Below are 56,020 nucleotides of genomic sequence, written 5' to 3'. Positions count from 1 at the left end.
GTGGACGTGGAAAAGGCCCCCAAACCTCTGCCCGCCTGTGCCACGCCGGTTACAGACGGCATGATTGTGCGTACGCATTCGGCAAAAGCCCGAGAGGCGCAAGAAGGCGTGATGGAGTTCCTGCTCATCAACCATCCGCTTGATTGTCCGACCTGCGACCAAGGCGGCGAATGCCAGTTGCAGGATTTGGCGATGGGCTACGGCAAAACCACCAGCCGTTATACCGAAGAAAAACGTTCTGTCGTCGGTAAGGACATGGGGCCTTTGGTTTCTGCCGAGGAAATGAGCCGTTGTATCCACTGTACCCGTTGCGTTCGTTTCACTGAAGAAATCGCCGGCTTGCAGGAAATCGCGATGGCGAATCGCGGCGAACACTCCGAAATCATGCCCTTTATCGGCAAAGCGGTGGAAACTGAACTGTCGGGCAACGTCATCGATTTGTGTCCTGTTGGCGCATTGACCAGCAAACCGTTCCGCTTCAACGCGCGTACTTGGGAATTGAATCGCCGCAAATCCGTTTCCGCTCATGACGCTTTGGGCAGTAACCTGATTGTACAAACCAAAGACCATACCGTCCGCCGCGTGCTGCCGCTGGAAAACGAAGCGATTAACGAATGCTGGTTGTCCGACCGCGACCGTTTCGCCTACGAAGGCCTGTATCACGAAAGCCGTCTGAAAAACCCGAAAATCAAACAGGGCGGCGAGTGGATGGACGTGGATTGGAAAACCGCGTTGGAATATGTCCGCAGCGCGATTGAATGTATCGCCAAAGACGGCAACCAAAACCAAGTCGGCATTTGGGCGAACCCGATGAATACGGTTGAAGAGCTGTATTTAGCGAAGAAATTCGCCGACGGACTGGGCGTTAAAAATTTTGCCACCCGCCTGCGCCAACTGGACAAACGTCTTTCAGACGGCATTAAGGGTGCGCAATGGTTGGGGCAAAGTATTGAATCGCTGGCGGACAACGATGCCGTATTGGTAGTCGGCGCGAACTTGCGCAAAGAACAGCCGCTCTTGACCGCCCGCCTGCGCCGCGCCGCCAAAGACCGTATGGCATTGAGCGTATTGGCCGGCAGTAAAGAAGAATTGTTTATGCCGCTTCTGTCTCAAGAAGCGGTGCATCCCGACGAGTGGGCAGGCCGTCTGAAAAACCTGTCTGCCAATGCGGAACACGCCGTTACCGCCAGCCTGAAAAATGCTGAAAAAGCAGCGGTGATTTTGGGCGCGGAAGTGCAAAACCATCCTGATTACGCCGCCATTTATGCCGCCGCGCAAGAGCTGGCAGACGCGACCGGCGCAGTGCTGGGCATTTTGCCGCAAGCCGCCAACAGCGTTGGTGCGGATGTCTTGGGCGTGAACTCGGGCGAGAGCGTTGCCGAAATGGCAAACGCGCCGAAACAGGCGGTCTTGCTGCTCAACGTCGAACCGGAAATCGATACGGCGGACGGTGCGAAAGCCGTGGCCGCGTTGAAACAGGCGAAAAGCGTGATGGCGTTTACACCGTTTGTCAGCGAAACGCTGCTGGATGTGTGCGACGTGTTGTTGCCGATTGCGCCGTTTACCGAAACATCGGGCAGCTTCATCAATATGGAAGGCCGTCTGCAATCCTTTCACGGCGTGGTACAAGGCTTCGGCGATTCGCGTCCGCTGTGGAAAGTGTTGCGCGTATTGGGCAACCTGTTTGACCTGCAAGGTTTTGAATACCACGATACCGCCGCGATTCTGAAAGATGCGCTGGATGCAGAAAGCCTGCCGTCCAAACTGGACAACCGCGTGTCTTCGACTCAAAAAGATTTTCAGACGGCATCAAGCCGCCTCGTGCGCGTGGGCGGAGTGGGCATCTATCACACCGATGCCATCGTGCGCCGTTCCGCACCGTTGCAGGCAACCGTCCATGCCGCCGTGCCTGCCGCGCGTGTGAATCCGAACACTTTGGGACGCTTGGGCATGCAAGACGGACAAACCGCTGTCGCCAAACAAAACGGCGCAAGCGTATCGGTTGCCGTCAAAGCCGATGCCGGACTGCCTGAAAACGTGGTGCATCTGCCGCTGCATACCGAAAATGCCGCGCTGGGTGCGTTGATGGACACTATTGAACTGGCGGGAGCTTGATCATGCAAGAATGGTTCCAAAACCTCTTTGCCGCAACGCTCGGTTTGGGCGATTTGGGTATTACCGTAGGCTTGGTGGTATCCGTCATCGTCAAAATCGTGATTATCCTGATTCCGCTGATTCTGACCGTTGCCTACCTGACGTATTTCGAACGTAAAGTCATCGGCTTTATGCAGCTTCGCGTCGGCCCGAACGTAACCGGCCCGTGGGGTCTGATTCAGCCGTTTGCCGACGTGTTCAAACTCTTGTTTAAAGAGGTAACCCGTCCGAAGCTGTCAAACAAAGCCCTGTTCTATATTGGCCCGATTATGTCGCTTGCTCCGTCTTTTGCGGCATGGGCAGTGATTCCGTTCAACGAAGAATGGGTGCTGACCAACATCAATATCGGCCTTTTGTACATCCTGATGATTACCTCGCTGTCGGTTTACGGCGTGATTATCGCGGGCTGGGCTTCCAACTCCAAATATTCGTTCTTGGGCGCAATGCGTGCTTCCGCGCAAAGCATTTCCTACGAAATCGCCATGAGTGCCGCGCTGGTGTGCGTCGTGATGGTGTCGGGCAGCATGAACTTCTCCGACATCGTTGCCGCGCAGGCAAAAGGCATCGCAGGCGGTTCGGTATTCTCTTGGAACTGGCTGCCGCTCTTCCCAATCTTCATCGTTTATCTGATTTCCGCCGTTGCCGAAACCAACCGCGCGCCGTTTGACGTGGCAGAGGGTGAGTCTGAAATCGTTGCCGGTCACCACGTTGAATACTCCGGCTTTGCATTCGCGCTGTTCTTCCTTGCCGAATACATTTTCATGATTCTGATTGCCGCGCTGACCTCGCTGATGTTCCTCGGCGGCTGGTTGTCTCCGTTCCCGCAAAGTTGGGGCTTTATCGGTACGCCTTCCGCATTCTGGATGTTCGTAAAAATGGCGGCGGTGCTGTACTGGTATCTGTGGATCCGTGCGACTTTCCCGCGCTACCGTTACGACCAAATCATGCGTTTGGGCTGGAAAGTGCTGATTCCGATCGGCTTCGCCTACATCGTGGTTTTGGGCGTGTGGATGATTTCACCGCTGAATTTGTGGAAATAAGTTTCAGACGGCATCTTGAGGCCGTCTAAACAAAGCGATTTTGAATACCTAACGAAATCCCTGTTTTGAGGGAACATAATATGGCTAACTTAGTAAAAACCTTTCTGCTTGGCGAATTGGTAAAAGGCTTGGGTGTAACGCTCAAAAACTTTTTTGCCCGCAAAGACACAATTTATTTCCCCGAAGAGAAAACGCCGCAATCCGTGCGTTTCCGTGGCTTGCACGCGCAACGCCGTTATCCGAACGGCGAAGAGCGCTGTATTGCGTGTAAATTGTGTGAGGCAGTTTGTCCGGCAATGGCGATTAACATCGAATCGGAAGAACGTGAAGACGGTACCCGCCGCACCAAACGTTACGACATCGACCTGACCAAGTGCATCTTCTGCGGTTTCTGCGAAGAGGCCTGCCCGACCGATGCGATTGTGGAAACCCATATTTTTGAATACCACGGCGAGAAAAAAGGCGACTTGCACATGACCAAGCCGATTCTTTTGGCCATTGGCGACAAATACGAAGCTGAAATCGCCAAACGCAAAGCCGCTGATGCGCCGTACCGCTAAGGAGCAGACGAATGACTTTTTCCGCGATTCTGTTCTATATCCTTGCCGCCATCGTTTTGTACGGTGCGGTTCGTACCGTTACCGCTAAAAACCCCGTGCACGCCGCTTTACATCTGGTGCTGACCTTCTGCGTGAGCGCGATGATTTGGATGCTGATGCAGGCGGAGTTTTTGGGCGTTACGCTGGTGGTGGTTTATGTCGGCGCCGTGATGGTGTTGTTCCTGTTCGTCGTGATGATGCTGAACATCGACATTGAAGAAATGCGCGCCGGTTTCTGGCGTCATGCGCCCGTTGCCGGTGTGGTCGGCACATTGTTGGCGGTTGCCCTGATCCTGATTCTGGTCAACCCGAAAACCGACCTGGCCACATTTGGTCTGATGAAAGACATTCCCGCCGATTACAACAATATCCGCGATTTGGGCAGCCGTATTTATACCGACTACCTGTTGCCGTTTGAGTTGGCGGCAGTATTGTTGCTGTTGGGTATGGTAGCCGCGATTGCGCTGGTTCACCGTAAAACCACCAATCCGAAACGTATGGATCCTGCCGACCAAGTTAAAGTACGCGCCGATCAAGGCCGTATGCGTCTGGTGAAAATGGAAGCGGTCAAACCGCAAGTTGAATCTGCCGAAGAAAGCGAAGTTTCAGACGGCCTCAAGCCGGAAGGGGAGGGCAAAGCATGATTACCTTGACGCATTATCTGGTATTGGGTGCGCTCCTGTTCGGTATCAGCGCAATGGGTATCTTCATGAACCGTAAAAACGTGCTGGTATTGCTGATGTCCATCGAGCTGATGCTTTTGGCGGTGAACTTCAACTTTATCGCCTTCTCGCAACATTTGGGCGATACTGCCGGACAAATTTTCGTATTCTTCGTATTGACCGTTGCCGCTGCCGAATCTGCCATCGGTTTGGCGATTATGGTGCTGGTGTACCGCAACCGACAAACAATCAACGTTGCCGATTTGGATGAGTTGAAAGGGTAAAGGTAGGTTGGGTCGAGACCTGACAAGACACCGATGCCGTCTGAAAACCCGATAGGAAAAACGATGAAATCCATAGACGAACAAAGCCTGCATAATGCCCGCCGCCTGTTTGAAAGCGGCGACATCGACCGTATCGAAGTCGGTACCACCGCGGGCCTGCAACAGATTCACCGTTACCTGTTCGGCGGCTTATATGATTTTGCGGGTCAAATCAGGGAAGACAACATTTCCAAAGGCGGTTTCCGTTTTGCCAACGCCATGTATTTAAAAGAGGCCTTGGTTAAAATCGAGCAGATGCCCGAGCGGACTTTTGAAGAAATCATCGCCAAATATGTTGAAATGAACATTGCTCATCCGTTTTTGGAGGGTAATGGCAGAAGTACCCGCATCTGGCTGGACTTGGTGCTGAAGAAAAACCTGAAAAAAGTCGTAAACTGGCAAAATGTAAGCAAAACCCTGTATTTGCAGGCGATGGAACGCAGCCCCGTCAACGATTTAGAACTGCGCTTTCTGTTAAAGGACAACCTGACCGACGATGTGGACAACCGTGAAATCATCTTTAAAGGTATCGAGCAGTCGTATTATTACGAAGGGTATGAAAAAGGCTGAGGGTCGTCTGAAAAGCGATTTCAGACTGTTTCAGACGACCTGATTCGGTAGGTGATCAGACGGGAGCGGATGAGAAAAGAAATTCTGGGTAAGAATAATCCGGTCTGAAATATTGGAAGAAGAATGATGGATAAAAATCAGTTAGAACAAGAATTTCATAAAGCCATGTTAAATATTTATCAGGAGGCTTTGAATTTGCCGCAACCTTACAAGGCGACACGATTTTTACAAATTGTAAATGAATTTGGTGGTAAAGAGGCGGCGGATAAATTATTGAGTACGGGGGAAAAGAAGACTCAGACCGGTTTTACAGAGCTGATTCTGAGTGGTGGCGGAGTCCACGCCTTGAAATACAGTATGGAATATCTGGTGTTACAAAAGCCGTGGTGTGATTTATTTACTGAAGAGCAATTAGCTGTGGCACGCAAACGATTGGAGCGTGTTGGATTTGTTTTTCCGAAGTAATTTTGTACGAAACAAACATAGATTTTTAAATCAATCGGATTCAATCAAATGAACGACATGACTTTATATCTCATCATTGCCCTCGTGCCTTTGGCAGGCTCGCTGATTGCGGGTTTGTTCGGCAACAAAATCGGTCGTGCCGGCGCGCATACGGTTACGATACTCGGTGTGGCGGTGTCTGCCGTGTTGTCGGCTTATGTGCTGTGGGGCTTTATCGACGGCAGCCGCGCCAAGTTTGACGAAAACGTCTATACCTGGCTGACGATGGGCGGTTTGGATTTCTCCGTCGGCTTCTTGGTCGATACGATGACGGCGATGATGATGGTCGTGGTAACGGGCGTGTCATTGATGGTGCATATCTACACCATCGGCTATATGCACGATGAAAAAGTCGGCTACCAACGCTTCTTCAGCTATATTTCTTTGTTTACATTCAGCATGTTGATGCTGATTATGAGCAACAACTTCATCCAGCTCTTCTTCGGCTGGGAAGCGGTGGGCTTGGTGTCGTATCTCTTGATCGGTTTCTATTTCAAACGTCCAAGCGCAACATTTGCCAACCTGAAAGCCTTTTTGATCAACCGTGTCGGCGACTTCGGCTTTTTGCTCGGTATCGGCTTGGTGCTTGCCTATTTCGGCGGCAGCCTGCGCTATCAAGATGTATTCGCCTATCTGCCCAACGTCCAAAATGCCACCATCCAGCTTTTCCCCGGTGTGGAATGGTCTTTGATTACCGTAACTTGTTTGCTCTTGTTTGTGGGCGCAATGGGTAAATCGGCTCAATTCCCGCTGCACGTCTGGCTGCCTGATTCGATGGAAGGCCCGACCCCGATTTCCGCATTGATTCACGCCGCAACCATGGTTACCGCCGGTCTGTTCATGGTATCGCGTATGTCGCCGATTTATGAGATGAGCAGCACCGCGCTGTCCGCCATTATGGTGATCGGCGCGATTACCGCCCTGTTTATGGGTTTCTTGGGCGTGATTCAAAACGATATCAAGCGCGTGGTTGCGTATTCCACCCTGTCGCAACTGGGCTATATGACCGTGGCTTTGGGCGCGTCCGCCTATTCCGTGGCGATGTTCCATGTCATGACCCACGCCTTCTTTAAAGCCTTGCTGTTCTTGGCGGCAGGCAGCGCGATTATCGGTATGCACCACGACCAAGATATGCGCCATATGGGCAACCTGAAAAAATATATGCCGGTTACTTGGCTGACTATGCTGATCGGCAATTTGTCGCTGATCGGTACGCCGTTCTTCTCCGGCTTCTATTCTAAAGATTCGATTATCGAAGCAGCGAAATACAGCACCCTGCCGGGCAGCGGCTTTGCTTATTTTGCCGTCCTTGCCAGCGTGTTTGTTACCGCGTTTTACGCGTTCCGCCAATACTTTATGGTGTTCCACGGCGAAGAGAAATGGCGCAGCCTGCCCGAACATCATGACGATCATCATGGCGAAGAACATCACGGCTTGGGCAAAAACGACAATCCGCACGAAAGCCCGCTGGTTGTTACCCTGCCTTTGATTTTGCTTGCGATTCCGTCCGTCATCATCGGCTACCTTGCCATCGAGCCTATGCTTTACGGCGATTTCTTCAAAGACGTGATTTTCGTCAACGCCGACGCGCATCCGACCATGCACATCATGAAGGAAGAGTTCCACGGCGCATTGGCAATGGTGTCGCACAGCTTGACATCGCCTGTTTTGTATTTGGCGGCTGCCGGTGTTGCCGCCGCGTGGCTTTTGTACGTCAAACTGCCGCACCTGCCCGCCAAAATCGCGCAGGCGTTCCGTCCGGTTTACGTTTTGTTTGAAAACAAATACTACCTCGATGCCCTGTATTTCAACGTTTTCGCCAAAGGCACGCGCGCATTGGGTACCTTCTTTTGGAAAGTCGGCGATACCGCCATTATCGACAACGGCATCGTCAACGGCTCCGCCAAACTGGTCGGCGCGGTTGCCGCGCAAGTGCGTAAAGCCCAAACCGGCTTTATCTACACCTACGCCGCCGCTATGGTATTCGGCGTATTGGTACTGCTCGGTATGACCTTCTGGGGATTGTTCCGATAAGGATGAGGTTTCAGACGGCCTTAAACCTTAAGGCCGTCTGAAACGAAGAAATATCCGCATAAACACATTTTTATTTTAACCACAGGTTAACCACTATGTTTTCCAACTACCTACTCAGCTTGGCAATATGGATACCCATCGCCGCAGGTGTGCTGGTTTTGGCGGCCGGTAAAGATAGCCGTGCGCCGCTGGCGCGTATGCTTGCCTTCGTGGGTGCGCTTGCCGGTTTCTTGGTAACGCTGCCCCTGTTTGCCGGTTTCGACCGTTTGAGCGGCGGCTATCAGTTTACCGAGTTCCACGAGTGGATTCCGCTTCTGAAAATCAACTATGCATTAGGCGTGGACGGTATTTCAGTGCTCTTTATCATCTTGAATGCGTTTATTACGCTGTTGGTGGTATTGGCCGGTTGGGAAGTTATTCAGAAACGTCCGGCGCAGTATATGGCGGCATTCCTGATGATGTCGGGTTTGATTAACGGTGCGTTTGCCGCGCAGGATGCGATTCTGTTTTATGTGTTCTTCGAGGGTATGCTGATTCCGCTGTACCTGATTATCGGTGTATGGGGCGGCCCGCGCCGTGTCTATGCGTCGGTCAAGCTGTTCCTCTATACGCTGATGGGTTCGCTCTTGATGCTGGTTGCTATGGTTTACCTGTACTATCAAACAGGCAGCTTCTCTATTGTCGATTTCCAAAACATCAAACAGATTCCGTTGGGCGTACAGCAGCTTTTGTTTGCGGCATTCTTCCTGTCATTTGCCGTAAAAGTGCCGATGTTCCCCGTGCACACTTGGTTGCCGGATGCCCACGTTGAAGCGCCGACCGGCGGTTCGATGGTGTTGGCGGCGATTACGCTGAAACTGGGTGCGTATGGTTTCTTGCGCTTTATCCTGCCGATTATGCCGGATGCGGCACGCTATTTTGCCCCTGTGATCATTGTATTGAGCCTGATTGCCGTGATTTATATCGGTATGGTGGCTTTGGTGCAAACCGATATGAAAAAACTGGTGGCATACTCTTCCATCAGCCATATGGGTTTTGTCACTTTGGGTATGTTCCTGTTTGTGAACGGCCAACTGAATGACTGGGCATTGAAAGGCGCAATCATTCAAATGATTTCCCACGGTTTTGTGTCTGCCGCGATGTTTATGTGTATCGGCGTGATGTACGACCGCCTGCATACCCGCAATATTGCCGATTACGGCGGCGTGGTCAATGTGATGCCTAAGTTTGCGGCGTTTATGATGTTGTTCGGTATGGCCAATGCCGGTCTGCCTGCAACTTCCGGCTTCGTGGGCGAGTTTATGGTGATTATGGGCGCGGTCAAAGTGAATTTCTGGGTCGGCGCGTTGGCTGCCATGACTTTGATTTACGGTGCGTCTTACACCCTGTGGATGTACAAACGCGTGATTTTCGGCGCGATCCGCAATCCGCACGTTGCCGAAATGAAAGACATCAATTGCCGCGAATTTGCGATTTTGGCGGTTTTGGCGATTGCTGTTTTGGGTATTGGTCTGTATCCGAACGCGTTTATCGAAGTGGTGCATCAGGCGGCAAACGATTTGATTGCCCATGTCGCGCAAAGCAAGATTTGAGGTGTGTAAATGAACTGGTCTGATTTGAATTTAATGCCCGCGTTGCCCGAAATCGTGCTGTTTGCGCTGCTGGTGTTATTGTTGCTGGCGGACTTGTGGGTCAGTGATGACAAACGCCGTTTGACGCATTACGGCGCGTTGGCAACGGTGGCGGTTACGGCTGTGGTGCAGCTTGCCGTTTGGGAACAGGGCAGCACGTCTTCGTTCAACGGCATGTATATTGCAGACGGTATGTCGCGTTTGGCAAAAATGGTTTTATATGCCTTGACGTTTGCCCTGTTTGTCTATGCCAGACCCTACAACCAAGTGCGCGGTATTTTCAAAGGCGAGTTTTACACCCTGTCGCTGTTTGCCCTGTTGGGTATGGGCGTGATGGTGGGTGCGGGGCATTTCCTTACCGCCTATATCGGTTTGGAGCTGCTGTCGCTCGCGCTTTACGCCCTGATCGCCCTGCGCCGCGATTCCGGCTTTGCCGCCGAAGCCGCTTTGAAATATTTTGTTTTGGGCGCGCTGGCTTCCGGATTATTGCTTTACGGCATTTCTATGGTTTACGGCGCGACCGGTTCGCTGGAATTTGCCACAGTATTGGCAAACTCGTATAACGAACAGGCAAATGTTTGGCTTTTAAAACTGGGTTTGGTGTTTATCGTCGTCGCCGTCGCGTTCAAGCTGGGTGCGGTGCCGTTCCATATGTGGGTGCCCGATGTCTATCAGGGCGCGCCCACTTCCGTCGCCGCGCTGGCCGGCACGCTGCCGAAAATCGCCGCCGTCGTTTTCGCCTTCCGCATCCTCGTTACCGGCTTGGGAACGGTGCATCAGGACTGGTCGCCGATGTTTGCCCTGCTTGCCGCCGCTTCGCTGCTGGTCGGCAACCTCGCCGCCATTATGCAGACCAACATCAAACGTATGCTCGCCTATTCCACCGTTTCGCATATGGGTTTCATCCTGCTGGCGTTTATGGCGGGCGCGGTCGGTTTTGCGGCGGGGCTGTATTACGCGGTAACTTACGCGCTGATGGCGGCGGCAGGGTTCGGCGTGTTGATGGTGTTGTCGGACGGGGACAAGGAGTGCGAAAACATCAGCGATTTGGCAGGGTTGAACCAACACCGCGTATGGCTTGCCTTTTTGATGCTGCTGGTTATGTTCTCTATGGCGGGCATTCCGCCGCTGATGGGCTTTTACGCCAAATTCGGCGTGATTATGGCGCTTTTGAAACAAGGCCATGTATGGTTGTCGGTGTTTGCCGTCGTGATGTCGCTGATTGGCGCGTTCTACTACCTGCGCGTGGTCAAAGTCATGTATTTTGACGAATCCGACCGCGCCCGCCCTGCCGCAGCCGGCAACAATGCCGCAAAATTCCTCTTGAGCGTCAACGCGCTGCTGTTGGTGCTGTGGGGCATTATGCCGCAAACCGTTATCGACTGGTGCGCCAAGGCGCTGGAAAATACGCTGTAAGCCGCCGCGACGGCAGCCGTGTCAGAGGCTGCCGTTTTTCGGTTTCAGACGGCATCCGTAGGCCGGAATGCCGTCTGAAAGGGAAGGAAGGGAATTATGACCGCATCGATGTACATCCTTTTGCTGCTTGCCTTGATTTTTGCCAATGCCCCGTTTCTCACTGTCAGGCTGTTCGGTATCGTTCCGCTCAAGCGCAAACATTTCGGACACCACTTAATCGAGCTGGCGGCAGGTTTCGCGCTGACCGCCATTCTTGCCTACATCCTCGAATCCCGTGCGGGAGCGGTACACAATCAGGGTTGGGAGTTTTACGCCACCGTCGTCTGCCTGTACCTGATTTTTGCGTTTCCCTGTTTTGTGCGGCGGTATTTCTGGCACGCGCGCAACAGGGAATAGGGTAACAATACTATCAGGATGGAATGTTTACCAAACGGCTGAGGGGGGCGGTGAAGGTGACCTCGTTGAAAGGCGGGTAGCAATAAGTAAAGTAAGGTCGTCTGAAAACGGGTTAGGATTGGTTTTCAGACGAATTGCTGTTATTCTGAGATAAAGTAGGAATAATATAAGGAGCAAAGTTGACTTTTTTCAGTAATAATCAGTATTAAGCTAATATTAACAAGAGATTTATTATGAAAAATTCATTATCTATAACAAAAAATCAGATAAACCGCCATGCCCATAAATTATGTTCCTTTGCTGCTGTTTTAATTTGGATTTGTGCCTTACCTCAAAATGTCTTTACTTTTGGGCAAGGAGGGCAATATGAGGGTTATTTTGTCTTGATTTTGGGAACAATATTTGGTCCAGTATTGGGGAATATCGGATATTTTGCCGTTTATGCAAATTATATTTGGTTCCTATTGATATTCACATCTCTTATTAGGCGCCAATCCAAAAAAGTTATTTTCACTTTTCATGGATTGTTATGGGTTGTGGCACTGCTTACATTTACATTAGACGAAGTAATTGTGAATGAAGCGGGAGGACATGCAGAACCAACTTATGGATTAGGGTTGTATTTATGGTTTACCGCATTTTTATTGACAACTATTGCGGAATTATTGAAACAAAATGTTTTTCAAATTTTTAAAGAAAATTTAAAGGAATAATAAAGTAACGACAAATATTATTCCATTTCTAGTCAAGATTAAAATACTTCGCTGTAGAAGGAGCTCCCTTATGAAACCTTTTATTTTGCTGTTCGGTCTCTGCGCCGCTTTATCATTAACTGCCTGTAACAAGGAGAAAAACGTGTACGAAAATGCCGTCTGAAACCCTTTCAGACGGCATTTGTTTCATTCAAGTGCAGGCCGGCATCGCTGTGCCGGCACGTTTCAGCCGGCGATATACGCCGGTTTTAATATTTGCGGGCGACTGCAAATTCTGCCAACTGCCGCAGGCGCAGGGCTTTGTCGCCGAAGGGTTCGAGCAGCGCGACCGCTTCGGCAACCAGTTTGTGTGCGTATGAGCGCGCCGCTTCCAAGCCCATCAGTTTCACATAAGTCGGCTTGTCGTTGTCTGCGTCTTTGCCCGCCGTTTTGCCCAAAGTCGCCGTGTCCGCTTCACAATCCAACACATCGTCAATGACTTGGAACGCCAGCCCCAGTTTTGCCGCATAATCGTCCAATACCGCCAGACTGTCTTCAGACAGATTCGGGCAGGACATCGCCCCCAATAAAACCGCCGCACGGATTAGCGCACCCGTTTTCAGGCTGTGCATCTGTTCCAAATCGGCTTGAACCATTTGTTTGCCGACATTCGCCAAATCGATTGCCTGACCACCTGCCATGCCCCTGCTTCCGCCTGCTTTTGCCAAAACTGACAACATCGCCAGCTGCCGCGAAGCAGGCAGACCGGACGGACGCGCCAATACATCGAAGGCTTGGGTTTGCAAAGCGTCGCCGACCAGTAGCGCGGTGGCTTCGTCGTATTGTATATGGCAAGTCGGTTTGCCACGCCGCAGACTGTCGTTGTCCATCGCCGGCATATCGTCGTGAACCAAAGAATAGACGTGGATCATTTCGATTGCCGCCATTGCCTGTTCTAGTGCTTCATGTACGGCTTCGCCCAATTCCGAAGCCGCCAGCACCAGCATCGGGCGCAGACGCTTGCCGCCGTCCAAAGCCGCATAGCGCATCGCTTCGTGCAGCGTGTGCGGGATTTCGTTTTCAGACGGCAAAAAGCGTTCCAGCAGCAGCTCTGTCTGCGCCTGCGCCCTCTGTTGCCACGCTTTCAAATCATTCGTCGGATTCAAGGTTTAACTCCTTCGGCCCGTCCGCGTCCAAAACCTGTAATTTCTGTTCGACTTGCGCCAGCTTGGTTTGGCAGTACCTAACCAGATCGTTGCCTTCCTGATAGGCGGCAAGCGCGTCCTCCAAGGGCATTTCGCCCTGCATAGACTGCGTCAGCGATTCAAGGCGCGACAAGGCTTCTTCAAACGATTTCGGGGCGTTTTTCTTCATAGCTTCGGATGTTCCAGTAAAAAGCGGATTGTAGCATTTTTGTAAAACGGATGCCGTCTGAAACCCGAATCCGGCTTCAGACGGCATTGTTTTGTCCTGCAAACGGCAAGGCGTTACCCGGGCAGTTCGTCGGTGATGCCCTGCAAAAAGGCGAGGCGTTCTGGGCTTGCCGCCCCGGTTTCGGCGGCGGCTTTGAAGGCGCAGCCGGGTTCGGCGCGGTGGGTGCAGTTGTGGAAGCGGCATTGCCCGACAAGGTGGCGGAAATCGGGGAAATAGTGCGGCAAATCGGCGGCTTGGAGGTGGTGTAAACCAAATTCCTGCAAACCCGGGGAGTCGATGAGTTGGGTTTCGCCGTTCAAATCATAAAGCCGGGCGTGGGTGGTGGTGTGTTTCCCCGAGTCGAGTGCGGCGGAAATGTCGCCGGTGCGGGCGGTTTGGCTGCCTAAAAGGGCGTTGGTCAGGGTGGATTTGCCCATACCGCTCTGCCCGAGCAGGATGTTGGTCTGCCCTTCCAAAATGGGACGCAGGCTGTCGGCGTTTTCCAGCGCGCGGGTTTCGATGACGGGATAACCCAGCGTTTCGTAGAATTTGAGTTTTTCGCGCCAAAGGGCGGTTTCGGGCAGGTCGGCTTTGTTCAGGACGATGACGGCGCGGATGCCGGCGGCTTCGGCGGCAAGCAGGGCGCGTTGCAGCAGCCGCACGCTCGGACTCGGGACGGCGGCGGTTACGATGAGGAGTTGGGTAACGTTGGCGGCGATGAGTTTGGTTTTCCATGCGTCTTGGCGGTAGAGCAGGCTTTGGCGCGGTAAAAAATCTTCAATCACGACTTGTTCGGCGTTGACGGGGCTGATGCGGACGCGGTCGCCGCAGGCGAAATCGACGCGTTTTTTGCGCGTGCTGGCTTCGTAGGTTGTGCCGTCGGGCGTGCGGACAATGTAGCGGCGGCCGTAGCTGGTGATGATTTGGGCGGTATCGGTCATGGTTTTGACGGGTAGGGGAACGGGAAGGCCGTCTGAAAATGTTTTCAGACGGCCTTGAGATTTATCTTTTTCGACCTTTCTTCTTATCCATTTTATCCAACGCTTTTCCCATATCTTCTAAAGCATTCGGATTACCGCCAAAATCATGGCCGCCGACACTACACACAGCAGCAGATAGAATACTCATCGTCGAAATCTCTTTCATTTCAAACCGTTCAGATTCCATTGGGATCTCATGCAATAATTTCCCTTTCCCGAAATGACGACTGTATAGTTTTGCCGGCTCCGGATTCATAATATCAATCCTGTTCAGACAATCCAGATAGTGCTTCTCTATCATGGAAGTACCTGCCAAATTTTTATTCGTATCATCAAAATTAGTTATCACATCATATACTAACAAATTTGGGTTGTGAGGATGATTCTTGATACTTTCCATATCTGCATAAACACGACTCTGAGCACCATCCAGCATTGGCAAAAATCTTGGCTTATCAGCAAATACTGAGATTGGCAAACAAATCGTCATCAAAAAAACAGCTAACTTTTTCATTTTACTTTCCTCCGATCAGATCAAGTCGTTCACGACGAATCAGTTTATCATTCGGATAACCCTGAATAGTACAGATGAGAGAAGTTTTACCGTCACTCTCTTCCAATATCAGCGATTTTTCTACTGTATTTTTTGCAGGCATCGAACCAGACGTTGCTTGCATATTTGGCTGCCAACGCAAAGACTTATGACTATTAATAATAATTTGCGGAGAAGTCACAAAATCCTCTCCCATCGGTTTCAATCCCCATTGAGGGAACTTTGCTACCACATCAGCAGCCTGAGCTTTTTTAAGCTCGAACCCCCAGAAATAAAAGACAGGATTTTTACCCATCTCATTAACCGGCAGTTCCGAATATGCTGCCGAAAAACTACTAAAATGTATGCCGTTTACTATTATCGGTTTATTGAAGATAACCTGTCTTTTCCCATCTTCATCGGCACTACCTAACTGAAAACGTGCAGTCTTTCCTACTTTCTCAATCGGAGCATATTTACTCAATTGCTCCTGCTTGTTTTTCAAGATATCAAACATAGATGCATCACATTTTACAAATGCATTCAGCAACTCTTCTTCCGCACTTCCTGCCCATGCATTTGCTGCAAGTGCAAATACAGCCATACTCAAATATTTGATAGATCGTTTCATATTGTCTTTCTAAAGTTAGCGTAAATTATCGTTGAATTACATAACCATTTTAATTCATGACATCAAATTAAGCACGATCTAAATTATTGTTTTTTTCAGACGGCCTTTTATCTTCTTTCCAAGCGTTTAATTGTTTTCCCACTCGACATGTTCACTCAAGAAGCCGCCACTTTGGTGCGCCCAAAGTTTGGCATACAGGCCTTGTTTCTCGAGCAACTCGGTGTGGCTGCCTTCTTCGATGATGCGGCCTTTGTCTAAGACAATGAGGCGGTCCATCGCGGCAATGGTGGAGAGGCGGTGTGCGATGGCAATCACGGTTTTGCCTTCCATCATGTTGTCGAGGCTTTCTTGGATGGCGGCTTCGACTTCGGAGTCGAGCGCGCTGGTGGCTTCGTCAAGCAACAGAATCGGCGCGTCTTTGAGCATGACGCGGGCGATGGCGATGCGTTGGCGCTGGCCGCCGGAAAGTTTCACGCCGCGTTCGCCGACGTGTGCATCATAGCCGCGTCGGCCTTTGGCATCGCTTAAGTTAGGAATAAAACCGGCGGCCTCGGCGCGTTCGGCGGCGAAAATCATCTCGGCTTCGGTCGCATCGGGACGGCCGTAGATAATGTTGTCGCGGACGGAGCGGTGCAGCAGGGAAGTATCTTGTGTCACCAAACCGATTTGGGCACGCAGGCTTTCTTGGGTCACGCTGTCCACGGTTTGTCCGTCGATCGAAATCGTGCCGCTTTGCGGTTCGTAAAAACGCAGGAGCAGGTTGACGATGGTGGATTTGCCTGCGCCGCTGCGTCCGATCAAGCCGACTTTTTCGCCCGGGCGGATGGTGAGGTTGAAGCCGTTGAGCAGCGGTTTGCCTGCTTCGTAGGAGAAATCGACGTGTTCGAATTTGATTTCGCCTTGCGACACTTTCAACGGCAGTGCTTTCGGCTTGTCGAGGATGGTGTGCGGTTTGGACAGGGTTGCCATGCCGTCGCCGACGGTGCCGATGTTTTCAAACAATCGGGCGGATTCCCACATGATGTATTGCGACAAACCGTTGACGCGCAAAGCCATGGCGGTGGCGGTGGCAACCGCGCCGACGCCGACTTGCCCGTGATACCAAAGCCAGATGCCCAGCGCGGTCGTGCCGGCGGTCAGCGAGCTGTTGACGATGAAGCTGCAGGTGTGCAGAAGCGTCGCCAAACGCATTTGGGCGTGTACCGTCACCATAAATTCTTCCATCGACTGCTTGGCGTAGGCCGCTTCGCGCGCGCCGTGGGAGAAGAGTTTGACGGTGGTGATGTTGGAATAGGCGTCGGTAATGCGGCCGGTCATCAGTGAACGCGCATCCGCCTGACGCGCGGCGGTTTTGCCGAGCTTGGGAATCAGGAAGCGCATAATCAGGGCGAATCCAATTATCCAGCCGATAAAGGGCAGCAGCAGCCAGCCGTCGAACGAAATCAGAATCACGCCGGAAGTAATGAAATACACCAGCACATACACGACCATGTCGGCAACCGTCATCACCACGTCGCGCAGCGCCAGTGCGGTCTGCATGACTTTGGCGGACACGCGTCCTGCAAATTCGTCCTGATAGAAGCCGAGGCTCTGCCCCAGCATCAGGCGGTGGAAATTCCAGCGCAGGCGCATGGGGAACACGCCTTGTAGGGTTTGCAGGCGCACGTTGGACGCGAGGAAGGTCCAGAGGGCGAAAAACACCATCATCGCCGCCATCGCCGTCAACGCCCAGCCTTTTTCGGCAAACAGGGTCGCGGGCGTGTATTTGCCGAGCCAGTCCACGACTTTGCCCATAAATTGAAACAGCAGGGCTTCCATGATGCCGATGCCTGCGGTAAATGCCGCCAAAACGGCAATCCATTTGCGCAAGCCCCTGATGTTGCTCCAGATAAAACGCCACAGCCCTTTTTCAGGCGTTTTCGGGGCGGCTTCGGGATAGGGGTCGATTTGGGATTCGAACCAGGAAAAGATTTTGTTTAACATTGTTTTCGATTTCGGTAAAACAGTTTCAGACGGCATCAAACACAATGCCGTCTGAAAGGAAGGACAATAACGCCATTTTACGGGAAAAGCCGTCGGGAAGACAGCGCGGGGCGGAAACGCAGGGTTTCGGCAGGGCAAACGCCGCGCCGCCTTCAGACGGCATTATTTCAGCAGGTTTTTCAAAGCAAGGCGCACGCCTTCGCCCACGTCCGTCCCCTTCGGAACACCTTTGACCGCCGCTTTTGCCTCGCGTTCGCTGTAACCCAGCGCAAGCAGCGTGCTGACGATGTCTCCCGTTTCGTCGGCGGCGGGTGCGGCGGCAAATAGCCCGTCCGTTACCGTATGCGCGACCAGCTTGCCGCGCAGTTCCAAGACCATGCGTTCGGCGGTTTTTTTGCCGATTCCCGGAGCGGAGGAGAGGCGTTTGACATCTTCTTCTGCAACCGCCTGCGCCAGTTCGTCGGCAGTCATTGCCGATAAAATCCCCAAGGCGGTTTTTGCCCCGATGCCGCTGACCTTAATCAGTTGGCGGAATGTTTTGCGTTCTTCCGCAGTGGCAAAACCGAAGAGCAGGTGTGCGTCTTCCCGAATGATAAGCTGGGTAAACAGTTGTACGCTTTCACCCACGGGCGGCAGGTTGTAGAAGGTCTGCATGGATACGTCGGCTTCGTAGCCTACGCCGTTGACATCGATGACGATTTGCGGAGGGTTTTTTTCAACCAGTTTGCCGGTCAGTCTGCTGATCATGTGTGCCGAATCCTGAAGTGTCGGGTGCAAAATGCCGTCTGAAACCGGTTCGGGCTTCAGACGGCACGGATTGTATCAAATTCAGTCGTCGTGGCGGGAGGAAATCACGCGGCCGGTACGGGCATCGACAACGACTTTGTATTCCTGTCCGTTTTTGACGATTTCGACATCATAGTGCGGACGGCCGTCGTCTCGGTCGAGGTCGATGTCGGTAACACGTCCGCTGACGCGTGCCAACGCTGCTTTTTCGGCTTGGGCGCGGCTGATGATTTTGTCTTGTTTGTTGTGTTGGTGTGCGGCGTGTCCGTGGTCGTCATCGCCGTGTCCGTCGTGGTGGGCGAGTGCGGGGGCGGAAATGCCCAGCAGTGCGGTTGCGGCGGCGGTCAAGAGAAGGCGTTTGAAGTTCATGTTTTGCTCTTGTAAATCGGGGGTTGGAAAATGTGGATATTAATAAGGTATCAAATGACCGTCAACCGGCGGTCAATGCCGTCTGAATCATACCGCGTGCCTGTGCTTCGGCTTCGGCGGCACGTTCCTGCGAGGAAAACGGCCCCATTTTGACGACATATTCGTAATGGCGTTTTTCAACCGATAGGTTCGGGTTGGATGTCGATGAAGTCAGGTTTTGGACGGCATGGTTCAGATATGCCTGTGCTTCGCGCTCCGTACCGAAGGATTTCAAGTCGATGAAGATGTCTTTGTTTTCGGCAACCGGTGCGGATTTGCCCGGGACGATTTGTTCGATTTTGACATGTGCCGTACCTTGGCTGACAAAACCCAATTGTTGGGCCGCCGCTTTGGATACGTCGATGATGCGGTTGCTGTGGAAGGGGCCGCGGTCGTTGATGCGGACGACGACGCTTTTCCCGTTACGGGTATTGGTTACGCGGACGTAGCTGGGAATGGGCAGTGTTTTGTGTGCGGCGGTGAAGGCGTTCATGTCGTATCGTTCCCCGCCGGAAGTTTTGCGGCCGTGAAATCTGCCGCCATACCATGAGGCGTTGCCGGTTTGTGTAAATGCGGCAATTTGGTTTATCGGCGTGTAGCGTTTGCCGGCTACTTTGTAGCTGCGGTTGGCGGAGGCGTGCAGTTTTTCTGCTTTGACCACTGCGTCGGCGGATGCCGTCTGAAAAGAATGTATGCCGAATGCGGCCGTGAGGAGGAAAAGGGTTTTTCGGGTTAAAGTCAAAACGTGTTCCGTTCTTGAGTTGAAGACGAATGGGCATCATGCCCGCCGGATACGTTCCGAACCGCCGTACAGTGCGGACGGCGGTTCGGAATGTGTCCGGATAGGTTTTCAGACGGCAAGGTTGTTGTCATACGCCGCCTGAGTAACCGTGTTGCCGCCATGCTTCGAAGAGAATCACGGCAACGGTATTGGAAAGGTTCATACTCCGGCTGCCGGGCTGCATGGGCAGGCGGATTTTTTGCGCGGCGGGCAGGCTGTCGAGAATGTCGGCGGGCAGCCCGCGCGTTTCCGGCCCGAACAATAAAACGTCGCCTTTTTGAAACGCCGTTTCATTGGGGCGCGTCGTGCCTTTGGTGGTCAGTGCGAAAATACGTCGGCCTGCCAGCGACTTGAGGCAGTCGTCGAAGTTTTCGTGCACCGTCAGGCTGGCGAACTCGTGGTAGTCGAGCCCGGCGCGTTTCATTTTGGCGGAATCCAATGGGAAGCCGAGCGGCTTGATCAGGTGCAAATCCGCGCCGGTATTGGCGCACAGGCGGATGATATTGCCTGTATTCGGTGGGATTTCCGGTTGGTATAAAACGATGGTAAACATAAATATCAATCACTTATAGGCGCATAACCTTGCCATAAGGCGGCATGGATGTCAAAAAATTTAGTTATTTTTTCATTGGCGTGCGTGCCAGCGTCCAGCAGCAGATGCGGTTTGCACCCGATTTTTTCAGTGTTTTTGCCAGTTCGCCCAGCGTCGCGCCGGTGGTAAAGACATCGTCGATTAACAGAATATTACAGTTTTTCGGTATCAGTGTGCGGATTTCAAAGGCATTTTTGATGTTTTTCAGTCGGTCGCCGCCTTTGAGCGTGCTTTGTGGCGGGCGGTGGTGTCGGAATACGGTATGCCGCGGCAGTGTGCGCCAACCGTAGCGTTGCGCCAGCAGCTCGACGATACTTTCGCTTTGATTGAAGCCGCGTTGCAGCAGCCGTTCTTTGCCCAGCGGTACGGGCAGGACGAAATCGAAACATTCGTCTGAAAGCCAGTCGGGCGGATTCTGCATCATCAGGTCTGCCAGCGGCTGCACCATGCCCAAATCAGCCAAGTGCTTCAGCGCGCGTATCATATTGCTGATGGGCGGTTCGTAATGCAGAGAGGCCCACATCCGGTCGAATGAGGGCGGTTTCTTTTGGCAAATGCCGCACACCGATCCGCCTTGGATGTGCCTGAAACACAGGGGGCAGCTGTTTGCCGCGTCGGTGCGGAAACTTGCCAAATCGGTATTGCAGCTGGCGCAGATGCCGTCTGAAACGTCTGATGAATCGTGGCATAATACGCAGTGTCTGACTGCGGCCGCGTCTGCGATGCGCCGCCAACAAGAGAGAAAATTCATGCCTGATGCCGTCAAAAAAGTTTACCTGATACACGGTTGGGGGGCGAACCGCCACGTGTTCGACGACTTGATGCCGCGCCTGCCCGCAACGTGGCCGGTGTCCGCCGTCGATTTGCCCGGACACGGCGACGCGCCCTTCGTGCAACCCTTCGATATTGAGGCAGCCGCCGACGCTGTTGCCGCACAAATCGATACGCCCGCCGACATTCTCGGCTGGTCGCTCGGCGGATTGGTCGCGCTGTATCTGGCGGTGCGCCATCCCGACAAAGTCCGTTCGCTCTGCCTGACGGCGAGTTTCGCACGGCTGACGGCTGCCGAAGATTATCCCGAAGGGCTTGCCGCGCCCGCATTGGGCAAAATGGTCGGTGCGTTCTGTTCGGATTATGCCAAACATATCAAACAGTTTCTACAACTCCAGCTTCTGCACACGCCTGATGCCGCCGAAATCATAGGCAGAATCCTGCCCGATTTGGCACGGTGCGGCACGCCCTCCGCCTTACAGGAAGCTTTGGACGCGGCGGAAAGGGCGGATGCGCGGCATTTGTTGGACAAGATAGATGTTCCGGTACTGCTGGTGTTCGGCGGCAAAGACGCGATTACGCCGCCGCGTATGGGCGAGTATCTGCACCGCCGTTTGAAGGGCAGCAGGCTGGTTGTGATGGAAAAGGCGGCGCATGCGCCGTTTTTGAGCCACGCGGAAGCGTTTGCCGCGCTGTACCGCGACTTTGTTGAAGGGGTTTGAGATGAACCATCAGGACGCACGCTGGCAGGTTCACCGCCATCTTGCCGAACATACCGACCAACGCCTGACACTCGTCCGCAACGCGCCCAAGCATATCCTGCTTGCTGGGGCGGATGCGGACATCAGCCGCAGCCTGCTGGCGAAACGCTATCCGCAGGCGGTATTTGAAGAATACGATTCCCGTGCGGATTTTTTGGCGGCGGCTACTGCTGCCCGCAAAGGCGGTTTCTGGCAGAAACTGACGGGCAGGGGCGTGGTGCAGCACTGCCAATCCCCGACCGCGCCGCTGCCCGAAGCGTGTGCCGATATGTTGTGGTCGAATCTCGGACTGTTGGCGGCGGAACAAATCCTTCCCGTGCTGCACAACTGGGCGCGTGCGCTGAAGACGGACGGGCTGCTTTTTTTCATCTGCTTCGGGCGCGATACCTTGGCGGAACTGAAATGCCGTTTGAAAGAAAACGGCATTGAAAGCCGCAGCGTGATGTTTCCCGATATGCACGACTTGGGCGATATGCTCGCCGAAAACGGCTTTTACGACCCCGTTACCGATACGGCGAAGCTGGTGTTGGATTACAAAAAGGCGGAAACGTTTTGGGCGGATATGGATACGTTGGGCGTTTGGCGGGCGATGGCATGGAACGATGAAAACGCCGCGCGTTCGTGTGTCGGGGCGATATTTGAGCGGGAAGGCGGTTTGGGCATTACGTTGGAAACGGTGTACGGACACGCCGTGAAAAAACTGATGCTGCCGCAGGGGGAGAACGTGGTACAGTTTTTTCCGAAGAGATGATGTGCAGATGCCGTCTGAAGCCGTTTCCAAGCTTCAGACGGCATTTGTTTGTGAAAAACGACAGAAATAAAGGAAATGCCGATGTATGCCGATGCCGGAGACGTATATTGCGTCTATAACATCAGACTGAAGCAGTACACTGCCTGTCAGGTTACCCGAGTTGAAGAACACGGTGGCAAAAAAACACATGCGACCCTGCTGGCTTTGGACTGGCAGGGCAACAAACCGCTTGGGGCGGAGGAGCTGGCGGATTTGAAACCGCTTTACAAAGACTTTATGTATTGGGAACGCGGTCTGCACATGTATAAGGCAAGTGCCGTCGTGCCGACGGGATATGTACGGGTTGGGAATACCGCGCCGCTGTGCAGTGAAGACACGCAGCAGTATGCCTCTTTTTGGGGCGACGGCTACGACGTGTACCGTCAGTTGAGATGGCAGCAGATACCCGAAAAACAGAGAAAGGCATTCAAAAAAGCCGCCAAAAGCAAAAAGACCGTGATGTTTGCCGGACGGGAATACGGCATATCCAAACAGAATTTGAGCGATGTTTGGGATGATTTTGAAGACGCGATGGAACTGAAGGCATTTCCCTGCCTGTCTTCGCTGTTTCTGACCAAATGGCATAAAAATCTATATGAATATCTGGAGGAATATCCGTTTATCACCCGATTGTGTCTGGAAAACCACGGTCAGACCGTGCTGGATTTCAGCAATACGCGCATAACCGACCTTTCTGTCGATATGACCGGCGTGGAATCGCTTTATCTGAACGAAGGCTTGGACAGCCTGAACCTGAAAGGCGAAATCAAGGAAAACTGCAAGGTCTGTACCGCCGAAAAGGGCGCGGGTCTGATTTTGGAAGTGGGCAAAAGCGTTCCCAAAGTGCGGGGTTTGGAAAACCTGACCGCCGTCAATGTTATGGGCATTGCCGATTTCGATATGCAAAACCTGTCGGAAACGTATCCCAAGCTCAAAACCATACGGCTGTGGGGCAAACCGGGCAATATCGCCAATTTTTCCGCCGTATCGGGATTTGAGGATTTGGAAGTGTTCACTACCGTAGATTTGTTCGGTTTCGGCGCGGACGACATCCCGCATCCCGACCGGCTGCCGAAGCTGCACAGGCTGTGGATGAGCAGCCTGCCCGAAGAGGCGGCGAAGGCAGTGAAGAAACTTTATAAGAAACGGAAGGAAGACGGGCTGGACCTGTGGATAGAAAAAGCCCGAAAACCCGAATGGCTGGCGCAAAATTTCGACAACCCCTTCCGCGATTGGGACGGCGCGGAGCATATCCCGAAAAGCCATGCCAAAAAAGCGGCGGAGCTGTACCGGAAAACCCGTGCCGGCGTGGTCAAACTGCTCGGCAATCCGCCTGAAAACATAGGAGGGGAGCTGGCAGAGGCGGTCAAAGCCTATACCGGAGGTTTCAACAAAATGGACAAAAAACTCTTTATCGACACGGTAGAACGGGAAGATATTGCCGAGGCGTTGGAAACGATATTGAACCTGATACCGGAGGGGTCTTGCGCCGACAAGGAAAAACTGTTTGAAATATTTGATAAAAACAGGAATTTTTAAACAGAGGCAATGCTGTCTGAAACTTGGTAACGGGCTTCAGACGGCATCCCGTTCCAACACCGCCAACACCGCCGCACCGTAACGTGCGGCTTTTTCTTCGCCCACGCCGTATACGGCGGCAAGCTCCGCCAAACCTTCCGGCTGTTTGGCGGCAATGGCGCGCAGGGCGGCTTTGCTGAGAATGCGGTAGGGTTCGGACTGTTCGTGTTTTGCCGTTTCGCCGCACCATTGGATCAGGGCGCGCATCAGGCGGCGTTTGCGTTTGGCGGTTTCATCGATGCCGTCTGAAAACGGACGGCAGACGGCGAGGATGTCCCGTCCGTATTTGGCGGCGCGTACGCTGCCCAAGCCGTGCACGCCTTCGAGGTCGGTTTCGGTTTCGGGCGTGGCGGCAAGCATATCGGCAAGGCTTTCGTCGGAGAGGACGGAATGCAGGGCGCAGTTTTCCGCCGTTGCCTGTTCATACCGCCAGGCTTCGAGTTTTTGACGCAGTTGTTGTTCGCGTTCGGTTTGCGGACGGATGACCGCGTCGCGGTTAAAGCCGGCGGCGTTGCGGCAGACTTCGAGGATGCCGTGTCCGAAACGTTCGGTTTTGGCTTCGCCCAAGCCGTAGATGTCGTGCAGCCCGTTGAGGTTTTGCGGCATTTTTTCGACAAGGTCGCGCAGGGTTTTGTCGCCGAAAATCATATAGGCGGGGATGCCTTCGGCTTCTGCCTGTTTCATACGCCAAACGCGCAATGCCTGCCACAAACGCTCTTCGCGTTCGGTACGCAGCCAGTTGTCTTTGAGGGTGCGGACGGCGGGCTTGTCGCGCTTGAGCGGACGCAGCATCACTTCGGTTTCGCCTTTGAGGACTTTTTTTGCCGCTTCGGTCAGTTGTAATGCCTGATATCGGGCAATGTTGACGGTGAGGTAGCCGAGGCTGATGCACTGGCGGATGACGCTGCGCCATTCTTTGTCGGACAACTCCGCACCGATGCCGAAGGTGGACAGTTGTTCGTGCCGGTTGCCGCGTATCCAATCGTCGCTTTTGCCGCGCAAAAGGTTGGTGATGTAACCGGCGGCAAAACGTTGTCCGGCGCGGTACACGCAGCTTAGGAGTTTTTGCACCAACACCGTGCCGTCAAACCGTACGGGCGGATGCAGGCAGTTGTCGCAACGGCCGCAGGGTTCGGATGCTTCGCCGAAATGTTTGAGCAGCAGTACGCGGCGGCAGGCGGCGGTTTCGCAGACGGAAAGCATGGCATCGAGTTTTTGTATTTCGATTTGCTTTTGCACCTCGTCGCTGTTGCCTTCGGCAATCCGTTCGCGCAGCAACACCCAATCGTTCAAACCGTAACACAGCCAGCTCACGGCAGGCAGCCCGTCCCGGCCGGCGCGTCCCGATTCCTGATAGAAATGTTCGACACTCTGGGGCATATCGAGATGGGCGACAAAGCGCACGTCGGGTTTGTCTATACCCATGCCGAACGCCACGGTCGCCACCACGATAATATTGTCTTCATGCGTAAAGCGGCGTTGGTTTTCCTCGCGTACGTCCATGCTCAAACCGGCATGATACGGAATCGCGTTTAATCCGTTTTCACGCAAAAACTGCGCCACATCTTCAACCTTTTTGCGGCTTAGGCAATACACAATGCCGCTTTGTCCCGCCATTTCTTTGCGGATGAAATCCAGCAGTTGTTTTTTGCCGTTGTTTTTTTCGATAACCTGATAATAAATATTCGGGCGGTCAAAGCTGGAGATAAATTCGGGCGCATCGTCCAAGTGCAGATAATGCTTGATGTCGGCGCGCGTGGCGGCATCGGCGGTGGCGGTCAGGGCGATGCGCGGGACGTTCGGATAGCGTTCGGCAAGCATGCCGAGCTGTTGGTATTCAGGGCGGAAATCGTGTCCCCACTGGCTGACGCAATGCGCCTCGTCAATGGCGAACAGGCTGACGGTTTGTTGGTCGAGAAAACGCAAAAAGCGGTCGGTAACCAAGCGTTCCGGCGCGACATAAAGCAGCTTCAGACGGCCTTGGGCGAGCCGGTCGGCAATCTCGCGCGCCTCGTCTGCCGATGTGCCGCTGTTGACTGCCGCCGCTTCGATGCCGGCGGCGTGCAGGTTTGCCACTTGGTCGTTCATCAGTGCAATCAGCGGCGATACGACAACCGCCACGCCTTCGCGCATCAGCGCGGGAATCTGGTAACACAAAGACTTGCCCCCGCCCGTCGGCATCAACACCGTCAAACTGCCGCCGCCTGCCAAAGTATTGATGACAGCCTCCTGCCTGCCGCGAAATTCGGGATAGCCGAATACTTCGTGCAAAATCTGTTTGGCGGTCGGTCGGTGCATGATGGTTCCGTGCTCGGTAAGGATGTTGATCGGTCGGCGGCAATATGCCGTCTGAAATCGGGATTTAGAAGAGTTTGCCCACTTCTGCTTCAATATCGCCGGCACGCATAAACGTTTCGCCGATCAGGAAGGTATGCACGCCGCGCGATTGCATAAATTCCACATCTGCCTTACCCGTAATGCCGCTTTCGGTAACGACGGTTTTACCTTCTAGCGCGGGCAGCAGCGACAGGGTTTGGTCGAGGGAGACTTCAAAAGTCCTCAGGTTGCGGTTGTTTACGCCCCACAACGGCGTGGTCAGGTTGCGGCATTTTTCCAATTCGGTTTCGTCGTGCAGCTCGAGCAGGACGGTCATGCCCAATTCGTGCGCCACCGCTTCAAAGCGTTCCAATTGTTCCTGTTCCAGTGCTGCGGCAATCAGCAGGACGGCATCCGCCCCCCATGCGCGCGCCTGATAAACCTGGTATTCGTCGATGATGAAGTCTTTGCGCAGCACGGGCAGCGATACGGCTTCGCGCGCCTGTTTGAGGTATTCGGGCGAACCTTGGAAATAGGGTTCGTCGGTCAGTACGGACAAACACGCCGCTCCGGCGTTTTCATATGCGCGTGCAATCTCGGCCGGTCGGAAGTCTGGACGGATCAGGCCTTTGCTCGGGCTTGCTTTTTTGATTTCGGCAATGACGGCGGGCAGGTTTAGGCGGTGTTTGCCGCGTATCGAATCGATAAAGCTTCGGATGGGCGCGGCTTCTGCGGCAAGTGCGCGGATGTGTTCGGCGTTGACGGCGGCTTTTTGGGCGGCAACTTCCTGTGCTTTGGTGGCAAGGATTTTATTGAGAATGTCGGTCATGTCGTGTTCCGTATTCGTCTAGGAAAGGGGGAATATTAGCATCAAACCGTTAACGCCTGTTTGTGCGGAAGCTGTCGAAATAGGACAGGACGGTCTGCGGCAGCCATTGCAGGTGCAGCCTGCCGCCGGTGCTGCTGACAAAGCCGACATGACCACCGTGTGCCGGCTGGAACAGGGTAACGGCTTCGGACACTTCGTCCGGTGTCGGCAGCGCTTCGGGCGGCAGGAAGGGGTCGTTGACGGCATTGAGCAGGAGCAGCGGTTTGGCAACGTGTTTGAGCAGCGGTTTGCAGGAAGTTTGGCGGTAGTAGTCGTGCCGGTCGGCAAAGCCGTGCAGCGGTGCGGTGAAACGGTCGTCAAACTCGCCCAGTGTTTTGCACCCTGCGGCAAATGCCGTCTGAAAACCTTGGAGCGATTTTGCTTTGGGTATCAGGGTGCAGAGGAAGTAGCGCGTGTAGAGCAGCCGCGTGATGCCGCTGTCGAAGCGTCTGCCTGCCGCCTCTGCATCGACGGGGGCGGAGATGACGGCGGCGGCTTGCGGCAGCGCGTTTTCGCCCCGTTCGCCCAAATATTTTGCCAGCGCGTTGCCGCCCAGCGATACGCCGACGGCGTATATTTCACGGTAACGCGCGGCGAGCGTGTCCAAAGCAAAGGCGATTTCGGCGGTATCGCCCAAGTGGTAGAACACCGGGGCGGTGTTGGCAATGCCGCCGCAGCTGCGGAAATGGACGACTGCGCCGTTCCAACCCCGATCGCGTGCCGCGAGCATCAGTTCGACCGCGTAATGGCTGCCACTGCCGCCCTCCAACCCGTGAAACAGCACGACCAGCGGCGCATCGGGCGAAATGCCGTCTGAAAAGTCGTAGGCGACTTTGGTTTTACCCGTGCTGTCGGGAAGCAGCTCTCGGCGGTATGCGGGCGCGGGGCGTTGCAGGAATTTGGCGGCAATCGTGTCGGCATTGCCGTTGCGGAGGAAAAACGGTGTGTCCGGCGGTGTCAGAATCATAAGGTATCGGTTTTCTTGTTTTCAGACGGCATTGATGATGCGGCAGCCCGTCCGGCCGGTGCGGACGCGGGGGATGCGCGCTCGGATATAGGCGCGGAAAAAGCGTTTTCCGGCAAAAGGCGGTGCATCGGTCAGCTTTCCACCCGTTTGAAATGGCGCGGACGGAAGCCCAGTGCCGCCAGTGATGCGAAATACAGGCAGCCTCCGATGACAATCAGGATGAAGAGCCGGGCGGCCTTTTGCATTCCGCCGGTGTGTGTCCAGTCGAACGGCAGCCAGATTTGGGCGGCATACAGGCCGCCTCCCATCACGGCGAGCGCGAGCAGCATTTTTGCCAAGAACGCCGCCCAACCCTTGCCGGGCCGGTAAATACCATGTTTGCGCAACAGGTAAAACAACAATCCGGCATTGATACACGCGCCCAGACCGATGGCAAGCGAAAGTCCGACGTGTTTCAGTGGGCCGATAAAGGCAAGGTTCATCAACTGCGTGCAGATGAGCGTGAAGATGGCGATTTTAACGGGCGTTTTGATGTTTTGCCGCGCATAGAAGCCGGGTGCCAACACTTTAATCATGATCAAACCGATTAAACCGAAAGAATAGGCAATCAGCGCATGTTGTGTCATCTGCGCGTCAAACAGCGTGAATTCGCGGTACATGAATAAGGTTGCCACCAGCGGGAACGACAACACTGCCAGTCCGACCGCCGCCGGCAGCGTCAGCAGCATGCACAGGCGCAAACCCCAGTCGAGCAGGGCGGAAAACTGTTCCGTATCTTGGTTTGCCGAGTGTTTGGACAAAGTCGGCAGCAAAATCGTACCGAGTGCCGCCCCCAGCACGCCGCTGGGCAGCTCCATCATGCGGTCGGCGTAATACATCCATGAAACGCTGCCCGATTGCAGATAAGACGCGAAAATCGTGTTGATCACCAAAGAAATCTGCGCCACGCTCACGCCCAAAATCGCAGGTGCCATCTGTTTCATCACGCGGTTGACCGCCGCATCTTTGAAATTCAGTTTGGGCAGTTTCAAAAAGCCCAGTTTCGCCAACCAAGGGAGCTGAAAGCCGAGCTGCAAAATACCGCCGACAAAAACCGCCCATGCCAGTGCGGTAACGGGAGGATCGAAATACGGCACGAAAAACAGCGCGAATACGATAAACGACACGTTCAGGAACGTGGGCGTAAACGCCGGAATGCTGAATTTATGATAGGAATTGAGTACCGAGCCGACAAAAGAGGAAAGTGAAATCAATAAGATATAGGGAAACGTAATCCGCAGCAAATCGATGGAGAGCTGAAATTTGTCGGCATCTTTGGCAAAACCGGGTGCGGAAACATAAATCACCCAAGGTGCGGCAAGTATGCCCAGCGCGGTAACGACGATCAGCACAAACGACAGCATCCCTGCAACGTGGCGGACAAACGCCTCCGTCGCCTCTTTAGAACGCGTTTCCCTGTATTCCGCCAAAATCGGCACAAACGCTTGGGCAAACGCCCCCTCCGCAAACACGCGGCGTAGCAGGTTGGGCAGTTTGAATGCGACAAAAAACGCATCCGTCGCCATGCCTGCGCCGAATGCCCGCGCAATGACCGTATCGCGCACAAATCCCAAAACGCGCGACACCATCGTCAGGCTGCCGACTTTTGCCAAAGCTCCCAGCATATTCATCATTGTTCCTCAACAGTCGTACCCGTTTGGGGCAACGGCGCGTATTGTACGACAGAAACCACTTCAGACGGCATCGGGTTTCATGTCGTCCGAGCCGGTTTCCCGATACGAAAGCTTCCTTTTCCGGAGGCAAACTGTATCAACACGCGAAAATACAATAAAATACCAATATCCGATTTATTTCCAACATCACGGAGAGCCGTATGAAATCCAGACACCTCGCCCTTGCCGTTGCCGCCCTGTTCGCCCTTGCCGCGTGCGACAGCAAGGTCCAAACCAGCGTCCCCGCCGACAGCGCGCCTGCCGCTTCGGCAGCCGCCGCCCCCGCCGGACTGGTCGAAGGGCAAAACTATACCGTCCTTTCCAACCCGATTCCCCAACAGCAGGCAGGCAAGGTTGAAGTCCTTGAGTTTTTCGGCTATTTCTGCCCGCACTGCGCCCACCTCGAACCTGTTTTGAGCAAACACGCCAAGTCTTTTAAAGACGATATGTACCTGCGTACCGAGCATGTCGTCTGGCAAAAAGAGATGCTGCCGCTCGCCCGCCTTGCCGCCGCCGTCGATATGGCTGCCGCCGACAGCAAAGATGTGGCGAACAGCCATATTTTCGATGCGATGGTTAATCAGAGAATTAAGCTGCAAGAGCCGGAAGTCCTCAAAAAATGGCTGGGCGAACAAACCGCCTTTGACGGCAAAAAAGTCCTTGCCGCCTACGAATCTCCCGAAAGCCAGGCGCGCGCCGACAAAATGCAGGAGCTGACCGAAACCTTCCAAATCGACGGTACGCCCACGGTTATCGTCGGTGGCAAATATAAAGTCGAATTTGCCGACTGGGAGTCCGGTATGCACACCATCGACCTTTTGGCGGACAAAGTACGCGAAGAACAAAAAGCCGCGCAGTAAGCCCGTTTGAAAAATGCCGTCTGAAACTTGGTTTTCAGACGGCATTTTGATTGGGTTTAAAACGTAAAGCCCGTTTCCAGCTCTTCATCGCCGACCAGTTCGACCAAGAGCGCGTAGAGCGGGGCGAGTTCGGCATAACGGCGCGATACGCGGCGCAGATAGTTTAAGAAACGCGGGATTTCCGGACGGTATTTGTCTTTGCCGTCGCGGTAGTACAGGCGTGCGAAGATGCCTGCAACCTTCAAGTGCCGCTGCACGCCCATCCATTCGAACCAGCGGTAAAACTCGTCAAACGCCTCGGGGACGGGCAAGCCGGCAGCCCGCGCCTTTTCCCAGTAGCGGATAACCAAGTCCAAGACAAATTCTTCTTCCCATTCGATAAAGGCATCGCGCAACAGCGATACCAAATCGTAGGAAATCGGGCCGTAAAGCGCGTCTTGGAAGTCTAAAACGCCCGGCCTGCCGCGCGTCAGCATCAGGTTGCGGACGATAAAGTCGCGGTGCACATAGACTTTGGGCTGCGCCAACAGGGGCGGCAGCAGTGTATCAACGGTTTGCTGCCAAAGTTGGCGTTGTTTGAATGTTAATTCGCGCCCCAATTCTTTTGCGACAAACCATTCCGGGAACAGGTTGATTTCGCGCAGCATCGTTTCACGGTCATATTCGGGCAAAACCCCTTCACGGCTTGCCTTCTGCAATTCGACCAGCTCGCCGATTGCCTCCAAAAGCAGGGCTTTGTGCGCCGCTTCGCCCTGCTCCTGAAGCATCGCGGTCAAAAACGTCGTATTGCCCAAGTCGTTCAATACCACAAACCCCAGATCCGTGTCCGCGTGCAATACCTGCGGCACATTGACCATGTCAAACAGTTTCTGCACCTTCAAATAAGGCGCGACACTCATCTTGTCGGGCGGTGCATCCATACAGACGACGCTGCCGCCGTCTGAAAACGTTGCACGGAAATAGCGGCGGAAATCAGCATCCGCCGCCGCGAAGGACAGATCGAAGTCCCGTTCGGGATAGATGGTCTGAAGCCAATTTTTCAGTTCGGTTTGCCGTTGCATAACAGTATCCGGGCATTTCAGGTTACAATAAACGCTATTCTAACCGGTAAACCGACTCGAGGGGCGATTTTGGCTCGTTTATTTTCACTCAAACCACTGGTGCTGGCACTGGGCCTCTGTTTCGGCACGCATTGCGCCGCCGCCGATGCCGTTGCGGCGGAGGAAACGGACAATCAGACCGCCGGAGGAAGCGTTCGGAGCGTGTCCGAACCCATGCAGCCTGTCGGCCTGAGCCTCGGTTCGACCTGCCTGTTTTGCAGTAACGAAAGCGGCAGCCCCGAGAGAACCGAAGCTGCCGTCCAAGGCAGCGGCGAAGCATTCATCCCCGAAGACTATACGCGCATTGTTGCCGACAGGATGGAAGGGCAGTCGCAGGTCAAGGTACGCGCGGAAGGAAGCGTTATCATCGAACGGGACGGCGCAGTCCTCAATACCGATTGGGCGGATTACGACCAGTCGGGCGACACCGTTACCGCAGGCGACCGTTTCGCCCTCCAACAGGACGGTACGCTGATTCGGGGCGAAACCCTGACCTACAATCTCGAGCAGCAGACCGGCGAAGCACACAACGTCCGCATGGAAACCGAACAAGGCGGACGGCGGCTGCAAAGCGTCAGCCGCACCGCCGAAATGTTGGGCGAAGGGCATTACAAACTGACGGAAACCCAATTCAACACCTGTTCCGCCGGCGATGCCGGCTGGTATGTCAAGGCAGCCTCTGTCGAAGCCGATCGGGAAAAAGGCATAGGCGTTGCCAAACACGCCGCCTTCGTGTTCGGCGGCGTTCCCCTTTTCTATACGCCTTGGGCGGACTTCCCGCTTGACGGCAACCGCAAAAGCGGCCTGCTTGTTCCCTCACTGTCCGCCGGTTCGGACGGCGTTTCCCTTTCCGTTCCCTATTATTTCAACCTTGCCCCCAACTTCGATGCCACCTTCGCCCCCGGCATTATCGGCGAACGCGGCGCGATGTTTGACGGACAAATCCGTTACCTGCGTCCCGATTACAGCGGACAGGCCGACCTGGCCTGGCTGCCGCACGATAAGAAAAGCGGCAGGAACAACCGCTATCAGGCGAAATGGCAGCACCGGCACGATATTTCCGACACGCTTCAGGCGGGGGTCGATTTCAACCAAGTCTCCGACAGCGGCTACTACCGCGACTTTTACGGCAGCGAAGAAATCGCCGGCAACGTCAACCTCAACCGGCAGGTATGGCTGGATTACAGCGGCAAGGTGGCTGGCGGCATTTTGAACGTCGGATTGTCGGCACAAAAATTCCAGACGCTGGCCAACCAAAACGGCTACAAAGACAAACCGTATGCCCTGATGCCGCGCCTTTCTGCCGATTGGCATAAAAACGCAGGCAGGGCGCAAATCGGCGTGTCCGCACAATTTACCCGCTTCAGCCACGACAGCCGCCAAGACGGCAGCCGCCTCGTCGTCTATCCCGACATCAAATGGGATTTTAGCAACAGCTGGGGCTACGTCCGGCCCAAGCTCGGGCTGCACGCCACCTATTACAGCCTCAACCGCTTCGGCAGCCAAGAAGCCCGACGCGTCAGCCGCACTCTGCCCATTGTCAATATCGACAGCGGCATGACCTTCGAACGCAATACGCGCCTGTTCGGCGGAGAAGTCCTGCAAACCCTCGAGCCGCGCCTGTTCTACAACTATATTCCTGCCAAATCCCAAAACGACCTGCCCAATTTCGACTCATCCGAAAACAGTTTCGGCTACGGTCAGCTGTTCCGTGAAAACCTCTATTACGGCAACGACAGGATTAACGCCGCAAACAGCCTTTCCGCCGCCGTGCAGAGCCGTATTCTCGACAACGCGACTGGAGAAGAACGGTTCCGCGCCGGCATCGGTCAGAAGTTCTATTTCAAGAACGACACAGTCATGCTTGACGGCAGTATCGGCAAAAACCCGCGCAGCCGTTCCGACTGGGTGGCATTCGCATCCGGCGGCATAGGCGGCCGTTTCACCCTCGACAGCAGCATCCATTACAACCAAAACGACAAACGCGCCGAAAATTACACCGTCGGCATCAGCTACCTGCCCGAGCCTGGCAAAGTATTGAACGCCCGTTACAAATACGGGCGCAATGAAAAAATCTACCTGCAGGCCGACGGCTCCTATTTTTACGACAAACTCAGCCAGTTCGATCTGTCCGCACAATGGCCGCTGACGCGCAACCTGTCGGCCGTCGTCCGCTACAACTACGGTTTTGAAGCCAAAAAACCGATAGAAATGCTTGCCGGTGCAGAATACAAAAGCAGTTGCGGCTGCTGGGGCGCGGGCGTGTACGCCCAACGCTACGTTACCGGCGAAAATACCTACAAAAACGCCGTCTTTTTCTCACTTCAGTTGAAAGACCTCAGCAGCGTCGGCAGAAACCCCGCAGGCAGGATGGATGTCGCCGTTCCCGGCTACATCCCCGCCCACTCTCTTTCCGCCGGACGCAACAAACGGCCCTGACCGTCGGAAATCCGGCAGGAGCACTGTTCCTGCACAAGACGGCATTCCACCGACAACCCCAAACCCGCCATCAAAGGCAGGATTCAAACGATAAGGAAAGAATGATGAAAATCAAAGCCCTGATGATTGCCGCCGCATTGCTGGCAGCAGCCGATGTCCACGCCGCACCGAAAAAGGCAAAAACCGCACCTGCCAAAGCGGTCAAAGCTGCCACCATGGCGCAAAAAGAAGCCGCACCCGCACAACAGCAGGGCGGTATCCGCTTTTCAGACGGCATCGCCGCCGTTGCCGACAACGAAGTCATCACACGCCGCAGGCTGGCACAGGCTGTTGCCGATGCCAAGGCAAACCTGCCCAAAGGCGTACAAATCAGCGATACGGCATTGACCGAACAAGTACTGATGCAGCTGGTCAACCAATCCCTGATCGTACAGGCGGGCAAACGCCGCAACATCCAAGCGACCGAAGCCGAAATCGATGCCGTTGTCGCACAAAATCCCGCCCTCAAAAACCTCAGCCCCGCCCAACGCCGCGAGCTTGCCGACAACATCATTGCCGAAAAAGTCCGGGAGCAGGCAGTGATGCAGAACAGCCGGGTAAGCGAGGCAGAGGTCGACCGCTTTATCGAACAGGCGCAGAAACAGGGCATTACCCTGCCTGAAGGCGAGCCGATGCGCCAATACCGCGCTCAACACATCCTGATTAAGGCCGACAGCGAAAACGCCGCCGTCGGTGCAGAAAGCACCATCCGCAAAATCTACGGGGAGGCACGTAGCGGTGCAGACTTTTCCAGCCTGGCGCGCCAATATTCGCAAGACGCGAGCGCGGGCAACGGAGGCGATTTGGGCTGGTTTGCCGACGGCGTGATGGTTCCCGCCTTTGAAGAAGCCGTCCACGCGCTCAAACCCGGACAGGTCGGCGTGCCCGTCCGCACCCAATTCGGATGGCACATCATCAAGCTCAACGAAGTGCGCGATGCCGGCACGCCTCAGGAACGCGTCCGCAACGCCGTGCGCCAATACATCTTCCAACAAAAAGCCGAACAGGCAACCGTCAACCTGTTGCGCGACCTGCATTCCGGTGCCTACGTGGACATCCGCTGAAACGGTCGTGACTGAAAAGCCGTGCCGTCCCGACAACCTTCGGGCGGCACGGCTTTTTCAAACTGCGGCGGCAGACAGGCGGACGAAGCGGTGGAACATATTGAAAAAAATAAACAAACGCCGTAAAAGTTTTCCGGTGGACGGCGAAAAGCTCGTTTTCTAGCTGCTCTTTAAGTTAATGTTCCGTCAAACAATGTTTTTGATTGTTAAGAAAAATTTAACCTTTTTAACTTTTAAGCATTTGAAAATAATGGAATTTTTTGACGGGATGCAGTTGGAAAACTTGCCCCACAAATCGGGATAAAAGTAAAAACGGACGGCATAAAATAATTGTATTTATTGGCTAAATTGAAATCACGAACATAATTTTGAATGTATTGTTTGTTGTAGTTCGGATTAGTGTAATGTTGATCTTGCTTGGGTAAATTGTTTGCTCCTAAAATTGAAATAATGGCGTCATCAGTACGGAAATTATCCGCTTTAGCCGTTGCGTAATCTACGGTTCGTTGCATATGCCGAATAATTCGCCCAAGTGCTTCTTCTTTTGAAATGTTTAGACGAGAAGCTACTATGTCTGCATATTGTTCTGCTAATTTATATTCACTCGAATGCAACTGCCGATTATTCCAATCTGCATTCGCACCAGTAAAAGCCCCAGCATTGCCGCCTGTGGCATAACCAATCGCTAAACTGCCAACGGTATCCACAACAGGTTTCAGGCTGCCTGAATTTCTCTAATAAATGAAACACTTATTCTATCAACCGTTAATGTAACCAAACAATTATCAAGATAAGGGTAGTTTATTAAATACTCATCTTCTTCAAATTGTATATTTTGTAGGGTTAGATGATTATTTTTTAATTCTGCCGTTATTTCATACTTGAAACTATCATCTATTTTTCTAAATCCAATATTTGAAGTTGATTTATCCAGTATGTAATCATTAAAGATTTCATAGGATAATTCCACTTCATAAAATTGATTTTCAAATATTTTGAATGGGCAGTATGATATAAAACAATGTAGTTCATAACCATTTATTTCAATCAATACTGCCTCTTCAATGGTGTTATCTAACTTTTTGATTTTACATTTATATAACATTTTATCTTGCCTTTTTGCCGTCCGTTTTTTGTTGCCGGAGTTTGCCGTATCGGGGTTCAGACGGCATTGCCTGCCGTTGTACCCGCGGGTGCGACTGCCTTGATGTAGTTGAGCGAGACAAACTGCTTCTCGGCATCCAATTCAGTGATTTTGAACAATGCCTGCGATTTGGGCAGCGCGTCAAACGGAATACCGGTCGCGCGCGTTACCAGCGGCAGGCCTTCGACGCGGACGAGGTCTTCTTTGAGGATGGTGGCCGTCAGCTCGCTCGTGCCTTGCTGTTGCAGATAGACGAGGCTCCAGTAGGCTTCCATTTGGCGTTGGAAATCGGCGTAGGCGGTATAGGCGGCATCGAAGTCGCGTAGCGCGGCGAAGAGTTCGGCATCGCTGTTTTGATACAGCGGCTCGGCGGAGTCGTCTATCAGGCTGATCAGCTGCTTTTGGTTGATGTAGTCGGCGGCGCGGCGCAGCGGTGAGGTAAACCAGCCGTAATGCTGCACGCCCATACCGATGTGCGGCTCGGATTTGGTGCTCATACGCACTTTGCCTGCCGGTTGGACGCGGAAAAGGCCGGGCAGGTCGTTGTCGTGGAGCATTTGCGCCCAAGTGCTGTTGGCAAGAATCATCATCTCGCTGACCAGCGTATCGATGGGCGAACCGCGTTCGCGGCGGACGACGGATACCTTGCCTTCTTCATTCAATTCGATGCTGTAATCGTATTGCGGCGCGCGGTCGGGTTCGTATTTGCCGCGCGCTTTTTGCAGGGCGATGGCAAATTGATAGAACCAAATCAGGTCTTGATGGTGGGCGAACATCATTTCGCCGGTTTCATCCAAGCCTGTTTCGGCGTTGAAATGCGGCTCGATGGTTTGGATGCGCAGGTTTTCAGCGATGTTGACGGCTTCGATTTTGCAGGTTGGTTCGCCGGCGTTGAATTCGTTGTCCACATCGAAATAAATACTGACGACAGGACGGTACGCGCCCGCATCAAGGCTGAACGCGGCAATCCAGTTTTCGGGCAACATGGTGATTTTGCCGCCGGGGAAATAAACCGTGCTCAAGCGTTCCATGATGTTTTTTTCCATTTTGCCGCCTGGTTTAATGGCAAGCGACGGCGCGGCGATGTGGATACCGACGCGTTTCATGCCATTGCCCAAGTCGGTCAGGCTCAAAGCGTCGTCCACTTCGGTGGTCGATTTGTCGTCAATGGAAAAGGCGGTAACATCGGCTTTGGGCAGGTCGGGCATTTCGGGAAGGGGAAGGTCGGGAAAGCCTGTTCCTTTGGGGAAGTATTTGATTTCAAACCCGTCTTGCAGGTATTGGGGAATGGACGTAATGCCGCCCGTTTTTTTCGCCAATTCGTAGGCGGAGGTTTTCAATGCGTCGGCGGCTTTGGTAAAGGCTTTGTAGGTCAATGATTGCTTGTCGGGCGCGTGTAAGATGGTTTTCAAATCCGCCGCGATTTCAGACGGCATCTCGCCGCGTTTCAAGGCTTCCGCCCAAGCGTCGATTTGCGCGTCTTGTTGTTTTTTGCGTTCGATGGCGGCAAGCGCTTGTTTTAAGGTTTCTTCGGGCGCGGCTTTGAACACGCCTTTGGCTTTTTTGTAGAAATACATCGGCGCGGCGTACAGCGCAATCAAGGTTGCCGCCAGCTCGGTTTTGGTCGGCGCGTGTCCGTAATATTCTTCGGCGATGGCTTCGGCGGTAAATTCCTCTTCGCCGCATACTTCCCACAATAAATCGGTGTCAATGTCTGCCGCTTGTGCCTGCGCGTTTTCCAAAAATGCCGCCATATCGCCGTCAAACTCGGTAAAGACATTGTTTGCCTTCACTTTGGTGCGTTTGCCGTGTTGGGTATCGACTTGGTAGGTGGCGTCGTTTTTTTGGACGACGGCGGCGACTTTGAATTGACCGGACTCTTCGTAAAAGATATTCATCGTGTTTCCTTTTCGGTTGAAACCCCAACCTTTAGGGCGGTAGAATCAGAATTTATTTGGGAGGGGCGCAACCCCTGCCAAATCAGGGCAACACATAGGGCGGTGCTTTATGTGTCGTCCTGTGTGTTGAAACATTTTTCGGATTTTTCTGTGGAAACTCAAGCGGGCGATTTTAGCAGATTACCGAAAATGCCGTCTGAAAAAAGGTTTGGGGAGGGTTGGCGCGTCTTTGTGGTGCTTGCGTTGCGTTTTTGACGGGGTACAATCGCCGTTTTTGAACGGAGGACGGAATGGAGAATGTAAACCGTGTGCCGGAGCAGGCGCGTTACGATGCCGAACGCCGGCAGGCAGACGAAGCATTGGTGGGCGTGTTTCCGGCAGTCAGTATCTTCGGCAGCGCGCGCACGCCGCAGAATCATACGGATTATGCGTTCGCCTGTCGTCTGGCGCGGCGGCTGTCGGATTCGGGCATTGCCGTCATTTCGGGCGGCGGACCGGGGATTATGGAGGCGGCAAACAAGGGCGCGTTTGCAGGGAAGTCGGTTTCGGTGGGGCTGAACATTGCCCTGCCGCACGAGCAGAAACCGAATCCGTATCAGGACATCGCCTTGCGGTTTTCCCGTTTTGCCGAACGCAAGGCGGCGTTTTTCAGCTATTCCCAAGCATATGTCGTGATGCCGGGCGGCTTCGGGACGCTGGACGAATTGTTTGAAATCCTAACCTTGGTGCAGACGGGCAAAGTACCGCCGCGTCCGGTCGTTTTGGTTGGGAAGGCATTTTGGTCGGGTTTGGCGGAGTGGATAAGCGCGCAGCTTTTGGCGCGCGGTCTGATTTCCGAAGGGGCAGCCTCTTTGTTTGCCATATCGGACGACGAAGACGAAATCGTTGCGTATCTGTCGGAAAACGGGCTTCAGACGGCATGATGCCCTGCAAAATCATGTATAATTGCAAACAATTTAACATTTCTTGATGTCTTTTCCGAACAGGATGCCGATATGATCAACCCCATCGCCTCGCTTTCCCCTTTAGACGGCCGTTATGCCCAATCCGTTGAAGCATTGCGCCCGATTTTTTCAGAGTACGGCCTGATGAAGGCGCGCGTCAAAGTCGAATTAAACTGGCTCAAAGCCCTGGCCGCCGAGCCGAAGATTGCCGAAGTGCCGCCCTTCGGTGCTGGAACGCTTGCCGAAATCGACAAAGTCATCGAAAACTTTTCATTGGAAGACGCAGCCGCCGTCAAAGCCATCGAAGCCACCACCAATCACGATGTCAAAGCCATCGAATATTGGCTGAAAAAACGTTTTGCCGAAGTGCCCGAAGTCGCCGCCGCCGGCGAATTCATCCACTTCGCCTGTACCAGCGAAGACATCAACAACCTGTCCCACGCTTTAATGCTGCAAGAAGCGCGTGAGGCTGTTTTGCTGCCGAAGCTGGCCGAAATCATCGAGAAGCTGACCGGCATGGCGCATGAGTTGGCTGCCGTTCCTATGATGAGCCGCACGCATGGCCAGCCTGCTACACCAAGCACACTGGGTAAAGAAATCGCCAATATCGTGTACCGCCTGCAACGCCAGTTCAAAATCCTTCAGGCGCAAGAATTCCTCGGCAAAATCAACGGCGCGGTCGGCAACTACAACGCCCATATGGTCGCCTATCCCGACGTCGATTGGGAAACCCACTGCCGCAACTTTGTCGAAATCGGCCTCGGCCTGACCTTCAACCCCTACACCATCCAAATCGAGCCGCACGACTATATGGCGGAGTTTTTTCAAACCCTCAGCCGCATCAACACGATTCTCATCGACTTTAACCGCGACGTTTGGGGTTATATTTCATTGGGTTACTTCAAACAAAAAGTTAAAGCGGGCGAAGTCGGTTCTTCTACGATGCCGCACAAAGTCAACCCCATCGACTTTGAAAACTCCGAGGGCAACCTCGGCATGTCCAACGCCGTATTGGGCTTTTTGTCCGAAAAACTGCCGATTTCCCGTTGGCAGCGCGACCTGACCGACAGCACCGTCCTGCGTAATATGGGCGTGGGCGTGGGCTATACCGTGTTGGGTTTCGCCGCCCACCTGCGCGGTCTGAACAAGCTCGAACCCAACCCCGCCGCGCTTGCCGCCGATTTGGATGCCACTTGGGAACTGCTCGCCGAGCCGATTCAAACCATAATGCGCCGTTACGGTGTCGCCAATCCTTACGAAAAACTGAAAGACCTGACGCGCGGCAAAGGCAGCATCACGCCTGAAGTGCTGAAAGTCTTTATCGGATCGCTGGAAATCCCCGCCGAAGCCAAAGCCAAATTGCTTGAGCTGACTCCCGCACTGTATGTGGGCAAGGCTGAAGCGTTGGCGAAACGGATTTGAGCGTTTATTGAAACCGATGCCGTCTGAACGCGCGTTCAGACGGCATTTTTAAAATACCGGATATACAGGGGCGATATTGATGCAAGCTGTCCGATACAGACCTGAAATTGACGGATTACGGGCCGTCGCCGTGCTATCCGTCATTATTTTCCACCTGAATAACCGTTGGCTGCCCGGAGGATTCCTGGGGGTGGACATTTTCTTTGTCATCTCGGGATTCCTCATTACCGGCATCATTCTTGCCGAAATACGGGACGGTTCTTTTTCTTTCCGGGATTTTTATACCCGCAGGATTAAGCGGATTTATCCTGCTTTTATTGCGGCCGTGTCGCTGGCTTCGGTGATTGCCTCTCAAATCTTCCTTTACGAAGATTTCAACCAAATGCGGAAAACCGTGGAGCTTTCTGCGGTTTTCTTGTCCAATATTTATCTGGGGTTTCAGCAGGGGTATTTCGATTTGAGTGCCAACGAGAACCCCGTACTGCATATTTGGTCTTTGGCAGTAGAGGAACAGTATTACCTCCTGTATCCTCTTTTGCTGATATTCTGTTACAAAAAAACAAAATCGCTACGGGTGCTGCGTAACATCAGCATCATCTTGTTTCTGATTTTGACTGCCTCATCGTTTTTGCCAAGCGGGTTTTATACCGATATTCTCAACCAACCCAATACTTATTACCTTTCGACACTGAGGTTTCCCGAGCTGTTGGTGGGTTCGCTGTTGGCGGTTTATGGGCAAACGGAAAACGGTAAACAGCAAACAGCAAACGGAAAACGGCAGTTGCTTTCATCACTCTGCTTCGGCGCATTGCTTGCCTGCCTGTTCGTGATTGACAAACACAATCCGTTTATCCCGGGAATGACCCTGCTCCTTCCCTGCCTGCTGACGGTGCTGCTTATCCGGAGTATGCAATACGGGACGCTTCCGACCCGCATCCTGTCGGCAAGCCCCATCGTATTTGTCGGCAAAATCTCTTATTCCCTATACCTGTACCATTGGATTTTTATTTCCTTCGCCCATTACATTACAGGCGACAAACAGCTTGGATTGCCTGCCGTATCGGCGGTTGCCGCGTTGACGGTCGGATTTTCCCTGTTGAGTTATTATTTAATTGAACAGCCGCTTAGAAAACGGAAGATGACCTTTAAAAAGGCATTTTTCTGCCTCTATCTCGCCCCGTCCCTGATACTTGTCGGTTACAACCTGTACGCAAGGGGGATATTGAAACAGGAACACCTCCGCCCGTTGCCCGGCGCGCCCCTTGCTGCGAAAAATCATTTTCCGGAAACCGTCCTGACCCTCGGCGACTCGCACGCCGGACACTTGCGGGGTTTTCTGGATTATGTCGGCAGCCGAGAAGGGTGGAAAGCCAAAATCCTGTCCCTCGATTCGGAGTGTTTGGTTTGGGTGGATACGACACTGGCAGACAACCCGTTGTGTCGAAAATACCGGGATGAAGTTGAAAAAGCCGAAGCCGTTTTCATTGCCCAATTCTATGATTTGAGGATGGGCGGCCAGCCTGTACCGAGATTTGAAGCGCAATCCTTCCTGATACCCGGGTTCCCAGCCCGATTTAGGGAAACCGTCAAAAGGATAGCCGCCGTCAAACCCGTCTATGTTTTTGCAAATAATGCATCAATCAGCCGTTCGCCCTTGAGGGAGGAAAAATTGAAAAGATTTGCTATAAACCAATATCTCCAACCTATTCAAGCCATGGGCAATATTGAAAAGAGCAATCAGGTGGTCTTTGATTTGGTTAAAGATATCCCCAATGTGCATTGGGTGGACGCACAGAAATACCTTCCTAAAAACACGGTCGAAATACACGGCCATTATCTTTATAGCGACCAAGACCACCTGACCTATTTCGGTTCTCATTATATGGGGCGGGAATTCCACAAACACGAACGCCTGCTTAAATCTTCCCACGGCGGCGCATTGCAGTAGCCTGCCTTGTTGCCGGATATTCTATACCGCCGTTTGCCGTTCGCGGCGGTGGCTTTTATAGTGGATTAACAAAAATCAGGACAAGGCAACGAAGCCGTAGACAGTACAAATAGTACGGCAAGGCGAGGCAACGCCGTACTGGTTTGAATTTAATCCACTATATTTTGCCGTTTTGAGGCCGGGGTCGGGAATAACCGTTTTTGATGATTTTCCCTCCCCGGCTGTGTCATCAAATTCCCAATTGCCTTTCCAAACTCTTCACCAGATTGTCATCCAGTTTCAAAGCCTGCGACAGGCGGGCGAGGAAGACGGTTTCTTTCCGCGACAAATCGGCACATACCAGTCTTGCCGCCAGATAGGCTTCCGCCGCCAGCGCCTCATCGTTGCCGACAGCAGCGGCGATGTCTTCGATGCTTGGGGGAAGGCGATATTCGGCGGTAAGCCATGCGGCAGTTTCGGGGTCTGTGCCGCTTTCCTGTTCGATAGTCCGGCGTTCGGCTTCGTCTATCATGCCGTCTGAAGCGGCGGCGGCTATCATGGTGCGCAATACGGTGCGGCTGTATGTTTCTTCAGTTTCTCCGGCAGGTTGGAAATCGCTTTGTGTTACGGTTGCCCGCCCTTTGTTTTGCTGCCACATCTGATAGCCCCGGTAGGCGAGGTAGCCCAAAGCGGCGGTCGAACCGATTTTGGTGATGGTTTTGCGGTTTTTACCGTTCAGTAGCATGGAGGCGACACCGGCAACCAGCGCGCCTCCGCCGAATGAATTGAGCGGGCTGTCGGAGAATGTGCCGCCTTTTTTTTGAACCGTGCTTAAGACTTGGTTGAGCAGTCGGGTGAAGTTCATGATTTTTCCTTTTTGTTGCGGGAAGGGCGGTAGGTTTACCCTATCCTTTTAAACGGTGGCAGGCCGGCTAATAATTGTTGGCCGTACCGCTGTGTTTTGATGCGGTTGTCGAGGATGGTTACGCGGCCATAGTCTTGTTCGGTGCGGATGAGGCGGCCGACGGCCTGGATGAGTTTGATGCCGGCTTCGGGGACGGTGATTTCGATGAAGGGGTTGCCGCCGCGCTGTTCTATCCAGCGGTTTTGGGTTTTTTCGATGGGGTTGTCGGGCATGGCGAAGGGGAGCTTGGCGATGATAACTTGCACGCAGGCGGTGCCGGGCAGGTCGAGTCCTTCGGCAAAGCTGTCGAGTCCGAAGATGATGCTGGCTTTGCCTTCTTCTATGGCCTGGTGGTGTTTTTGCAGGAGGACGGCTTTGGGTAATTCGCCTTGTACGAGCAAGAGCGGCAGGTAGTCTCCGGGCAGGCGCAGGGCGACATCCTGCATTTGTTTACGCGAGGAAAACAGGACGAGTGTGCCGATGGCTTCGGTGGGCGAAATAAGCTTGGGCAGCCACTCGATGATGGCGGCGGTGTGGGCTTCGGGGTCTTTGGGGCTGGCGTATATAGGGGGGATGTAGAGTTCGCCCTGTTTTTCAAAGTCAAAGGGGCTTTTGAGGGCGAGGGTGGTAGTTTCGGGCAGCCATTGCAGCCCGGTTTGGCGCAGCATCAGGTTAAAGTTGCCCAAGGATTGCAGGGTGGCGGAGGTCAACACTGCGCCTGCCGCACGTCGCCACAGGCTGTTGGCAAGGTGGGATGCGCTGCTGATGGGGCTGGCGTTGAAAATGTAGTCGTTTTTGTCGTCGGCGCGGCGGGTTATCCATTTTGCCAGCGGCTCTTCGCCTTCGAGGGGGACGGTGGAGAGCAAATCCCAAACTGCGCTGATTTGTTCGATACGGGCGATAAAAAGGCCGAACTCGCCGGTCAGGCGGTCGAGGAGCGCGCCGTCCTGTTCTTTTTCGCGTCGCGCGGCGGAAAGCGCATCGTTCAAGCCGACAACGTGTTTGAGCAGACTGCGTGCAGCAATGGCCGTATTGGAAACCGTAGTTTCAAGGCCTTCGGGGATTTTGCCGTCTTCCCACAGCCAAGTCGGTTCGCTGTTGGTTCGTCTGTCGTTTTCAGACAACCCCAGACTTAAAGACGGCTCTTCCGCCAAATGGAACTGCCATTCGTGCAGACTGTCGAGCAAGGATGTGGCAGCTTCGTCGGCAAGGTTGGCAAGTTCGGCTTTATCGGTCAGCGCGGCAATTTTGCCGGTAAGCTGCGGCAGTTTTTCCAGCGTCCAAACGGCAATATTCCATGAATGTTCGGCGGCAAAACGGCTGAGGGCTTTTTTGGGCAGGTGGTGCGCTTCGTCTATGCAATAGAAACTGTTTTCGGGCGCAGGCAGAATCACGCCGCCGCCCATGCTGATGTCGGCAAGCAGAAGGTCATGGTTGGCAACGACGACATCGACGGTTTCCAAGACATCGCGCGCCAGGTAAAACGGGCATTCCGGACGGTTGGGACAGGCGGCTTTCAGGCAGCCGTGGCGGTCATTGGTCACTTTGAGCCAAATCGCGTCATCGATTTTTTCCGGCCAAGTGTCGCGGTCGCCGTTGAACCGTCGGGCGGAAAATTCGTCGGCGATGTCGCGCAGCAGCTTCAATTCTTCGGGCTTGGGTTTGCTGTCCCACAACACTTCCGGCGTTTCAAAACCAAGCAGGTTTTGCTGGGCGTTGTTTTGCGTCAGTTGATAGAGTTTGTAAGGGCAAAGATAACGGCCGCGCCCTTTGGCAAGCGCGAAGGTCAGTTCCAAACCGCTTTTTTCGACCAGAAACGGCAGGTCGCGGTCTACCAACTGCTCCTGCAAGGCAACCGTCGCGCTGCTCACAATCAGCCGCTTGCCACGTGTTTGCGCCATGATGCCGCCCGCAAGCAGGTAGGCAAGCGATTTGCCCACGCCGGTCGGGCCTTCGATTACGGCAATGCTCTCGCCTTCGCGCTTGGGTGCTTCTTCGCCTTCTTCGCGCGTCAACGTCCGCGAAAAAGCGTTGGCAACCGCCGCAATCATTTCCCGCTGCGAAGCACGCGGACGGAAACCGGGCAGGTTTTTGCCGATATTTTGGTAATGGTCGCGGATGGCGTTTTTTTCTAAATCGGTGAGCATGGCATTTTGTACGGCGGTAGAAGTGGGCTTATTTTAACATTGCACGGAAGCGGTACAATATCGTTGTCGGAATGGGGGGTGAGGTGAATCGTGCGGACGTGGTTGGTTTTTTGGTTGCGGCGTTTGAAATACCCGTTGTTGCTTTGGATTGCGGATATGCTACTGTACCGGTTGTTGGGCGGCGCGGAAATCGAATGCGGCCGTTGCCCTGTACCGCCGATGACGGATTGGCAGCATTTTTTGCTGGCGATGGGAACGGTGTCGGCTTGGGTGGCGGTGATTTGGGCATACCTGATTATTGAAAGTGAGAAAAGCGGAAGATATTGAGTCATTCGGACACAATGCCGTCTGAAACGGAAGTTCAGACGGCATTTGTTTTAGGTTGCCGTGCCGCTTAGGGAATACCGGCGACAGGATAAGCGGGACGGCTGCGATGGCCTCTAAGGTAACGGGTTCTTTGGCTATTCAGGTACTGCTTGATCGGCTGCCAATCAATCACCTGATCCAACTTCAATAGTGGGAAGCGGTCGATGTGTTTGGCAATCATGGCTTGGGCGGTTTGCCGGAAGAAGGTGCTCATGAGAAATCCCCTAAATGTCTTGGTGGGAATTTAGGGGATTTCGGGGGGATTTTGCAAAGGTCTCATGCTGTCTGTTGGTTTTGGCAACCCAAACTATGCTTGCTGTGAAACCTGCCCCAACTATTAAATGCTGTTTTACTCCCTGCCGACCAGCAACTCCGCCAGTCTTTCGCCGAATTTCTGCAAAGATTCGTTACTGTTCAAACCGTGAGAACCGCTCGGGAACGGCAATACTGCCAGCAATGTGTCGTTTTGATTGCGCTTCCATTTTAATTTTTTTCCGACGATTTCTTCCTGACGAAAACCTGAAAGGCCGTCTGAAAACGCAACGTTAAACTCCTTATCGTAAGATGTGCCGAATCCGATAATCAGGCGCGGGCGGTATTGTTCCGCCCATTGGTTCATTTGGGCAAAGCGGTATTTGTTGCAGAAATTGACGTATTCCTGCTTGTCGGCAAAACCCGTAATCTCGGAAAACTCCTGCTGCCAAAGGCTGGCATCAGTGTTTTTAAACGCAATCGGATACAGGTTCATTTTGAAATAGCCCGAATCCGCTTTGTGTACAAACGGCTGCACTTCTTCGGCAAAGCGGCGGTAATTCTCTACCTGCCCGCCGTTTAAGGCGCACAACAGTTTGCAGACGCTGATGTTGTAAGGATAGGCAACGCATTCCTGCCAGTCTCCATAACCGAACTCCGTGTCGCCCGTGTACGGCTCTGCCGCAATCTGCCGCAGGTTTTCAACGGTGTGCCCGCCGCCCCATTCGATGCCGCATACCCACACAGACGGTTTCTCGGGCGATCCGATGTCGCCGCCGTCGCAGCCGTGAAAGTCGCGCAGCCAGTCATAGTTTTGTTTGATATCCATGTTTACTCCTAAAATTTAACGTCAATAAACTCAGAACGATTCTGCATTTTCCTTATCTGACTTAGATTTAATCCAAATTGCTTTGCAGCCGTGTCAACCAAAGTAACATTTGTCTTCTTGCAAACGTTCTCCAATTTTTGTGCTGTAAATGTATCTATCAACCCGTTATTTTGTTTGCTCCTGTGTAGTTCGTCTGCAATCAATAACCAATTCATTAATATATTTTTTCTCTCAGGTCTACCATCTTTCTCCAAAAGAGAATATTGCAAGCTAAATTGCTTGCGGCACTCAGGAAGCAGTTTCCACATACTTTTGGCTTTAGGCAGCCGGTTGTCGGCTATCAGTTTCGCAATATCCGACGGATTAAGCTCAGCCGAACCACCTGATTTTTTGTGAGATACCTTTTCTGGCAAAGCATTCGCTTCATCTTTTACAATCTCCGGCTCAGTGTTTTTCGGCTCAGTGTTTGAAGCAGATTCAGTCTGCAACCCTTCAATATTCTGTTGCAGTTTTTGGTTAAGGTCATTCAGATAAGCATCAACATAAGGCTGTACCGATTGACAAGCAGCCAGCACTGGAATCATGCAGAAAAGCAATAGTTTATTCATTTAAATAAACTCCTGTAAGCAAAAATCTTCTATATAGGTACAAAGCGTATTATGTTAAACTCACAACAATTTACATAACACCCACCACCAATATTGCTTAGCCCCACGCAGAAGGAAGGTTATTGATGAAAGTTCACGAAAAAATCCGCAAAATCCGGGAGCTGAAAAACTTCTCGCAGGAAAACATGGCCGAGCAGTTGCAGATGTCGGTCAACGGCTATGCGAAAATCGAGCGCGGGGAGGTGGGTTTGCAGATGGACAAGCTGGAAAAAATCGCCGATGTGTTGGGCATGGACGTGGTGGATCTGCTCACGGTTGAGAAAAATCTGGTGTTTCTGAATATGGAAAACAGCACCAACTCCGCCAACTATTACGCATCGCAGGAGCAGTATGTGATCGAAATCGAAAAGTTGAAGCAGCAAAACGGCTATTTGCAGGCTATATTGATGGAAAAAGAAAAACTGATTACTTGGCAAAAGCAGCAGCTTGACAGTTTGAACGAACTGATTAGAACAATCGGTCGTGGATAGGAAACCGGCGGTTTTGATGGGCGACGAAGTCGAACTCCGCCGCGCCTTCATCGAAAACAACGCCCTGATCGCGCAGAACATTGACGCGTAAAACCGTTTAAAGGAAAACCATGAGCTACCCGCAACAGGCCATAGACAACATCCTCAACCCGCCGCCGACAAACGCTGCCTGCACGCACTGAAAAACATCGCCGAGGCGGAAACGCTGTATGTGTTGGCCGACGACGAAGGCGAATGCCGTTTCTGGGTGGACGATGGTGGGGCAACTTTCCTGCCCGTGTGGCCGGAGCAGGAATTTGCCGAAATGGTGAAATCCGAGGGCGAATCGGTGTGGGAATTCGAGTTGGAAGAATTTTTGCAGGACAGCGTTCCGTGGCCGCCCGTCCTGACAGCGTCGTGATGTTCGCCGTTGAATTTGCCGCCCGCATCAACACCATTCTGGCCGAAAGCTACGGCGAAGCGTTTGATTTGCCGTATCTGTAAGGCAAACAGCAAAAGGCCGTCTGAAAACCATATCCCAAGGTTTTCAGACGGCCTCAAACAGCGGAGACAGCCCGTGAACAAACGCAAAACGAAAAACCGCCAAGCCCGCGCCGCACGACCTGCCGTGTCGGTGCGGTGGGCGAAGCCTTTGGAAAAGCTGTCGGAAAAACTCTTTGCTATCGGCATGGTCACGGCGTTTGCCGCGCTGGTGTCGCTGACTTGTCCTTCGTCATCGATTTCTATTTTTTGCTGGCGATGGGAACGGTGTCAGCTTGGGTGGCGGTGATTTGGGCATATCTGATTATTGAAAGTGAAAAAAACGGAAGATATTGAGTAGTCCGTATAAAAATGCCGTCTGAAACGGAAGTTCAGACGGCATTTGTTTTGGGTTGCCGTACCGCTTAGGGAATACCGGCGACAGGATGGGCGGGATAGCCGTGGGTGTCGATGCTGCCGGCGGCGCGCCACGGGGTATGGATGACTGCCGCCGGCAGGTGGGCAAGCTCGGGGATGTGCCGTCTGACAAAAGTGCCGTCGGGGTCGGTTTTGTGTGCGGCGGCGGCAATGTCGGGGCAGGTGTGCCGTGAGGCGGCAAGCCGCCAGTTGCCTTGGTTGATTGCCGCATCGAAATCGGTCAGCTGCCGGGCAAACCATATCTCGCCTTCGCGGCGGGGGAGGTTTAAAACGTGGCAGAAAAAGTCCGCGCTCAAGCGTCTCAGGGCGGGGTGGAGGCTGCCGGTTTTGTGCAAACAGCGCATCGCGGCATCGATAATCGGAATGCCGGTCTGGCCCTGCTGCCAAAGCGTCAGGCGCAGGGTGTGTTCCGGATTGCCGTCTGAAGGGCCGTTATCCGCGTGTTGCAAGGCAAGTTGAAGGAAAAAATCGCGGCGGATGATGTTGTTCGCCCACGCGTTCAGACGGCGTTCGAGGCTTTCCCGCGCGAGCAGGCGCGGCGAGATACAGCCGGCACTCAAATACGCGCCCATCAGCGAAGTGTTTTTGCGTGAGGGGAAATCCTTTAAAACGGAGTAGGAATCCGCCTGTTCGAGAAACCGCCGCCACTGCCGCCAAGCCGCCGTTTCACCGCCGTTTCGCGGCAGGAAGATGCCGTCTGAAAGCACGGCAGGTTGCGGGGCGGAAAGGTTTTCGGGGAACGGTTGGCGGTATGTCGCGAATATGTCCGAATCGGCGGGGGGGTGCTTGGAAAAGCGGTCGAGCCATGCTTTGCGGTAGCGGTTGAAATCGGTGTGTGCCGTGCCGTTGTCTGGTGGCAGGTCGGTTTGGTCGAAAACGGAACGGTCGTTGACGAAGGTTAGCCTGATACCGTGTTTGTCCAGCTCATGCCAAAGGGCGTTGTCGGCGAGTTTTTCAGCAAAGGTACAGGATGCGTCGGCGATGACGGTGCGGACGGAGGAGCCGGCGGCAAATCGGACCAGCCCGGATGACGATGCAGCCGTGTAGAGCGGGATGCCGCGCCCTGCAAGCCCTTGGGCGAGTTCGGCGGCGGATTGGCGGTAGAACGCGGCGCGGCGCGGGTTGTCTGTTTCGGCATCGTCAATCCAAATACCGATAATGGGCAAACCTTCGGCAACGGCGGCGCATAAGGCGGCGTTGTCGCGGATGCGGAGGTTTTGGCGGAACCAGACGAGCGTGCGCGCGGCGCGCGTGTCCGCATAAAGGGGGCGGGCGGTTTCAGACGGCATTTCGGCAGCCTTTCCTGCTGGCGATTTTTTCGTTCAGAAAATCGATGAAGCTGCGGACTTTCGCGCTTAAGAATGCCCTGTCCGCATAAACGGCGTTCAGGCGGTCGGTCGGGACGGTATATTCGGGCAGCAGGCGCACCAGCGTACCGCAACGCAAATCGTGTTCTGCCGCCCAAAGCGGCTGATAACCGATGCACGCGCCCGCCTTAATCATTTCGCGCATCATCAGCGTATTGTCGGTACGGATGACGGGGGTCAGTTCAAGCCGGTATTTCTTGCCGTCCGATTTGCGGGTGATGTCGAGTTTCTGCTGATTGGTGTAGGTCGGCAGGACGGCGGGCAGTCTCGTTACTTCTTCCGGCGTTTTCGGTACGCCGTTGCGTATCAGGAAATCGGGCGAGGCAAGTAGGGCAAATTCGATTTCCGCCAGCGGGCGCGCAATCAGCGACGGGGACAGGGTTTGGGAAACGCGCAACGCCAAATCCACGCCTTCAGCAATCAAATCGACGTGGCGGTTGTCCAAAATCAGTTCTAATGTTACTTCGGGATAACGTTCGCGGTATTCCGCCAGCCAGTTGCATATCAGGCTGCCGGCAAACCACAGCGGCATCGTTACGCGCAGCAGCCCCTGCGGTTTTTCCGTCCCTCCGGCGGCTTTTTGCGCGGCATCGTCGAGCGTGTCTAGCGCGTAACTGCATTGCCGGTAGTATTCTTCTCCGGCTTCGGTCAGGCTGAGGTTGCGGCTGTTGCGGTGCAGGAGTTTGGCTTGGACGGTGTTTTCCAAGTGGCTGACGTGTTTGCTTGCCATTGCGGTGGAGATGCCGAGCGCGTCGGCGGCGCGGGTGAAGCCGCCGCTTTGGACGACTTGGCGGAAAACTTTGAGGCTGAACAGGGTGTCCATATTTTCTTGTGTGGAAAAGTTGTATCAATAAAAGCAGTATATATTTGAAAAGGGGAAACATCTATACTCTGCCGCCTGAAATGAAGACAAATATCGAAGGAGCTTTTATGTCTAATTGCTGCAACCGTATCCAACCTGTTCTGCTTTCTGTTTTGCGTATCGTAACCGCCTACCTGTTTTTGTTGCACGGTACGTCAAAATTCTTCGCCTTTCCCATTGAAATGGGCAGCGGTTCGCCCGAAGGGTTGATGCTGGTTGCCGGTATTTTAGAAATTGTCGGCGGCATTTTGCTGGTGTTGGGCCTGTTTGCGCGCCCTGCCGCGTTTGTTTTGTCCGGCCAGATGGCGGTTGCCTATTTTATGGCGCACGCTTCCGGAAATGCTTTGTTCCCGATTGCCAACGGCGGTGAGTCTGCAGTGCTGTTCTGCTTCGTATTCCTCTATATCGCGGCGGCGGGCGGCGGCGCGTGGTCGCTGGACAGGCTGTTTTTCAAGCGTAAAGCCTGAACTATGCCGTCTGAAGCGTATTTTGCGAATATTTTTGAAAGGAAAAGAAATGACCCGTCAATCCCTGCAACAGGCTGCGGAAAGCCGCCGTTCCATTTATTCGTTAAATAAAAATCTGCCCGTCGGCAAAGATGAAGTTGTCCAAATCGTCGAACATGCTATTTTGCACACACCTTCTTCGTTCAATTCCCAATCTGCCCGTGTGGTCGTGCTGTTTGGCGAAGAGCATGATAAGGTGTGGCAATTTGTCGAAGACGCGCTGCGTGCCGTCGTGCCTGCCGACAGTTTTGAACCGACCGCACAAAAATTGAACCTGTTTAAGGCGGGTGCGGCAACTATTTTGTTTTATGAAGATCAAAATGTTGTCAAAGGTTTGCAGGAGCAGTTCCCTGCTTATGCCGCCAACTTTCCCGTTTGGGCGGACCAGGCGAACGCTATGGTACAGTATGCCGTCTGGACGACACTTGCCGCGGTCGGCGTAGGTGCAAACCTGCAACATTACAACCCCTTGCCCGATGCGGCGATTGCCAAAGCGTGGAATATCCCCGAAAACTGGTTGTTGCGCGCACAAATGGTTATCGGCGGTATTGAAGGGGCGGCAGGTGAAAAGGCCTTTGAACCTGTTGCAGAACGTTTGAAAGTGTTCGGCGCATAATTTAGCAGTCAAAAAAATGCCGTCTGAAAAGGATTCAGACGGCATTTTTCAGTATCAGGCAACGAGTTTTTCGCATTCTTTGATACAGTCAAGGCAGGACTCGTAACATGCTTTGCATTCCGCATGGTGGGCAGCATGTTCTTTACAGGCTTTGGAACATTGTTTGCATGCATCGAGGCACACTTTTGCCGCGTCGCGTGTCAGAGGGGCATTTTGTGCAGCAAGGTCGTGCAACGCACCGCATAGGGCAAGCATTTGGCGCACGGCAACCGCGCAATCGGCCATAGACGTATCGCCCTGGGTAAGCAGGGACAGGCAGTGTGTCAGGCAAACCTGTCCGGCATCTATGCAGTGTGCTGCAGTCTGGCGGACGGCGGTGTAGGCGGATGCGGCGGCAGGTTGCATATCGTGATGATGATGGTGATCGGCATGGCTGTGCGCACGCGCGAAAGAGGCGGCGGAAGCCAGGGAGACGGCAGCGGCACTGCCCAAAAATTGACGACGGTTCATAATGTTTCCTTTATGGTTTAAGAAAGTGGGGCAGGCACAAGGCACTCCCCCGCATACTGCCCCGACCATGGGGCTTTTTTGAACAACCGGCTGATTTTGCCGGTGCGGGATTGTCGCACGGACAGGCAGGTTCGGCTATTCGGAAATTTAAGAAAAGGCGCGCCGCCCTGTTTCAAAATGATGCAAGATGGCGCGCGGATATGGTAGCAGACAAAATGCCGTCTGAAAATCGGTTCAGACGGCATCTGTTTTCAAACCTTACAAACCCGGGAACATCCCTTTCATCCCCCTCATTCCTTTCGCCATACGCATCAGGTTGCCCAAGCCTTTCCCGCTGAACATCTTCATCATCTGCTGCATTTGTTCAAACTGTTTGAGCAATTTGTTCACTTCCTGTACCGTCGTGCCCGCACCCATTGCAATACGGCGTTTGCGGCTGGCTTTGAGCAGGGCGGGGTTGGCGCGTTCTTTGGGGGTCATCGAGTTGATGATGGCTTCCACTTTGCCCATCGCTTTTTCAGCCGTGCCTTCGGGGATTTGTTTCGAGATTTGACCCAGTTCGCCCGGCATTTTTGACATCAGGTTTTCCAAGCCGCCCATATTGCGCATCTGCTGGATTTGTTCTTTAAAGTCATTGAGGTCGAAGCCTTTGCCTTTTTGTAGCTTTTTCGCCATTTTGGCGGCGGCTTCTTCATCAATACCTTTTTGAACGTCTTCAATCAGGGTCAATACGTCGCCCATGCCGAGGATGCGGCTGGCAAGACGGTCGGGGTGGAAAGGTTCGAGGCCGTTGATTTTTTCGCCGACGCCGATAAATTTAATCGGTTTGCCGGTTACATGGCGTACGGACAATGCCGCACCGCCGCGCGAGTCGCCGTCCATCTTGGTCAATACGACACCGGTCAGCGGCAGAGCTTCATTAAATGCCTGAGCAGTGTTCACCGCATCCTGACCCAACATGGCATCAATAACGAACAAGGTTTCAACCGGATTGACCGCCGCATGAAGCGCTTTGATTTCGTTCATCATCTCTTCATCGATTGCCAAACGACCGGCGGTATCGACCATCAAGACATCGTAAAAATGTTTTTTGGCGTAATCGACGGCGGCAGTTGCAATCTCAACCGGTTTTTGGTTGGTATCGGACGGGAAAAAATCCACGCCGACCTGTTCGGCCAACAGACGCAGCTGTTCAATCGCGGCAGGGCGGTAAACGTCGGCGGATACCACCAAAACTTTTTTCTTCTGATCGTTTTTCAGCAGGCGGGCGAGTTTGCCGACGGTCGTCGTCTTGCCCGCGCCCTGCAAACCTGCCATCAACACGACGGCGGGCGGCGCAACCGACAAATCCAGCGTTTTGTTTTCCCTGCCCATCAGTTCGGTCAAGGCTTGGTTGACCACGCCGATAAATGCCTGATCCGGCGTCAGGCTGTCCACCACTTCCTGACCGAGGGCCTTTTCTTTGACGTTGTTGACGAACTCTTTGACGACAGGCAGGGCGACATCCGCCTCAAGCAGGGCGAGGCGGACTTCGCGCAAGGCCTCTTTAATATTGTCTTCGGTCAGTTTGGCCTGCCCCCGGATGTTTTTGAAGACATTGCTGAAGCGGCCGGTTAAATTGTCTAACATACTGGTCCTTGGTCTGAATAAGAATAGCTTGCCCCATCAGGGGCATTCTTTGTTAAAATAAAATCAAAATAATTTGATGCGGCTTGTGTGCCGGACAGCATATCGGCAAATCCGTCAAGGCTTGCCCGAAACGGGGATTTTACAATTCCAACGTTAAAAGTTCCAATATTTCATAAGCGGCCGCATACGGCGCAACAGTATAGATAGAGAAAGTCCACCATGCCGACAGTTTTCATCTTTTTGACGGCGGTTTACGCAGGATTGGGTGCATTTGCATGGCACTGCCAACAGCAGGGGCGCGGCCGGGATTACCCGTGGAAGACGGAATTGCCGGTTTTGGGCGCGGCATTGACCGTCCACGGCACGGCACTGCTTATGCCGGTCATTCAAGACAAAATCATCATTATGGGCTTCGGGTATTCCGGCAGCCTGATTGTTTGGATGATGCTGTTTATTTATTTTGCCGGCAGCTTCTTTTATTCGCTGCGCGGAGTGCAGTTGCTGCTGTATCCTTGCGCCGCACTGATGCTGCTGTCAGGTTTGGTTTTTCCTGGAAAATTCTCGGGATATGAAATTACTGACCTTCCCTTTATGCTGCATATCGGAACTTCGCTGCTCGCATACGGGCTGTTCGGCATAGCAACATTATTGTCCGTTTTGACCCTGCTGCTGAATCGGAGTCTGCACCGCAGGAGCTTCTCCAAGCTCGCAGGATTCCTGCCGTCGCTGCTCAGTTTGGAAAAACTCATGTTCCAGGCCATGTGGGCAGGTTTCATCCTGCTGACCTATTCCGTCGTCAGCGGCACATTCTTCGCCGAAGCCGTATTCGGCAAACCCATGACCTTTACCCATAAAACCGTATTCGGCATATTGTCATGGCTGATTTACGGCGGACTGCTGCTCAAGCACAGCATGACCGCATGGCGCGGCAAAAAAGCCGCCGTGTGGACCATCATCGGATTTGTCAGCCTTATGATTGCCTATATGGGCAGCAAGTTCGTATTGGAAATCATTCTGAAAAGATAAGAAGAGCCAACAGATGCCGTCTGAAGCCCCAAGTTTCAGACGGCATATTCACAAAGGCGCACCAGTCAGAGGAGGGGGAGGAAGGGATTATTGGGGGTGGTGCAGCATTTGGCAGAAATAAAAAACCTTATCAGACAGCGAGATGGAGAAAATAATTAAAAAAAGCAAGATGAGGTATTGACCGTATACGTCTTCAAGCGTATAGTTCGGTTCTTCGCCACTGACGAAGCGGCGGTGATAAAGC

Annotated in this window: 57 protein-coding genes and 2 pseudogenes (1 of these 59 cut by a window edge); 28 read left to right on the top strand and 31 right to left on the bottom strand. The window is 53.4% G+C overall.

What is annotated here, in order from left to right; all coding sequences use genetic code 11:
• From nuoG to RDY34_RS03515, 12 genes are all read left to right on the top strand, one after another.
• Nucleotides 1-2,115, top strand: the 3' portion of a protein-coding gene (nuoG, locus tag RDY34_RS03570; protein WP_308184465.1) for an NADH-quinone oxidoreductase subunit NuoG. It extends 147 nt beyond the left edge of the window; only the last 2,115 of its 2,262 coding nucleotides appear in the window; its start codon lies beyond the left edge, outside the window; the stop codon is at nt 2,113-2,115.
• A 2-nt stretch (nt 2,116-2,117) separates the two neighbouring features.
• Nucleotides 2,118-3,194 carry an NADH-quinone oxidoreductase subunit NuoH gene (nuoH, locus tag RDY34_RS03565; protein WP_002228932.1) on the top strand — a complete coding sequence of 359 codons (1,077 nt, stop codon included), beginning with the start codon at nt 2,118-2,120 and terminating at the stop codon, nt 3,192-3,194.
• Between the two features lie 80 nt (nt 3,195-3,274).
• Nucleotides 3,275-3,754, top strand: coding sequence for an NADH-quinone oxidoreductase subunit NuoI (nuoI, locus tag RDY34_RS03560; RefSeq protein WP_002218650.1), 480 nt, complete (start codon nt 3,275-3,277; stop codon nt 3,752-3,754).
• Between the two features lie 11 nt (nt 3,755-3,765).
• On the top strand, nt 3,766-4,437 hold the full coding sequence (locus tag RDY34_RS03555) for an NADH-quinone oxidoreductase subunit J (RefSeq protein WP_308073352.1): 672 nt from the start codon (nt 3,766-3,768) through the stop codon (nt 4,435-4,437).
• Entirely contained in the window at nt 4,434-4,739 is a 306-nt protein-coding gene (gene nuoK / locus RDY34_RS03550) for an NADH-quinone oxidoreductase subunit NuoK (RefSeq protein WP_002215628.1), read from the top strand. Before RDY34_RS03555 ends, nuoK begins: the two co-directional genes overlap by 4 nt.
• Before the next feature lie 33 nt (nt 4,740-4,772).
• On the top strand, nt 4,773-5,348 hold the full coding sequence (gene fic / locus RDY34_RS03545; RefSeq protein ID WP_002215631.1) for a protein adenylyltransferase Fic: 576 nt from the start codon (nt 4,773-4,775) through the stop codon (nt 5,346-5,348).
• Between the two features lie 123 nt (nt 5,349-5,471).
• Nucleotides 5,472-5,813 carry a hypothetical protein gene (locus RDY34_RS03540; RefSeq protein WP_002215633.1) on the top strand — a complete coding sequence of 114 codons (342 nt, stop codon included), beginning with the start codon at nt 5,472-5,474 and terminating at the stop codon, nt 5,811-5,813.
• Nucleotides 5,814-5,861: 48 nt separating this feature from the next.
• Entirely contained in the window at nt 5,862-7,886 is a 2,025-nt protein-coding gene (gene nuoL, locus RDY34_RS03535) for an NADH-quinone oxidoreductase subunit L (protein ID WP_308074449.1), read from the top strand.
• Between the two features lie 95 nt (nt 7,887-7,981).
• Entirely contained in the window at nt 7,982-9,478 is a 1,497-nt protein-coding gene (locus tag RDY34_RS03530; RefSeq protein WP_308184464.1) for an NADH-quinone oxidoreductase subunit M, read from the top strand.
• Between the two features lie 9 nt (nt 9,479-9,487).
• The gene (gene nuoN / locus RDY34_RS03525) at nt 9,488-10,933 is read left to right on the top strand and encodes an NADH-quinone oxidoreductase subunit NuoN (protein ID WP_308073346.1); all 1,446 of its coding nucleotides are present in this window, start codon (nt 9,488-9,490) and stop codon (nt 10,931-10,933) included.
• Between the two features lie 96 nt (nt 10,934-11,029).
• Nucleotides 11,030-11,329, top strand: a complete 300-nt coding sequence (locus RDY34_RS03520; RefSeq protein ID WP_308073345.1) for a DUF2818 family protein — start codon at nt 11,030-11,032, stop codon at nt 11,327-11,329.
• Nucleotides 11,330-11,562: 233 nt separating this feature from the next.
• Nucleotides 11,563-12,042: a hypothetical protein gene (locus RDY34_RS03515; protein ID WP_003750550.1), complete on the top strand. Its 480-nt coding sequence runs from the start codon at nt 11,563-11,565 to the stop codon at nt 12,040-12,042.
• Nucleotides 12,043-12,290: 248 nt separating this feature from the next.
• Here RDY34_RS03515 and RDY34_RS03510 read toward each other — a convergent pair whose 3' ends face one another.
• The 13 genes from RDY34_RS03510 to RDY34_RS03450 all read right to left on the bottom strand — a co-directional run bounded on the left by RDY34_RS03510 (nt 12,291) and on the right by RDY34_RS03450 (nt 20,878).
• Nucleotides 12,291-13,187 (bottom strand): polyprenyl synthetase family protein, encoded by an 897-nt coding sequence (locus RDY34_RS03510; protein WP_308074448.1) that lies wholly within the window; start codon nt 13,185-13,187, stop codon nt 12,291-12,293.
• On the bottom strand, nt 13,171-13,482 hold the full coding sequence (locus RDY34_RS03505) for an exodeoxyribonuclease VII small subunit (protein ID WP_308074447.1): 312 nt from the start codon (nt 13,480-13,482) through the stop codon (nt 13,171-13,173). The genes RDY34_RS03510 and RDY34_RS03505 overlap by 17 nt, the downstream gene beginning before the upstream one ends.
• A 26-nt stretch (nt 13,483-13,508) precedes the next feature.
• Nucleotides 13,509-14,375: a ribosome small subunit-dependent GTPase A gene (gene rsgA, locus RDY34_RS03500; protein WP_308074446.1), complete on the bottom strand. Its 867-nt coding sequence runs from the start codon at nt 14,373-14,375 to the stop codon at nt 13,509-13,511.
• Between the two features lie 61 nt (nt 14,376-14,436).
• Entirely contained in the window at nt 14,437-14,928 is a 492-nt protein-coding gene (locus tag RDY34_RS03495) for a surface-adhesin E family protein (protein ID WP_308017921.1), read from the bottom strand.
• Between the two features lies 1 nt (nt 14,929).
• Entirely contained in the window at nt 14,930-15,577 is a 648-nt protein-coding gene (locus RDY34_RS03490) for a hypothetical protein (protein WP_308017922.1), read from the bottom strand.
• Nucleotides 15,578-15,703: 126 nt separating this feature from the next.
• Nucleotides 15,704-17,560, bottom strand: a complete 1,857-nt coding sequence (locus RDY34_RS03485) for an ABC transporter ATP-binding protein (protein ID WP_308075244.1) — start codon at nt 17,558-17,560, stop codon at nt 15,704-15,706.
• A 25-nt stretch (nt 17,561-17,585) separates the two neighbouring features.
• Nucleotides 17,586-17,723, bottom strand: coding sequence for a hypothetical protein (locus tag RDY34_RS03480; RefSeq protein ID WP_101115934.1), 138 nt, complete (start codon nt 17,721-17,723; stop codon nt 17,586-17,588).
• The gene (gene ruvA / locus RDY34_RS03475) at nt 17,723-18,307 is read right to left on the bottom strand and encodes a Holliday junction branch migration protein RuvA (protein WP_308074444.1); all 585 of its coding nucleotides are present in this window, start codon (nt 18,305-18,307) and stop codon (nt 17,723-17,725) included. The genes RDY34_RS03480 and ruvA overlap by 1 nt, the downstream gene beginning before the upstream one ends.
• Before the next feature lie 81 nt (nt 18,308-18,388).
• On the bottom strand, nt 18,389-18,715 hold the full coding sequence (locus RDY34_RS03470) for a PepSY domain-containing protein (RefSeq protein WP_308074443.1): 327 nt from the start codon (nt 18,713-18,715) through the stop codon (nt 18,389-18,391).
• A 61-nt stretch (nt 18,716-18,776) separates the two neighbouring features.
• Nucleotides 18,777-19,496: a septal ring lytic transglycosylase RlpA family protein gene (locus RDY34_RS03465; protein ID WP_308074442.1), complete on the bottom strand. Its 720-nt coding sequence runs from the start codon at nt 19,494-19,496 to the stop codon at nt 18,777-18,779.
• Nucleotides 19,493-19,627 carry an ABC transporter gene (locus RDY34_RS03460; protein ID WP_308074441.1) on the bottom strand — a complete coding sequence of 45 codons (135 nt, stop codon included), beginning with the start codon at nt 19,625-19,627 and terminating at the stop codon, nt 19,493-19,495. The genes RDY34_RS03465 and RDY34_RS03460 overlap by 4 nt, the downstream gene beginning before the upstream one ends.
• Nucleotides 19,624-20,088, bottom strand: coding sequence for a tRNA (uridine(34)/cytosine(34)/5-carboxymethylaminomethyluridine(34)-2'-O)-methyltransferase TrmL (trmL, locus tag RDY34_RS03455; RefSeq protein WP_308074440.1), 465 nt, complete (start codon nt 20,086-20,088; stop codon nt 19,624-19,626). Before trmL ends, RDY34_RS03460 begins: the two co-directional genes overlap by 4 nt.
• 64 nt (nt 20,089-20,152) lie before the next feature.
• Entirely contained in the window at nt 20,153-20,878 is a 726-nt protein-coding gene (locus tag RDY34_RS03450) for a ComF family protein (protein WP_308074439.1), read from the bottom strand.
• Between RDY34_RS03450 and bioH the strand changes: the two genes are divergently transcribed.
• The 3 genes from bioH to RDY34_RS03435 all read left to right on the top strand — a co-directional run bounded on the left by bioH (nt 20,877) and on the right by RDY34_RS03435 (nt 23,988).
• A complete protein-coding gene (gene bioH, locus RDY34_RS03445) occupies nt 20,877-21,620 on the top strand; it encodes a pimeloyl-ACP methyl ester esterase BioH (protein ID WP_308074438.1) in 744 nt (247 codons plus the stop codon). The genes RDY34_RS03450 and bioH overlap by 2 nt on opposite strands.
• A 1-nt stretch (nt 21,621) precedes the next feature.
• The gene (locus RDY34_RS03440; protein WP_304716920.1) at nt 21,622-22,410 is read left to right on the top strand and encodes a class I SAM-dependent methyltransferase; all 789 of its coding nucleotides are present in this window, start codon (nt 21,622-21,624) and stop codon (nt 22,408-22,410) included.
• Nucleotides 22,411-22,491: 81 nt separating this feature from the next.
• Entirely contained in the window at nt 22,492-23,988 is a 1,497-nt protein-coding gene (locus tag RDY34_RS03435) for a gliding motility protein (protein WP_308075241.1), read from the top strand.
• A gap of 36 nt (nt 23,989-24,024) precedes the next feature.
• On the opposite strand, the gene recQ is transcribed toward RDY34_RS03435, so the two are convergent.
• From recQ to murJ, 4 genes are all read right to left on the bottom strand, one after another.
• Entirely contained in the window at nt 24,025-26,325 is a 2,301-nt protein-coding gene (gene recQ, locus RDY34_RS03430; RefSeq protein ID WP_308074436.1) for a DNA helicase RecQ, read from the bottom strand.
• A gap of 64 nt (nt 26,326-26,389) precedes the next feature.
• Nucleotides 26,390-27,172, bottom strand: a complete 783-nt coding sequence (gene trpC / locus RDY34_RS03425; RefSeq protein WP_308074435.1) for an indole-3-glycerol phosphate synthase TrpC — start codon at nt 27,170-27,172, stop codon at nt 26,390-26,392.
• Between the two features lie 49 nt (nt 27,173-27,221).
• Nucleotides 27,222-28,178 (bottom strand): YheT family hydrolase, encoded by a 957-nt coding sequence (locus RDY34_RS03420; protein ID WP_308074434.1) that lies wholly within the window; start codon nt 28,176-28,178, stop codon nt 27,222-27,224.
• A gap of 131 nt (nt 28,179-28,309) precedes the next feature.
• Nucleotides 28,310-29,848 (bottom strand): murein biosynthesis integral membrane protein MurJ, encoded by a 1,539-nt coding sequence (gene murJ / locus RDY34_RS03415; protein ID WP_308074433.1) that lies wholly within the window; start codon nt 29,846-29,848, stop codon nt 28,310-28,312.
• Nucleotides 29,849-30,051: 203 nt separating this feature from the next.
• On the opposite strand from murJ, the gene RDY34_RS03410 reads away from it, so the two are divergent.
• Nucleotides 30,052-30,750: a thiol:disulfide interchange protein DsbA/DsbL gene (locus RDY34_RS03410; protein ID WP_308074432.1), complete on the top strand. Its 699-nt coding sequence runs from the start codon at nt 30,052-30,054 to the stop codon at nt 30,748-30,750.
• 56 nt (nt 30,751-30,806) lie between these two features.
• Here the strand turns inward: RDY34_RS03410 and amgK are convergent, their stop codons facing one another.
• Entirely contained in the window at nt 30,807-31,811 is a 1,005-nt protein-coding gene (gene amgK / locus RDY34_RS03405) for an N-acetylmuramate/N-acetylglucosamine kinase AmgK (RefSeq protein ID WP_308074431.1), read from the bottom strand.
• A 69-nt stretch (nt 31,812-31,880) separates the two neighbouring features.
• Between amgK and RDY34_RS03400 the strand changes: the two genes are divergently transcribed.
• Both RDY34_RS03400 and RDY34_RS03395 read left to right on the top strand, forming a co-directional pair.
• Nucleotides 31,881-34,289: an LPS-assembly protein LptD gene (locus tag RDY34_RS03400; protein ID WP_308074430.1), complete on the top strand. Its 2,409-nt coding sequence runs from the start codon at nt 31,881-31,883 to the stop codon at nt 34,287-34,289.
• Nucleotides 34,290-34,393: 104 nt separating this feature from the next.
• Entirely contained in the window at nt 34,394-35,392 is a 999-nt protein-coding gene (locus tag RDY34_RS03395) for a peptidylprolyl isomerase (RefSeq protein WP_308074467.1), read from the top strand.
• Nucleotides 35,393-35,715: 323 nt separating this feature from the next.
• Here the strand turns inward: RDY34_RS03395 and RDY34_RS03390 are convergent.
• The 3 genes and pseudogenes from RDY34_RS03390 to RDY34_RS03380 form a co-directional block, all read right to left on the bottom strand.
• Nucleotides 35,716-36,087, bottom strand: a pseudogene (locus tag RDY34_RS03390) (hemagglutinin repeat-containing protein); the annotation flags it as partial.
• Between the two features lie 20 nt (nt 36,088-36,107).
• Entirely contained in the window at nt 36,108-36,497 is a 390-nt protein-coding gene (locus RDY34_RS03385) for a UCP019853 family protein (protein ID WP_002255658.1), read from the bottom strand.
• A gap of 56 nt (nt 36,498-36,553) precedes the next feature.
• Nucleotides 36,554-38,434, bottom strand: coding sequence for a ribonuclease catalytic domain-containing protein (locus tag RDY34_RS03380; RefSeq protein WP_308073325.1), 1,881 nt, complete (start codon nt 38,432-38,434; stop codon nt 36,554-36,556).
• Nucleotides 38,435-38,724: 290 nt separating this feature from the next.
• Here RDY34_RS03380 and RDY34_RS03375 point away from each other — a divergent pair, with 290 nt between their 5' ends.
• From RDY34_RS03375 to RDY34_RS03365, 3 genes are all read left to right on the top strand, one after another.
• On the top strand, nt 38,725-39,357 hold the full coding sequence (locus tag RDY34_RS03375) for an LOG family protein (RefSeq protein ID WP_308074429.1): 633 nt from the start codon (nt 38,725-38,727) through the stop codon (nt 39,355-39,357).
• Nucleotides 39,358-39,429: 72 nt separating this feature from the next.
• Nucleotides 39,430-40,800, top strand: coding sequence for an adenylosuccinate lyase (purB, locus tag RDY34_RS03370; RefSeq protein WP_308184463.1), 1,371 nt, complete (start codon nt 39,430-39,432; stop codon nt 40,798-40,800).
• A 79-nt stretch (nt 40,801-40,879) separates the two neighbouring features.
• Nucleotides 40,880-42,748 carry an acyltransferase family protein gene (locus RDY34_RS03365; protein WP_308184462.1) on the top strand — a complete coding sequence of 623 codons (1,869 nt, stop codon included), beginning with the start codon at nt 40,880-40,882 and terminating at the stop codon, nt 42,746-42,748.
• 229 nt (nt 42,749-42,977) lie between these two features.
• On the opposite strand, the gene RDY34_RS03360 is transcribed toward RDY34_RS03365, so the two are convergent.
• Both RDY34_RS03360 and dinG read right to left on the bottom strand, forming a co-directional pair.
• On the bottom strand, nt 42,978-43,592 hold the full coding sequence (locus RDY34_RS03360) for a tellurite resistance TerB family protein (protein ID WP_308184461.1): 615 nt from the start codon (nt 43,590-43,592) through the stop codon (nt 42,978-42,980).
• 35 nt (nt 43,593-43,627) lie between these two features.
• Nucleotides 43,628-45,778 carry an ATP-dependent DNA helicase DinG gene (dinG, locus tag RDY34_RS03355; RefSeq protein WP_308184460.1) on the bottom strand — a complete coding sequence of 717 codons (2,151 nt, stop codon included), beginning with the start codon at nt 45,776-45,778 and terminating at the stop codon, nt 43,628-43,630.
• A 156-nt stretch (nt 45,779-45,934) separates the two neighbouring features.
• Between dinG and RDY34_RS03350 the strand changes: the two genes are divergently transcribed.
• A complete protein-coding gene (locus RDY34_RS03350) occupies nt 45,935-46,105 on the top strand; it encodes a hypothetical protein (protein ID WP_308074426.1) in 171 nt (56 codons plus the stop codon).
• 82 nt (nt 46,106-46,187) lie between these two features.
• On the opposite strand, the pseudogene RDY34_RS03345 reads toward RDY34_RS03350, so the two are convergent.
• From RDY34_RS03345 to RDY34_RS03335, 3 genes and pseudogenes are all read right to left on the bottom strand, one after another.
• Nucleotides 46,188-46,358: pseudogene (locus RDY34_RS03345) on the bottom strand (IS5/IS1182 family transposase); the annotation flags it as partial.
• 135 nt (nt 46,359-46,493) lie between these two features.
• Nucleotides 46,494-47,225, bottom strand: a complete 732-nt coding sequence (locus RDY34_RS03340; protein ID WP_003708219.1) for a hypothetical protein — start codon at nt 47,223-47,225, stop codon at nt 46,494-46,496.
• Between the two features lie 8 nt (nt 47,226-47,233).
• The gene (locus RDY34_RS03335) at nt 47,234-47,833 is read right to left on the bottom strand and encodes a hypothetical protein (protein ID WP_003708220.1); all 600 of its coding nucleotides are present in this window, start codon (nt 47,831-47,833) and stop codon (nt 47,234-47,236) included.
• A 125-nt stretch (nt 47,834-47,958) separates the two neighbouring features.
• On the opposite strand from RDY34_RS03335, the gene RDY34_RS03330 reads away from it, so the two are divergent.
• From RDY34_RS03330 to RDY34_RS03320, 3 genes are all read left to right on the top strand, one after another.
• A complete protein-coding gene (locus RDY34_RS03330) occupies nt 47,959-48,363 on the top strand; it encodes a helix-turn-helix domain-containing protein (RefSeq protein ID WP_025458307.1) in 405 nt (134 codons plus the stop codon).
• Between the two features lie 211 nt (nt 48,364-48,574).
• Nucleotides 48,575-48,763: a hypothetical protein gene (locus RDY34_RS03325; protein WP_249228494.1), complete on the top strand. Its 189-nt coding sequence runs from the start codon at nt 48,575-48,577 to the stop codon at nt 48,761-48,763.
• A gap of 156 nt (nt 48,764-48,919) precedes the next feature.
• Nucleotides 48,920-49,132, top strand: coding sequence for a hypothetical protein (locus RDY34_RS03320; RefSeq protein ID WP_025458308.1), 213 nt, complete (start codon nt 48,920-48,922; stop codon nt 49,130-49,132).
• Between the two features lie 115 nt (nt 49,133-49,247).
• On the opposite strand, the gene RDY34_RS03315 is transcribed toward RDY34_RS03320, so the two are convergent.
• Both RDY34_RS03315 and RDY34_RS03310 read right to left on the bottom strand, forming a co-directional pair.
• Entirely contained in the window at nt 49,248-50,549 is a 1,302-nt protein-coding gene (locus RDY34_RS03315; protein ID WP_308074425.1) for an FAD-binding domain-containing protein, read from the bottom strand.
• Complete coding sequence (locus RDY34_RS03310) at nt 50,539-51,450, bottom strand: LysR family transcriptional regulator (protein ID WP_308074424.1); 912 nt, start codon at nt 51,448-51,450, stop codon at nt 50,539-50,541. The genes RDY34_RS03315 and RDY34_RS03310 overlap by 11 nt, the downstream gene beginning before the upstream one ends.
• Nucleotides 51,451-51,557: 107 nt before the next feature.
• On the opposite strand from RDY34_RS03310, the gene RDY34_RS03305 reads away from it, so the two are divergent.
• Together RDY34_RS03305 and RDY34_RS03300 are read left to right on the top strand one after the other, a co-directional pair.
• Nucleotides 51,558-51,956, top strand: coding sequence for a DoxX family protein (locus tag RDY34_RS03305; RefSeq protein ID WP_304666951.1), 399 nt, complete (start codon nt 51,558-51,560; stop codon nt 51,954-51,956).
• 49 nt (nt 51,957-52,005) lie between these two features.
• On the top strand, nt 52,006-52,611 hold the full coding sequence (locus tag RDY34_RS03300; RefSeq protein WP_308073320.1) for a nitroreductase family protein: 606 nt from the start codon (nt 52,006-52,008) through the stop codon (nt 52,609-52,611).
• Nucleotides 52,612-52,665: 54 nt separating this feature from the next.
• On the opposite strand, the gene RDY34_RS03295 is transcribed toward RDY34_RS03300, so the two are convergent.
• Genes RDY34_RS03295 through ffh form a run of 3 tightly spaced genes read right to left on the bottom strand, consistent with a single transcriptional unit; the run spans nt 52,666 to nt 54,750 of the window.
• A complete protein-coding gene (locus tag RDY34_RS03295; RefSeq protein WP_003753594.1) occupies nt 52,666-53,121 on the bottom strand; it encodes a four-helix bundle copper-binding protein in 456 nt (151 codons plus the stop codon).
• Between the two features lie 17 nt (nt 53,122-53,138).
• A complete protein-coding gene (locus RDY34_RS03290; protein WP_308073318.1) occupies nt 53,139-53,366 on the bottom strand; it encodes a hypothetical protein in 228 nt (75 codons plus the stop codon).
• A 13-nt stretch (nt 53,367-53,379) separates the two neighbouring features.
• Nucleotides 53,380-54,750 carry a signal recognition particle protein gene (ffh, locus tag RDY34_RS03285; protein WP_308073317.1) on the bottom strand — a complete coding sequence of 457 codons (1,371 nt, stop codon included), beginning with the start codon at nt 54,748-54,750 and terminating at the stop codon, nt 53,380-53,382.
• A gap of 219 nt (nt 54,751-54,969) precedes the next feature.
• Between ffh and RDY34_RS03280 the strand changes: the two genes are divergently transcribed.
• A complete protein-coding gene (locus RDY34_RS03280) occupies nt 54,970-55,776 on the top strand; it encodes a cytochrome C assembly family protein (protein WP_308073316.1) in 807 nt (268 codons plus the stop codon).
• The last annotated feature ends 244 nt before the right edge of the window (nt 55,777-56,020 follow it).

Origin of the sequence: Neisseria polysaccharea, assembly GCF_963392925.1 — a bacterium.
In the GTDB taxonomy this organism is placed as follows: domain Bacteria; phylum Pseudomonadota; class Gammaproteobacteria; order Burkholderiales; family Neisseriaceae; genus Neisseria; species Neisseria polysaccharea.
This window is presented reverse-complemented; position numbering and strand designations above follow the sequence as displayed.

Coding starts and splice junctions, on each gene's coding strand:
- amgK (WP_308074431.1), bottom strand. CDS start 31,811: ATGCAACGGCAAACCGAACTGAAAAATTGGCTTCAGACCATCTATCCC.
- RDY34_RS03310 (WP_308074424.1), bottom strand. CDS start 51,450: ATGGACACCCTGTTCAGCCTCAAAGTTTTCCGCCAAGTCGTCCAAAGC.
- RDY34_RS03315 (WP_308074425.1), bottom strand. CDS start 50,549: ATGCCGTCTGAAACCGCCCGCCCCCTTTATGCGGACACGCGCGCCGCG.
- RDY34_RS03485 (WP_308075244.1), bottom strand. CDS start 17,560: ATGTTAAACAAAATCTTTTCCTGGTTCGAATCCCAAATCGACCCCTAT.
- RDY34_RS03480 (WP_101115934.1), bottom strand. CDS start 17,723: ATGCCGTCTGAAGGCGGCGCGGCGTTTGCCCTGCCGAAACCCTGCGTT.
- RDY34_RS03335 (WP_003708220.1), bottom strand. CDS start 47,833: ATGAATAAACTATTGCTTTTCTGCATGATTCCAGTGCTGGCTGCTTGT.
- fic (WP_002215631.1), top strand. CDS start 4,773: ATGCCGTCTGAAAACCCGATAGGAAAAACGATGAAATCCATAGACGAA.
- RDY34_RS03385 (WP_002255658.1), bottom strand. CDS start 36,497: ATGTTATATAAATGTAAAATCAAAAAGTTAGATAACACCATTGAAGAG.
- RDY34_RS03460 (WP_308074441.1), bottom strand. CDS start 19,627: ATGACAACAACCTTGCCGTCTGAAAACCTATCCGGACACATTCCGAAC.
- RDY34_RS03530 (WP_308184464.1), top strand. CDS start 7,982: ATGTTTTCCAACTACCTACTCAGCTTGGCAATATGGATACCCATCGCC.
- RDY34_RS03470 (WP_308074443.1), bottom strand. CDS start 18,715: ATGAACTTCAAACGCCTTCTCTTGACCGCCGCCGCAACCGCACTGCTG.
- RDY34_RS03365 (WP_308184462.1), top strand. CDS start 40,880: ATGCAAGCTGTCCGATACAGACCTGAAATTGACGGATTACGGGCCGTC.
- nuoL (WP_308074449.1), top strand. CDS start 5,862: ATGAACGACATGACTTTATATCTCATCATTGCCCTCGTGCCTTTGGCA.
- RDY34_RS03435 (WP_308075241.1), top strand. CDS start 22,492: ATGTATGCCGATGCCGGAGACGTATATTGCGTCTATAACATCAGACTG.
- nuoK (WP_002215628.1), top strand. CDS start 4,434: ATGATTACCTTGACGCATTATCTGGTATTGGGTGCGCTCCTGTTCGGT.
- RDY34_RS03395 (WP_308074467.1), top strand. CDS start 34,394: ATGAAAATCAAAGCCCTGATGATTGCCGCCGCATTGCTGGCAGCAGCC.
- purB (WP_308184463.1), top strand. CDS start 39,430: ATGATCAACCCCATCGCCTCGCTTTCCCCTTTAGACGGCCGTTATGCC.
- RDY34_RS03350 (WP_308074426.1), top strand. CDS start 45,935: ATGCTACTGTACCGGTTGTTGGGCGGCGCGGAAATCGAATGCGGCCGT.
- RDY34_RS03340 (WP_003708219.1), bottom strand. CDS start 47,225: ATGGATATCAAACAAAACTATGACTGGCTGCGCGACTTTCACGGCTGC.
- RDY34_RS03520 (WP_308073345.1), top strand. CDS start 11,030: ATGACCGCATCGATGTACATCCTTTTGCTGCTTGCCTTGATTTTTGCC.
- RDY34_RS03300 (WP_308073320.1), top strand. CDS start 52,006: ATGACCCGTCAATCCCTGCAACAGGCTGCGGAAAGCCGCCGTTCCATT.
- RDY34_RS03410 (WP_308074432.1), top strand. CDS start 30,052: ATGAAATCCAGACACCTCGCCCTTGCCGTTGCCGCCCTGTTCGCCCTT.
- RDY34_RS03515 (WP_003750550.1), top strand. CDS start 11,563: ATGAAAAATTCATTATCTATAACAAAAAATCAGATAAACCGCCATGCC.
- RDY34_RS03375 (WP_308074429.1), top strand. CDS start 38,725: ATGGAGAATGTAAACCGTGTGCCGGAGCAGGCGCGTTACGATGCCGAA.
- RDY34_RS03305 (WP_304666951.1), top strand. CDS start 51,558: ATGTCTAATTGCTGCAACCGTATCCAACCTGTTCTGCTTTCTGTTTTG.
- murJ (WP_308074433.1), bottom strand. CDS start 29,848: ATGAATATGCTGGGAGCTTTGGCAAAAGTCGGCAGCCTGACGATGGTG.
- RDY34_RS03490 (WP_308017922.1), bottom strand. CDS start 15,577: ATGAAACGATCTATCAAATATTTGAGTATGGCTGTATTTGCACTTGCA.
- RDY34_RS03330 (WP_025458307.1), top strand. CDS start 47,959: ATGAAAGTTCACGAAAAAATCCGCAAAATCCGGGAGCTGAAAAACTTC.
- trmL (WP_308074440.1), bottom strand. CDS start 20,088: ATGTTTACCATCGTTTTATACCAACCGGAAATCCCACCGAATACAGGC.
- nuoI (WP_002218650.1), top strand. CDS start 3,275: ATGGCTAACTTAGTAAAAACCTTTCTGCTTGGCGAATTGGTAAAAGGC.
- nuoH (WP_002228932.1), top strand. CDS start 2,118: ATGCAAGAATGGTTCCAAAACCTCTTTGCCGCAACGCTCGGTTTGGGC.
- ffh (WP_308073317.1), bottom strand. CDS start 54,750: ATGTTAGACAATTTAACCGGCCGCTTCAGCAATGTCTTCAAAAACATC.
- rsgA (WP_308074446.1), bottom strand. CDS start 14,375: ATGACCGATACCGCCCAAATCATCACCAGCTACGGCCGCCGCTACATT.
- RDY34_RS03380 (WP_308073325.1), bottom strand. CDS start 38,434: ATGAATATCTTTTACGAAGAGTCCGGTCAATTCAAAGTCGCCGCCGTC.
- RDY34_RS03555 (WP_308073352.1), top strand. CDS start 3,766: ATGACTTTTTCCGCGATTCTGTTCTATATCCTTGCCGCCATCGTTTTG.
- RDY34_RS03450 (WP_308074439.1), bottom strand. CDS start 20,878: ATGAATTTTCTCTCTTGTTGGCGGCGCATCGCAGACGCGGCCGCAGTC.
- RDY34_RS03290 (WP_308073318.1), bottom strand. CDS start 53,366: ATGCCGTCTGAACCGATTTTCAGACGGCATTTTGTCTGCTACCATATC.
- ruvA (WP_308074444.1), bottom strand. CDS start 18,307: ATGATCAGCAGACTGACCGGCAAACTGGTTGAAAAAAACCCTCCGCAA.
- RDY34_RS03440 (WP_304716920.1), top strand. CDS start 21,622: ATGAACCATCAGGACGCACGCTGGCAGGTTCACCGCCATCTTGCCGAA.
- RDY34_RS03280 (WP_308073316.1), top strand. CDS start 54,970: ATGCCGACAGTTTTCATCTTTTTGACGGCGGTTTACGCAGGATTGGGT.
- RDY34_RS03495 (WP_308017921.1), bottom strand. CDS start 14,928: ATGAAAAAGTTAGCTGTTTTTTTGATGACGATTTGTTTGCCAATCTCA.
- RDY34_RS03505 (WP_308074447.1), bottom strand. CDS start 13,482: ATGCCGTCTGAAGCCGGATTCGGGTTTCAGACGGCATCCGTTTTACAA.
- trpC (WP_308074435.1), bottom strand. CDS start 27,172: ATGACCGACATTCTCAATAAAATCCTTGCCACCAAAGCACAGGAAGTT.
- nuoN (WP_308073346.1), top strand. CDS start 9,488: ATGAACTGGTCTGATTTGAATTTAATGCCCGCGTTGCCCGAAATCGTG.
- RDY34_RS03295 (WP_003753594.1), bottom strand. CDS start 53,121: ATGAACCGTCGTCAATTTTTGGGCAGTGCCGCTGCCGTCTCCCTGGCT.
- recQ (WP_308074436.1), bottom strand. CDS start 26,325: ATGCACCGACCGACCGCCAAACAGATTTTGCACGAAGTATTCGGCTAT.
- dinG (WP_308184460.1), bottom strand. CDS start 45,778: ATGCTCACCGATTTAGAAAAAAACGCCATCCGCGACCATTACCAAAAT.
- RDY34_RS03420 (WP_308074434.1), bottom strand. CDS start 28,178: ATGATTCTGACACCGCCGGACACACCGTTTTTCCTCCGCAACGGCAAT.
- RDY34_RS03360 (WP_308184461.1), bottom strand. CDS start 43,592: ATGAACTTCACCCGACTGCTCAACCAAGTCTTAAGCACGGTTCAAAAA.
- RDY34_RS03540 (WP_002215633.1), top strand. CDS start 5,472: ATGATGGATAAAAATCAGTTAGAACAAGAATTTCATAAAGCCATGTTA.
- bioH (WP_308074438.1), top strand. CDS start 20,877: ATGCCTGATGCCGTCAAAAAAGTTTACCTGATACACGGTTGGGGGGCG.